Source organism: Jiella soli, from assembly GCF_020615385.1.
Taxonomy (GTDB): Bacteria; Pseudomonadota; Alphaproteobacteria; order Rhizobiales; family Rhizobiaceae; genus VKMB-3413.
On record NZ_JAJAVB010000031.1, the window covers coordinates 1 to 53,261 of the forward strand.

Sequence of the window (53,261 nt, forward strand, 5' to 3'; positions counted from 1 at the left end):
ACAGCGCATCGACGTCTCGGAAGCCATGATCCATGTCGCCATGGGCAGCCTCCTGCTCCGACGCATCAGCCATTGAGACCTTTCTCAAACGGTCTCTCAGGCAGTGGCCGAGAGCACCGAAGAGACCACGGTTTTAACCACCGAGGGACTGACGAACCATCTCTACGACTTTCGCCCGGCCGGTCTTGCGAAGATACGGGAGATTGCCAGGAACCCTCCCAGGGAGAAGAAAACGGCGACCGGAACTGTCAAGACCTTGCGCAAAAGACTTCCTCCTCTTGAGTGACCATAAGTTATGATACGGCTCGTCCGGTCGGCAAGCAATCTTTTCGAGGACACGTTTCGTATTGCGGAGATGCACCCCTTAATTGTGAGGCTGTCGCCGTCGGAGCGCCTCGTTTGGCCTCCGCAGCGGCAATGCCTGTCGCCGGCTGCCGCACTCTCGGGGTCCCGCGGCTCGACCGGGGTCGGGCCTCCCTCCTGCGCGACGACGAGGTGAATGCGGAGGGCCGGGACGCGCGGGAGATCGGCGCAGCGCCAGGAACACGGAGTGGAGGGCCTGCCACTCGGACGCCTGCCGAGTGGCTTCAATTGTCCGTCGGGGTGTGGCAGGAGCCTGCGCAACGCAATGGATAAAGGCGCTGCAGATGTCGGAATCCTCTGTCGAGCGATCGGATCCGAGCGCAGGCCCCTCGATCGTCCTGGTCGAGCCGCAGCTTGGCGAGAATATCGGCATGGTCGCCCGGGCGATGGCGAATTTCGGCCTGACCGACCTCAGGCTGGTCAATCCGCGCGACGGCTGGCCGAGCGAGAAGGCGCGCGCCGCGGCCTCGCGGGCCGACCATGTGATTGACGCGGTCCGCCTGTTCGATCGGCTGGAGAATGCGATCGCCGACCGCAATTTCGTGCTCGCGACGACGGCGCGCCCGCGCGACAGCTTCAAACCGGTGCGCGGGCCGGAACAGGCGGCGGCCGACCTTCGCGCGCGGGTGGCTGCCGGGCAGGGCACCGCCATCCTCTTCGGTCGCGAGCGCTGGGGCCTCAACAACGAGGAGGTCGGCCTCGCCGACGAGATCGTGACCTTTCCGGTCGATCCCTCCTTCGCCTCGCTCAACATCGCCCAGGCCGTGCTTCTGATGAGCTATGCCTTCCAGGCCGCCGGCAAGGCCGGCGACACGGCGCCGCGCTTTTCCGCGCCAGAGGCGCCGCCGGCGACGAAGGACGACCTCTTCCGCCTCTTCCAGCATCTCGAATCCTCGCTCGAGCGGGCGGGATACTTCTTTCCGGAGGCGAAGCGCGAGGTGATGACGCAGAACCTGCGCACCATGCTGACCAAGGCGAATTTCTCGGAGCCGGAAATCCACACGCTGCGCGGCGTGATCAAGGCGTTCGACTACGAGGCCCGGCGGGCCAGGGTCGATCATGAGGCCGGCGGGACCGACCGTCATCCGGAGGGCGAGGCATGAGCGGTGCATATCGGCAATCTGACGAGCCGCCGATCCTGATGCTCGACAGCGGCGTCGGCGGGTTGACGGTCCTGCGCGAGGCGCGTGTCCTGATGCCGGACCGGCGCTTCGTCTACATCGTCGACGATGCCGGCTTTCCCTATGGCGACTGGAAGGAGGACGCGCTGAAGGCGCGGCTTGTGGCGCTGTTCGGCCGGCTGATCGAGGAGCATCGTCCGCTCGCCTGTGTCGTCGCCTGCAACACGGCCTCAACCCTGGCGCTCGACGACCTGCGCGCGGCCTATCCGGAGATGACCTTCGTCGGCACCGTGCCGGCCATCAAGCCGGCGGCGGAACGGACGCGTTCCGGGCTCGTCTCCGTGCTCGCCACGCCCGGGACGGTCGAACGCCAGTATACCCGCGACCTGATCACCCAATGGGCTACCCGCTGCGAGGTCCGGCTCGTCGGCAGCGTGAAGCTGGCGGCGCTTGCCGAGACCTATATGCGGCAGGCCTTCGTGGACGAGGAGGCCGTGCGGGCCGAGATCCTTCCGTGCTTCGTCGAGACCGAAGGGCGGCGCACCGACATCGTCGTTCTCGCCTGCACGCATTATCCGTTCCTGGTGAACCGCATGCGCAAGACCGCGCCCTGGCCGGTCGACTGGCTGGACCCTGCGGAGGCCATCGCCCGCCGCACGCTCTCGGTCCTGCCGGCGCGGCCGGAGCGAGGCGCCACGGAGCGGCAGATGGACATCGCAGTGTTCACGGCGGGTTCGCCGGACGCACTCACCCGGCGTTTGATACAGGGCTTCGGCCTGACGGCCTGACGGCTTGAGCCGGCGCGAACTGCCGCGCCAGCCTAACGCGTCAGCGCCGGAAGCTCAGGTTGGAGACGACGACCGACTTGCCGTCGATCTTCTCCACCACCTGCATGATGAAGGCCTTGCCGCCGTGATTGCGGATCAGCATGCGCGCCGTGTTATCGTCATAGATGACCCGGTTCCAGGTGACGCGAAGGTCCAGCGTGTCGCCCTTCAGCCGCCCGACGAGCCGGGCCGGTCCGCTGGAGGAGCCGGTATAGACGCCGCGATAGACCCCGGTCCTTGGATCGAGCGACAGCTTGGCGCCGATGTCGCGGGACATGAGCAGCATGGCGCGGCAGCGGCCGGACAGGGCGAAGGACCGCCCGCCGGTGCGGTTGCCGTCGACTTTGCAGGACACGCTCGTCGCGCTCGGCAATTGTTCGACCTTGACCGAGCCGCCGCCGGACCAAGCGCCGTCATAGCGCGAAAAATAGTCGGTTGCCCCGACTGCCGGTCCTGCGGAGAGCGCAGGGACAAGGGCCAGGAGCGAGAGGAGCGGGAGAATCTTCAAGGGAATTACCGCGTCGTCGATTGCCGGGAGGCGCACTACAGCACGCGCTTGCGGCCGCTTGATGGCCGGGATTCCCTGAACTCTTTCGGAACGCGCGGCATCGGCCGGACGTTGCCGCACCAATCAACAGGGATTCAAGTTTCATGGACATCATTCGCATCATCATCGCCATCATCCTGCCGCCGGTCGGCGTTTTCATGCAGGTCGGGTTGGGCAAGCACTTTTGGATCAACATCCTCCTGACCCTGCTGGGCTATTTCCCGGGTATCATCCACGCGGTCTGGGTGATCGCGAAATACTGATCGCCGACTGTGCAGACAGGCGGATCGCTTCGCTGCCGATGTTGACAAGCCATCCGCCGGTATTCTAGGACCACCGCAGCCGGCTGGAGTTCCGCTCCCGCCGGTTTTTAACGTGTCCCGTGGACGGCATCGCCTCGTGCCAATGTCGTCCTGTCAGTCCGCGATGAGCGGGCAGAGGAGGGCGCGTTTCCTCGCCCGGTCGGAATGGGTCCGTCCGGGTTTCTCGTTTGAAGGAAATGCGATGAGCAAGCGCGATTCCGCGAAGTATAAAATCGATCGCCGCATGGGCGAGAACATCTGGGGACGTCCGAAGTCTCCAGTGAATCGCCGCCAGTACGGCCCGGGCCAGCACGGCCAGCGCCGCAAGGGCAAGATGAGCGATTTCGGCCTGCAGCTGCGCGCCAAGCAGAAGCTCAAGGGCTATTACGGCGACGTTTCCGAGAAGCAGTTCCGCCGCACCTATGACGAGGCGGCGCGCCGCCGTGGCGACACCTCGGAGAACCTGATCGCTCTCCTGGAGAGCCGGCTGGACGCGATCGTCTACCGCGCCAAGTTCGTTCCGACGATCTTTGCCGCGCGTCAGTTCGTCAATCACGGCCATGTCAACGTCAATGGCCGGCGCACGAACATCCAGTCCTACACCTGCAAGCCGGGCGACGTCGTCGAGGTGCGCGAGAAGTCCAAGCAACTCGCCATCGTCATCGAATCGACGCAGCTCGCCGAGCGCGACGTGCCGGACTATGTCGAGGTCGACCACAACAAGATGGTCGCAACTTTCCGGCGCGTTCCGGGCCTCCATGACGTGCCTTATCCGGTGCAGATGGAGCCGAACCTTGTCGTCGAGTTCTATTCGCGCTGATCGGATTCCGACCAGCCGCAAGAATGCGAAAGGCCGTCCTTCGGGGCGGCCTTTTTTCTTGGGCATGGGGCGCGATCGGCGCCTCTTCTCCTTGGGTGCCGGACTACCCTCGTTGCAGACGGTCGAGCCTGCCGGCAGCTGCCGTCGTGACGGTGCATGGCAAGAGTCTCCTGGCACTGCCTGCAGGCGTTTTCGGAGGCGGAGTTCCGGCCGACCGGGCTCGACGCCCGGTGCTTTCGATGTCACCGTTCGCTTCTGGATCGCTTCATGAGGTCGGACGGTTTCCATGGCAGGCCCGCTCGAGGTCTTCATCCACGCCGGCATGCACAAGACCGGGACGACCTCGGTCCAGGCCGCTCTTGCCGCGCATCGCGGCGCCCTTCTGGACTCCGGGATCTGGTATCCGCCCGGCGGGCCCAAGCAGATCGCCCCGCTGATCAATCCCAAGCGCGCGGACTGGCGCGAGGATCACACCCGCAGCGTGCTGGGCATGGCGCGGCAAGCTGATGCCACTCGCGTTCTGTTGTCGCTCGAAAGCGTCTCGACATTTACCGGACAGCAGTTCCGGCGGCTGACCGACTGCTTCTCCGACTGCGATCTCACCTATGTCTTCGTCTTCCGCCATTGGTCGAGCTACCTGCCGTCGCGCTGGAAGCAGTATGTCGGCCGTCGCGACAGTCAGACCTTCGCCGGATATGTGAACGCCGCTCTTGGCAGCGACCATATCGACAACCGCTTCGATCTGGTCCTCGATCGGGCAGCCGGTTCCGGCCGATGTTCGGTGAAGGCCATCTCCCACGACTGGGCGGTGCGCGACGAAGGCGGGGTCCTGCCGGCCGTCCTCAGGGCTGTCGAGGTCGATGGTGTCTTGCAGTCCAGCCTCCTGTCCGGCGCTGGCTGGCTGCACCGTTCCGCCGGGGGAGAGGATTTCGAGGTCGCGCGCCTTCTCAACGGACTGCTCGCCCACAGGATGGGATTGCCCCAGGACGACAATTTTCGCTCCGTGGCCGAGGGTCGGCCATGCGACGTGTTCTTCGATGCGAGTGCCTCCGACATGCCGGAGGCCCTCGCCTCAAGGATCGTGAGCCTTGGACGCACGACGGCGCTCGCCCACGCCATACCAGCCGAATGGAACCATGCCCTCGACGGGTTGGAAGGCCACCGGTCCCTCTTTCCCGATCTCGGGGAGCGCCCGGTGTTTCCGCGCGAGCCCCGCCAGGCGACCTCATGCTGGGCGCTCGAATGGCAGGATCTGAGAGAGTGGAGCGAGCTGCAGGAAGTCATCGACGAGATGGCGCCGCGCATCGCTGAGCGCCTCGGCCGTCGGCGGACGCTGGTCTCTTGATCGCAGGTCTTCGCCGGGGCACGGATCGATACCGCCGGAGCGACACGGCGGGGCTTCCGACGCGCGACGACGGGCGCCGCCCGCTCTCGAAAGTGCGCCAGGGCGCCGCTAAACAGCATGCCCTCCTGCTCCGCCCGCGCGCGCCCGTTTCCCTTCCGTTTCCGGCCTCGACCCGGTAGACGGGGCAGGCAAGGCGGCGAGGTGATCGATGTTCGAGACGGATAGCGCGGAAGTGGCGGGTAGCGCAGCCGGGAGCAATGCTGTTCCCGGTGACGAAATCGCGGGCGCGGGCGTCCATCCGCTGTTTCACGACGTGCCGTCGACGGTCGGCTTCAAGAAGCTGAGAAAGCGCCTCCTGCGCGAGATGCGCGAGACGATGACCGAATTCGCCATGGTTCGTCCGGGCGCCCGCTGGCTCGTCGGCATCTCCGGCGGTAAGGATTCTTACGCTCTGCTCGCCCTGCTCCACGACCTCAAATGGCGCGGGCTGCTGCCGGTCGATCTTCTCGCCTGCAATCTCGACCAGGGCCAGCCCAACTTCCCGAAGCACGTCCTGCCGGAATTCCTGAACCGCTACGGCATCCCGCACCGCATCGAGTATCGCGACACCTATTCCGTCGTCACCGAGAAGGTGCCGGAGAACGCTACCTATTGCGCGCTGTGCTCGCGCCTCAGGCGCGGCAATCTCTACAGGATCGCCCGAGAGGAGGGATGCGAGGCGCTGGTGCTCGGCCACCACCGCGAGGACTGCCTCGAAACCTTCTTCATGAATCTCTTTCACGGAGGGCGGCTGTCGGCCATGCCGGCCAGGCTCCTCAACGACGAGGGCGACCTGATGGTCTTGCGCCCGCTGATCCGCTCGGCGGAAGACGACATCGCGAGATTCTCCGCGGCGATGGCTTTCCCGATCATCCCCTGCGACCTCTGCGGCAGCCAGGACGGGCTGCAGCGCAATCTGACGAAGCAGATGCTCGAGGATCTCGAGCGCCGCTTTCCCGGCCGCAAGCAGGTGATGATGCGGGCGCTCGCCAATGTTCGGACTGGCCATCTCCTCGATCCGGCCGTCTTCGACTTCGCCAATCTCGCAACCGATGGGATCTCTGCCGCGTGACCGCTTCGATCGATCTTCTCCGCCTTGCCGAAATCCTGCGCGAGGCTGCGCTCGCCGAGATCATGCCGCGCTTTCGCAATCTCTCAGCCGGCGACATCCGCGAGAAGACCTCCGCGACCGACCTCGTCACCGACGCCGACGAAGCCGCCGAGCGCTTCATCGCGCGCGAGACGAAGGCGATCGCGCCCGATGCGCTGTTCGTCGGGGAGGAATCGGTCGCTGCCGATCCGGGCCTCCTCGAACGCCTGAACTGCGCCGACCTCGCCATCGTCGTCGATCCGGTCGATGGCACGGCGAACTTTGCCGCCGGCGTGCCGCTGTTCGCGGTGATGGCCGCCGTGGTGAGCGCCGGGGAGACGGTCGCCGGCATCATCTACGATCCGCTCGGCGACGACGTCATGCTGGCAGAACGGGGGAGCGGCGCCTTTCGTCGCACGCCGTCGGGCGAGGAAAGCCGGCTCGCCGTGGCAAAGCCGGTGCCGCTGTCGGAGGCGATCGGCCTGATCAGCGCGAGCTATTTCCCGCTGGAGCAAAAGCGGCGTCTCCTGCCGCAGCTGGCGGCGGTGAAGATCGTCGGCAATTATCGCTGCGCGGGGCACGAATACCGCCTGCTCGCATCGGGCGGGGCGCATCTGTCCTGCTACGCCAAGCTGATGCCCTGGGACCATCTCGCCGGCTGCCTGCTGGTCGCCGAAGCCGGCGGACGCTTCGCCAAGATCGACAGATCGCCCTATACCCCGGCCGACCGGCAGGGCGCGCTGATCGCGGCCTGTGACGACGGCGTCTGGACGGAAGCGCGCGACACCTTGTTTCCGGCGGCCTGACCTCTTCAGGGGCAGGCTGAACTACGAGGACGTTGTGGAAGCCTGTGCGGCCTTCACAGGGCCGCTACTGTACAAGAATAATACGCGCAGGTGCGGCGCACGGCGGGCCGAGGCGATCGACGGGGCCGGATCCCGTCCCGGCAACGCTGTTCGGCGCGGCCGGCCGTAGGCAGCCGGCGACTCGGTCTATTCGGCCGGTTTGTGTTTCAGTTCCCCCGCGGTCGGCTGCGGCGGCGGGTCGTAGCGCGCCTCGAACAGCCGTCCTTCGGCGAGGAACACGCAATAGGTCGAGCCGACCGACAGGACGATGAAGCCCAAGAGCAGCGGAATGACCGTCGCGTCGTAGAAATAGCCGATCGCCGCACCGAGCAGGCCGCCGCCGAATGTCTGCATGAAGCCCAGAACAGAGGAAGCCGTACCCGCGACATGTCCCAGCGGATCCATGGCGAGCGCGTTGAAGTTGGTGCCGATGAAGCCGAACAGGCAGAAATTGATCGTCATGATCGGGACGAAGAACCAGATCGGCGCCGCGCCGCCCATCGACCAGGCTACGATCAGATGGATCGCGGCGAGCGACATGAAGCCGATCAGCGCACCATGCGAGAGCCGGCGCATGCCGAGCCGCTCCACCAGCCGCGAATTGAGGAAGGACGAGGCGGACATGAACACCGCCGTCGCCGAAAAGAGCAGGGTGAAGCTTGGCCCGATGCCATACACCTCGGTGTAGACCTGCTCCGCCTGATTGATGAAGCCGAACAGGACGCCGAAGATCAGCGCCGTCGCCATGGTGTAGCCGAACGCGATGCGATTGGTCAGGACGATCTTGAAGGCCTGCGCGACCCGCTTGCCGGTCAGTTCCCGCCGGTCCTCCGGACGGAGCGTCTCCGGCAGGCGAAGGGAGGTCCAGAGCGTCACCAGCACGCCGAAGACCGCGATCGCGACGAAGATCTCCCGCCACGATCCGAACAGCATGATGGCCTGTCCGAGGTTGGGGGCGAGGACCGGGATCACCATGAAGACCATCATCACCAGCGACATCACGCTGGCCATCCGGCGTCCGCCGAAACAGTCGCGCACGACCGAGATCGCGATCACCCGCGTTGCGGCAGCGCCGATCCCCTGAATGAGGCGCGCTGTCAGAAGCAGCTCGAAGCTCGAGGAGAAGGTCGCCGCGACATCCGCGATCACGTAGACCGCCAGGCCGAAGAGGAGAATGGGGCGTCGGCCGAACCGATCCGACAGCGGCCCGTAGATGATCTGGGCCCCGCCGAATCCCAGGAGATAGGCGGTCAGAACGAACTGCCGCTGGTTCACGTCGGCGACGTCGAGGGCCGTGCCGATGTCCTGGAGCGCCGGGATGAAGATATCGATCGCCGCCGAGTTGAGAGCCATCAGGCACGCGATCATCGTCACCAGCTCCCAATAGGGAAGCCCGTGCGTCTCGCTGCGCGGGGACACGCCGGATCGGGGGGACGCGTTCGACATGCTTGGCCTTTCAGGATGGTGGGGCGAGACTTATCTTGCGATGCAGCAAAAACAAGCCCGCCTTATCGCCGAGACGCACCGTCTCCGCGAGAGCGTCCTCTATCCGATACGACGCAGAAGGTCGCTCTACCTCTTTCAATCCACGTATCGTGCTGATGGAATATCGATCCCGAACTCAGGCCGATGCCGTAGCTTATACCAGCGGGCGAGGATGCTGACGCGTCCGCCTACGGGTGTTGCCCAAACGCGAAGGCCCACGCCGAAGCGCGGGCCCGATCTTCCGGAAAATGAAAGCGAAGACCGTCCGGCGGCAGTCAGCCGGCGGCAGTCGCCGGCGCCGTCGTGGGGACGCCATTCTCCTCGAAGAACGTCTTGAGCTCCCCGGCCTGGAACATCTCGCGAATGATGTCGCAGCCGCCGACGAACTCGCCCTTGACGTAGAGCTGCGGGATCGTCGGCCACTGAGCGTATTCCTTGATGCCCTGGCGAAGCTCGTCGGAGGTGAGGACGTTGACGCCCTTATACTCCACGCCGAGATAGTCGAGGATCTGCACGACCTGGCCGGAGAAGCCGCATTGCGGGAAGGACGGCGTGCCCTTCATGAACACGATCACGTCGTTCGACTTCACCTCGTTGGCGATCCAGTCGTTGATACCGGACATAGTAGCTATCCTTCATGCCGATGTGGGGCGTTGATGCGATGTGGCGCTTCGATACCTATTTATGAAGTCCGGGGCGACCTGTCGACCGCAGCGCTCTATTGCATCGCGTCGCAGCGGGTCTCGCCCGTCCGCGATGCCTCGCCGCTGGCAAGGTCGAAGACGGTCTCGGCGGCGATCACCGGTTCCAGCCCGTTCTCGGTAAAGCTCGAGAAATCGGGGCAGTTCGCCCTGGTTCCCTCTCCGACGCGTTCCCAATAGCTCACGGCTTGCTCGCCAAGTTCGTACCCGGTGACCGGAGCGTTCAGGATCGGCTCGCGGCGCTCAAGGTCGTAGACGATGAGCGATTCGGCCGGTCCCGTCGAGGCTGTCAGGGCGAGCTTTGCGCCGACGAGGCCGAGATACCAGAAAGGCTGGTCGTCATTGCCGCCGATGACGAAGTCGGCGGTCGTGGGATCGAACCGGCAGGTCTTCGTCGCCTTGTCGTTCCGCTTGGTGACGGTGAAGGTGGTACCCGCCGAATCGGGATTTTCCTGCGCAGCTATCCGAAACTCCTGGCTCTCATAGCAGGCGACATCCTGCGCCGAGGCGCTTGCCAGGAAACCCGAGAGGCTGAAAGCTGCAGCAAAGGCCAGCGCCACGAAACGCATTCTGCCCATGGAGTGACGTTTCCTCATGAAAGGGAGCGGCGACACGGGCGGAAAGGCGTCTCGCGCCTGCCGCTGACCTGCGCCTGGGCGGTCGGGTGCCTGAAAGTGCCGCAGGCGGCGCTCGCCTGCAAGAATTCCTTTCGGTTCGGCCGCCGAGTCCGACACCTCGCTGAGGAGCGTCGAGACGAGTACCTCTCACCCGGCTCCGTGACGGCCCGCCCAGCGCTCACGAAGCCGCGCCGCGGCGGTAGTGCGCGGCGTGCGGCGGATCCTCTTGTTCTTGTGCCGGATCATCCTGGCGATGACCGACGGTCGCTTGGTCCGTCGTGCGGATCGCCGCCGCACGGCCCGGCTCGTCCGCTGGCGAGTCTCGGGGTGGAATGGCAGCGGGTCCTCGATTCGTCCTTCGGAAACTCCGCCGATCGCATCCTCGATCGCCTTCTCGACGACGCCGTACATCATGCCCGACCCCTATTTCGGCGAGCTGGTCTGCAAAGCCAGAGCATGCAGCTCGCCGCCCATGTTTCCCTGCAACGCCTTATACACCATTTGATGCTGTTGCACCCGTGACTTGCCGCGGAAACTCTCGGAGACGATCTCGGCGGCATAGTGGTCGCCATCGCCGGCAAGGTCGCGGATCGTCACGACGGCGTCCGGTATGGCGTCCTTGATCAGCTTCTCGATGTCGCGGGCGCTCATGGGCATGGTCTTGTCACTCCTTGGCTCCGGCGCGGGCACGCCGGATTGCCCGAGATGATAGGGGCGGGGCGGGACCCGATCAATCGCGGCCCCGGAAACGGAGAGGTCATGCCGCTGCGGATGGTTCAACGACGGTGCCGGACATATAGGCCGGGAACCAGCTCTCATGGGCGACGGTCAGCGCCTGAACCGAGAGGTCGAGCCGATCGAGCACGACGAGGCGGTCGCCGCCGGCCGTACCGAGGCGCCGTACCGGGACGCCGGCCGCTTGCGCCTGGCTGCCGAGCGCGTCGGCGTCCTCGGCCTTGACCGCAACGACATAGCGGGCCTGATCTTCGCCGAAGAGCAGGGCATGGGCCGATCCTTTGCCGGCGTCGATTTTTGCGCCGACCCCCGAGGCGATGCACAATTCGGCGACCGTGACGGCAAGGCCGCCATCGGAAAGATCGTGGCAGGTGTGCACGAGTCCTAAGCGAATCAGCCCGCGGACGAGGTCGCCGTTGCGCTTTTCCTCGGCAAGATCGACTGTCGGCGGGGCCCCGTCCTCGCGCTCTTCGAGCGTTGCGAGATAGGCCGAGGCGCCGAGATGGGTTCCGTCGCGGCCGACGAGGAAGAGGATGTCGCCCTCCTTGAGGCTGTCGACGCGGGCCGTCTTCGTCCGGTCCTCGATCAGCCCGACGCCGCCGATCGTCGGCGTCGGCAGGATCGCCTGGCCTTGCGTCTCGTTGTAGAGCGAGACGTTGCCGGAGACGATCGGGAAGCCGAGTGCCGTGCAGGCAGCCCCGATGCCTTCCACCGCCTTGACGAACTGGCCCATCAGTTCCGGCCGCTCGGGATTGCCGAAATTGAGATTGTCGGTCGCGGCCAGCGGCTCGGCGCCGACGGCGGTCAGGTTGCGCCAGCATTCGGCGACGGCCTGGGCACCGCCCTGAAAGGGATCGGCCTCGCAATAGCGGGGCGTCACGTCCGAGGAAAAGGCGAGCGCCTTCGACGGATGGCCGTCGACTCGCACCACGCCCGCGTCGCCGCCCGGCCGCTGCAGGGAATTGCCCTGGATCATCGTGTCGTACTGCTCGAACACCCAGCGCCGCGAACAAAGGTCGGGCGAACCGAGCAGCGATAGGAGCGCGGCGCCATAGTCGCGCGGCTCGGCGATCTCGCCGGCATGGATGACGCGCGCCGGTTTCGGCTCCAGCCAGGGCCGGTCGTATTCCGGCGCCTCGTCGCCGAGTTCCTTGATCGGCAGGTTCGCGACCTCGCGGCCCTCCCACATGATGCGGAAGCGCTTGTCGTCGGTGGTCTTGCCGACCACCGCGAAATCGAGGCCCCATTTGACGAAGATCGCCTCGGCCTCGTCGCGCTTGTCGGGGTTGAGCACCATCAGCATCCGCTCCTGGCTCTCCGACAGCATCATCTCATAGGCGGTCATCTGCGCTTCGCGCACCGGCACGGTGTCGAGGTCGAGCTCGATGCCGAGATCGCCCTTGGCGCCCATCTCGACCGCCGAGCAGGTGAGGCCCGCCGCGCCCATGTCCTGGATGGCGATGACCGCCCCGGTCTGCATGAGTTCGAGGCAAGCCTCCAGCAGGCACTTCTCGGTGAACGGGTCGCCGACCTGCACGGTCGGGCGCTTTTCCTCGATCTTCTCGTCGAATTCGGCCGAGGCCATGGTGGCGCCGCCGACGCCGTCGCGGCCGGTCTTGGCGCCGAGATAGACGACGGGCAGGCCGACGCCCTTCGCCTCCGAGTAGAAGATCGCATCGGTCTTCGCGAGTCCGGCCGCGAAGGCGTTGACCAGGCAGTTGCCGTTGTAGCGCTTGTGGAAATTGACTTCGCCGCCGACGGTGGGGACACCGAAGGAATTGCCGTAGCCGCCGACGCCGGCGACGACGCCCGCAACCAGATGCCGGGTTTTCGGATGGTCGGGCGCGCCGAAGCGCAGGGCGTTCATCGCCGCGATCGGTCGCGCGCCCATGGTGAAGACGTCGCGCAAGATGCCGCCGACGCCGGTCGCCGCACCCTGATAGGGCTCGATATAGGAGGGGTGATTGTGGCTCTCCATCTTGAAGACCACGCAGAGCCCGTCGCCGATGTCGACGACGCCGGCGTTCTCGCCCGGGCCCTGGATCACCCTCTCGCCCTTGGTCGGCAGGGTGCGCAGCCACCGCTTCGACGACTTGTAGGAACAGTGCTCGTTCCACATGGCCGAGAAGATGCCAAGTTCGGTCAGTGTCGGCTCCCGGCCGATGAGATCCTTGACGCGCTCGTATTCGTCGGGCTTCAGCCCGTGCGACGCGACGAGGTCAGGCGTGATGGCGGGCTCGGCAGTCATGGTGGGCGTCCTGATCGTCCGGATTGATCAATTTGCGTGTTAACATCGCTGGCCGATGCGACAAAGCCCTGGTTCCGGCTTCAGCCGCGTGTCAGGCCGACGAAGGACAGGGCCGCCACACGGCACGCCTTCGTATCCGCCGCCCGCCGCATGACCGGCGTGTCGTCGTCGACCTGGCTGATCGCCTCGCCATGGAGGCGCCGCGACAGGAGGATCAGCGCGTAGTCATAGCCGCCCTTGGCCGCTGGCGAGCGGATGCAGATGCCGTAGCCCTCCGCCGCGCCAACTGGCAGAAACGTCGTCGCCCGTTCTGCGCGGCGCCGCCGGAAGACGGCCGCAGCCGTGTCCCGCGCATAGGCGATCTCGGCCGAATCGAGCGGTTCTGCTGAGGCAGGGCGGGGCGCCGGCTCGCGGGCCGCGGCGAGCTCCAATGTGGCGGCTGACGCATCGCCGCCCGTGCGCAGCGCCGCCCGCGTCGATCCGGCTCCCTGAAACCCGGGATCTACAGTTGCGGCGCCGAGGGGAGCAGGGCGGGCGGCGGCGCGGTCCTTCGCAGAAGGCATATCCGCAGACGGGGAGAAGCTCGCACCCGGTGCAGGCTGCACACCGCCGACGAACTCGTTGTCGGCCACGCTGGCGCATGCGCCGAGGGTGGCGCCGGCGAGAAAGGCGGCCCAAACGGCCGACACCGGGCGACGTCTCATCTCAGGCCGAACAGGAATCGTCGCCGGTCCGCCAGCGATCGAGATCGGCGCCGATGCGGCCGGAGACCGGTTCGCCCATCAGCGGCCCGTAGGCGGCGACATCCGACGAACCCCTGCGGCCCTCGACGACGAGGAGCGGGCGCGCCTCAACCTTGCCGCGCGGCACCAGAAGGAAGCGGGGTCGGCCGGAATAGGACGAGAGTTCAGGCGCGAGCGTGTAGGCGGAAAAGGCCGGATCCTTCGACTTGAACCAGCAGCGATTGGCGTTGAGCGTCAGCCGCTCCATGCGGTCGAGACCGGTATCGGCGCCGGCCGGAGCCCGTCCGACAGGCGTGCTCGTCCCACATCCGCCTGATATCAGCAGGAAGAGGGCCAGCGAAGCCCCGGCGGCGCGGCCGGCGATCTTGTGGCTCACGCGGCAAGACCGGTGTGAAGGCCGAGCGCGCTTTCGAAGATGCCGCGCCCGTCGGTGCCGCCATGCTCCGGCTCGATCAGATTTTCCGGATGCGGCATCATGCCGAGGACGTTCCCCGCCCCGTTGACGATACCGGCGATGTCGCGCATGGCGCCGTTCGGATTGGTGCCTGCGGTGTAGCGGAAGACGATCTGGTCGTTGTCTTCCATGCGCGCGAGCGTCTCGTCGTCAGCGAAGTAGTTGCCGTCGTGGTGCGCGACCGGGCAGCGGATCACCTGACCGGCGGTGTAGGCCGAGGTGAAGCGCGTCGCGGCGTTGACGACTTCGAGCTTCACCTCCCGGCAGACGAAGCGTAGCGAGGCGTTGCGCATCAATGCGCCGGGCAGGAGCCCTGCCTCGCAGAGGATCTGGAAGCCGTTGCAGACGCCGAGTACAGGCACGCCCCTGGCCGCGGCGTCGGCCACCGCGCGCATGACAGGCGCGCGGGCGGCGATCGCACCGGCCCTCAGATAGTCGCCATAGGAGAAGCCGCCGGGAACGACGAGAAGGTCGACCTCGGGCAAGGCGGTCTCGGTCTGCCACACGGTCTGCGGCGCCCGGCCGGCGATCTTGGTCAGCGCCGCGATCATGTCGCGGTCGCGGTTGAGGCCGGGCAGGAGGACGACGGCGGTCTTCATCGGTGGTCCTCAGGCGAACTCGATGGAGTAGTTCTCGATCACGGTATTGGCGAGGAGCTGCTCGCACATGTCCGACAGGCGAGTCCGCGCTCCCTCGGCGTCGTCGGCTTCGAGCGTGATGTCGAACACCTTGCCCTGACGCACCTGGCCGACCCCGTCGAAGCCGAGATTGCCGAGCGCTCCTTCGATCGCCTTGCCCTGCGGGTCGAGGACGCCGGTCTTCAGCGTGACGATGATGCGGGCCTTGATCATGTGTCCTCTGCGCGCGGTTTCGTCGGCCTTTGCGGCGGACGGATCTGGCGGTCCCTGGAATAGATCAGTCTCAGTGCCGGCACCGGCTGCTTGGCGGTCCTGCGCCGCTTCACTTGACCAGTACCGGCCCGGAAGGGCGGGGCGGCTCGTTCTCGTTCATGATGCCGAGCCGGCGCGCGACCTCCTGATAGGCTTCGACGAGGCCGCCCATGTCGCGGCGGAAGCGGTCCTTGTCCAGCTTGTCGTTCGTCTGGACGTCCCAGAGCCGGCAGGAATCAGGCGAGATCTCGTCGGCGACGACGATGCGCATCATGTCGCCCTCGAAGAGCCTGCCGGTCTCGATCTTGAAGTCGACCAGCTGAATCCCGACGCCGAGGAAGAGACCGGAGAGGAAATCGTTGACCCTGATGGCGAGGGCCATGATGTCGTCGATCTCCTGCGGGCTCGCCCAGCCGAAGGCCGTGATATGTTCTTCGGAGACCAGCGGATCGTCGAGCGCGTCGGCCTTGTAGTAGAACTCGATGATCGAGCGCGGCAGCACCGTGCCTTCCTCGATACCCAGACGCTTTGCGAGGGAGCCGGCGGCAACATTGCGCACCACGACTTCCAGCGGAATGATCTCGACTTCCTTGATCAACTGCTCGCGCATGTTGAGGCGGCGGATGAAGTGCGTCGGAATACCCATCCGGTTGAGATGGGAAAAGATATACTCAGAAATCCTGTTGTTCAGGACGCCTTTGCCGTCGACGATCTCATGCTTCTTTTTATTGAAGGCGGTCGCGTCGTCCTTGAAGAACTGGACCAGCGTACCGGGCTCCGGGCCTTCATAAAGAATCTTGCCCTTGCCTTCATAGATACGGCGGCGACGTGTCATTATGGTTACTCTATCGTAAAGCGTGCGCCTTAGAGGATTCGGGCGCAAAAACGGCGACGGATCGAGCGGGTGAATAGACCAAATCGCCCATCATCACAATCGGCAGACCTGTGAGGTCGTGCGCGCGGGAGAGGATATCAAGAGCTTTTCGCGCGGCCACGATGGATCGCGGCTTCAAAAACGGCGCCGATGACCGTATGTCAACCGCAGGCCCGCAGAGCGGGCAACGAGAGCCAAGGGGAGCCGATCATGTCCTTCACCGATCGCGAGCGAGATTTCGAAGCCCGCTTCGTCCACGATCAGGAACTGCGGTTCCGCATCGAGGCGCGGCGCAACAAGCTCATCGGGCTCTGGGCCGCCGAAAAGCTCGGCAAGAGCGGCGACGACGCCGAGGCCTATGCGCAGCAGGTCATCCACGTCGCCTTCCAGGCGCCGGGGGACGAAGGCATCGTCAACAAGATCCTCGGCGATTTCGATGCCGCGGGCGTCGATCAGTCGGACCACCAGATCCGGCGCCATCTGACGGAGTTCCTGGCAGAAGCCGAAACCCAGATCCGCGCCGCGTGAGCCGAATCATGGGGCTTCCGCCGCTGCGCCAGCGCCTCATGACGGGCGCTCCGGTGTCTTCGTCCTGGATCGGCGGGACCGACCCGCTGATCCACGAGGCATTTCTGAGGGCCGATTTCGACGCCATCACCTTCGACGTCCAGCACGGGCTACTCGACGAGGTGAGCCTGAAGCTCGGCATCGAACGGGCGGCGCTGCTCGGCAAGCCGTCGCTGGTTCGCCTGCCCATCGAGGACCGGGCGCTTGCCGCCCGGACGCTCGACTGGGGCGCGTCGGGCGTCATTCTGCCCATGGTCGAAAGCGTCGGTGACGCCGAACGACTCGTTGCGGCGACCAAATATCCGCCGCTTGGTCAGCGTTCCTACGGGCCGACGCGCACGGCGGTCCTGCACGGCTATGAGGATCGCGACGATTATGCCCGGGACGCGCGGAACGAGACCTTCGCCTTCGCGATGATCGAGACCGCGGCCGCCCTGGCCGCGCTCGATTCGATCCTCGCGATCGACGGGCTCGACGGCGTCTTCGTCGGACCGTCCGATCTCTCCATCGCCCTGTCCGGCGATGGAACCCGCTCTCCCAGAGGGGAGAAGGCGGAAACCGCGGTCAGGACGGTGGCGGATGCCGCCAAGGCGGCGGGCAAGGTCTCCGCGATCTATGCCGCGACGCCGCAGGACGCGGCGCATTACCGCGAGCTCGGCTTCCGGCTGATCTGCACCGGGTCCGATCTCGGTACGATCGAGGCCGCGGCGAATGCTCTGGCGAAGGCGGTGCGGGGCTGAGGGATACGAGGGAGCGCGTGGATCAACGTCCCGCGCTCTTTGTCCTACAGTCTGCAGGCCTTGCGAAAGGCGGCGACGCGCGGCCGAGGCCGCTGCCCGAAAGTCGCGAGCGACTCCTCGGGCAAGCACCCGTCACATGGATTGCTGCCAGAGCGTCAGCTGCCGGCGGGCAGACGGCTCATGAATTTGCCGAATGTGAGGAGCCCCTCCGGCCACGGGCCATGACCCGAATCGGCGTTGATGTGACCGGCTTCGCCCGCGTCGATGAAGAGCGATCCCCATGCGCCGGCAATGTCCTCCGCTGCCGCGAAGGAGGAGAACATATCGTTGCGGCTGGCGACGAGGAGGCTCGGAAACGGCAGCGGGTCGCGCGGATAGGGTCCGAAGGTCATCAGGTGCTTCGGCCGGATCGACGAGTTCTCGACATCGGGTGGTGCGACGAAGAACGCGCCGGATACCGGCTTTTGGAAGCCGGGGATCGCCTGCACCGCGGCTGCCACGCCGAGCGAATGGGCGACGATGACGACCGGCCGCGTGGAGGCGTTGACCGCTGCGGCGATCGACTGTGTCCAATCCTCTCGGACCGGCTTCGTCCACTCGGCCTGTGCGACGCGGCGGGCCGTCGAGAGCTTTCTCTCCCAACGGGTCTGCCAGTGGTTTTCGGGGGAGCCCTTGTAGCCGGGCACGATGAGGATGTCGGCTTCTGCAACGCGCATGACAGGCAGATGCGGATGGCGTGCGGCCAAGTCAACCTCGCGCGGCGACTTCCGTTACCACTCTCCCAATGCGGGGGCGATCGCCGCGTCCCATTCGGCTACCACGGGAAGCCGGAACTGGTCCGCCAGCGTCTCCATGACCTCGCCGGCGGTCAGATGCCTCACCTCGAACTCGCCGTCGCTCCGGCGCAGGCTGAAGCGGTTCCCGGCCAGCGTATAGCGGACGTCGCCGTCGAGCCGGGCGGCCATCAGGAGATTGCGGAAGGACGACGTCGGATGGGTGGCGACGAACCAGTTGGCGAGGGTGAGATCGGCCGGATGGCAGCGCAGCGGCAGGATCTCGTAGAGCGGCAGCCAGGCGTCGCCGGTGGCCCGTTCCACGACCCGGCCGTCCGCCAGGGCGCGAATGCGGAAGACGCCGCCGCGCGTTTCCTGCGGGTCGTCGCCGAGGAGCCGCAGCGGCTGGTTCGGCATCGGGCCGCCGAAGCCGACATCGGCTAGGTAGCTTTCGCCGTCGATGCTGACGACGAGCACGGCATGCGTCGCGGGTGGTACAGGGCCTTCGAAGCCGGTCCGCAGCCGCACCCGCGCCAGGAAGGTCTCGACCGCAAAGCCGGAGGCCTCAAGCATGCGCCGGAAGAGGCTTGCATGTTCGAAGCAGTAGCCGCCCCGCCGGTTCGTGACGAGTTTCAGATCGACGGCCGACGGGGCGAGGTCGGGAACGCCGCCGAGAAGCACGTCGATCGCCTCGAAGGGAATCGCGGCCATGTGGCGCTCCATCAGCCTCGTCAGTCCCGGCAGCGTAGGCGCGACCGGATCCTCGACACCGATCCGCGTCAGATAGGCCGCGTGGTCGAAGCCGGAGATCGATGTGTCGGGGAAGGAACGCGTTGCGGCGGTCATGGCCCGCGATTGTGTCGTCGCCACAGCCGCGACGCAAGCGGAGGGGCGCCGGTCCTGCCGCACCTCGTGTCCGAAGGGTTAGCCGCCTGCGATCTTGAGAAGCCGCCGCGCGAGCGCCGGCGAGAAGCCGGTGATGCGCCTGAGGATCGCCGCCTGGCCGACCCAGATCTCCGCCTCGGCCCGCTCCATGCCCCTGATGATACGCGTCGCGGCCTTGTCGGCCGACAGCTTGCCTCGGTGGCTTCGGCTGGCGGTCATGGGCGTCTCGACCAAGGGCAACAGCACCTCGACCACCTTCAGCCGACCGCCGGCACGCTCGGCCTGATAGCGGGTGGAGTAGGTGAAGGAGCGCAGTCCGGCCTTGGTCGCGCAGTAGACAGGGTTCATCGCCGTCGGCGCGACGGCAAGGCCCGAGCTGTTGTTCACCAGCATGGCGCTCGCCTGCGCGCGAAGATGCGGAAACAGATGCTGGGTGATCCGGATCGGGGCGGCGAGATTCACCGCGATCTGCGTCTCGGCGAGACGGTCGAGCTCCGCCGCGGCCATCGTCGCAAAATCGCCGCGCTCGGACACGCCGGCATTGTTGATGACGACGGAAAGGTCCGGATGACGGGTGGTCAGCCCGGAGAGTGCGGCATCGAGCGCGGCGCTGTCGGCGAGGTCGACGGCCTCGTGGACGAGGTCGGCATCGCTTTCGATCTCGGGCGGCCGGCGCGACCAGGCGATCACCCGACAGTCCCGGTCGAGCAGGCGCTCGGCCAGCTCAGCGCCGACGCCGCTGGAAGCGCCGGTGAGAAGCACGGTGCGGCCTTCGAGCGAGAAGCGCTTCGCCATGATCGGGGGGTTCCAACTGCCCCGGGGCCGTCACTGCGACGGCGCGGGACTGGCGGTTCCGGCAGCCGGAGCCTCGGTGGCGGATTGCGCCGGCTCCAGCGCATCCGGATTGCGCGTGCCCTGGTCGGGCGTTCTTGTGAAGAAGACGAAGTAGATGACGGCGGCGACGACGATCACGCCGACGGCGATCCAGAGCAGATGGCGACTGCGTGAACGCGGCTGTGGTCCTGCTGCTGGCATTTGCGGTCTCCCATCTGCTTCGGCCGGCGGAGCCGCCGGCCTTCACCCATTTCGAGCCGAACCGTCTCGGCCGCGCCGAGGTTCCGATCGGCCGCCGCCAGGACGAGGAGTGGCCTCCGCTACTCAGCCCGGCCGAACACCCGCTCGAAGATCGTCGCCGCGTGCTTGATGTGGTAGCCGAGGTCGAAGCGGGCACGGATCTCTTCCTCGCTGAGTGCCTTGCGAACGTCTTCGTCCTTCAAGAGCTCCTCCAGGAAGTCGACGCTCGCCGAGCCCGCCGCGTGGTAGCTCTCCCAGACCTTCATCGCGTTGCGCTGGACCAGCCGGTAGGCGTCTTCCCGGCTGACGCCGGCCTGGGTCAGGGCGAGTAGGATGCGCTGCGAATGCACGAGGCCGCCGAGCCGGTCCATGTTCGCCTGCATGCGCTCGGGATAGACGAGCAGCTTGTCGACGACGCCGGTGAGGCGGGCGAGGGCGAAGTCGAGCGTGATCGTCGCGTCCGGGCCGATATAGCGCTCGACCGAGGAGTGGGAGATGTCCCGCTCATGCCAGAGCGCGACGTTCTCCATCGCCGGCAGCGCGTAGGAGCGCACCATGCGGGCAAGGCCCGTCAGGTTCTCCGTCAGCACCGGATTGCGCTTGTGCGGCATCGCGGAGGAGCCCTTCTGGCCGGGCGAGAAATACTCCTCCGCCTCCAGAACCTCGGTGCGCTGCAGATGCCGGATCTCCGTCGCGAGCCGCTCCATGGAGGAGGCGACGACGCCGAGGACAGCGAAGAACATGGCGTGCCGGTCGCGCGGGATCACCTGCGTCGAGACCGGCTCCGGCTTCAGGCCCATGGCCTTGGCGACGTGTTCCTCCACCCGCGGGTCGATATTGGCGAAGGAGCCGACAGCGCCGGAGATCGCGCAGGTCGCCACCTCTTCGCGCGCGGCGACGAGGCGGTCGCGGCAACGCTGGAATTCGGCATGGGCGAAAGCGAGCTTGACGCCGAAGGTCGTCGGCTCGGCATGGATGCCGTGTGAGCGCCCGATGGTGACGGTGTCGCGATATTCGAAGGCGCGGCGCTCCAGCGCGGCAAGCAGCGCATCGAGATCGGCGAGGAGGATGTCGGCCGCCTTGGTGAGCTGGACGTTGAAGCAGGTGTCGAGCACGTCGGACGACGTCATGCCCTGGTGGACGAAGCGGGCGTCCGGGCCGACGATTTCGGCGAGATGCGTCAGGAAGGCGATGACGTCGTGCTTGGTCTCGCGCTCGATCGCGTCGATCCGCTCGACGTCGAAGGTCGCGGCATTGCCCTTTTCCCAGATGGTCTTCGCGGCGTCCTTCGGAATCACGCCGAGTTCGGCCAGCGCGTCGCAGGCATGCGCCTCGATCTCGAACCAGATCCGGTACTTCGTCTCCTGCGACCAGACGGCGACCATGTCGGGGCGGGCGTAGCGGGGGATCATCGGCAGCGTCTTTCGAGGAACAGATTGCGGGAAATCTACGGCCGGCCTCTAGCAGAGGCGCCGGGCCGCCTCAATCGAACCGTTTAATCCATCGGCACGGGGTTGGCGATGAAGCGCAGGTCCGGACCCTCGAAGCCGACGGTCTTCACGCCGATGATCGCGACGGCCGCGAATCGCCCGTCCACCTGGTCCCGGACGACGACGCGCGACAGCCGGTAGTCGATCGGGCAGCCCCGGCTCTCGGGAATCGCCTTGTCTTCGTGGATGAGCCGAGCGGTCTCGCCGGGTTCGGCCGCGACCCGGATCAGCCGGTAGCCGACGGCCGCATCCTGGAAAGAGCAGTTGCGTCCCGGCGGCAGCGGAAAGGTCTCCAGCCGCAGCGAGACCCGTCTGTCCGGCGAGGGTTCGATCGCTCGCGGCAGGAAGCTCACCTTGTGCGGATCGGCGGAGAGTTCGGTCGCCGGATTGTCGACGACGATCCGGCCCGGATGGTCCTCCGGCCGGTAACGCTCGAACAGCTCGGCCGCGCGCTGCCGCGCCTCGGCTTTCACGTCGTCGACGCTTGCGGCTTCGTCTTCCCGGCTCACGCGGACGGGCGAGGGCGGCACGAACCGATCGGCGGGCAGATCCAGGAAGAAGATCTCCGCATAGGGAAATCCGGAGCCGTCCTGGACGCCGGACTGTTCATAGGCGAAGATCTTGGCGTCAGCGGAGAAGCCGAGCGTCGTCAGATCGGCGAAATCACCGGCCTTCGAAGCGTTTGGCATGGCTGCCACGGCGGCAAGGCCGAACAGCAGCATTGCGAGAGTGCGGGCGGTCTGCGGTCTCGTCATCCAGACGTCTCCGAGCCTCGTGCCGGCGGGTGCGTCATCACCCCTGCGATCGCGTGCAGGAGAAGCTGTCGCCGCTCTCCTGTGAATACCATCCCATCGTATCGCCGGTGAAGCCCGACAGCGTGATCGCATAGCCGTCTGCGAAGAACAGTGTGTAGGAGCCGTCGGTGCCCTCCTGGACCTCCTCGATGGGAAGGTCGTCGGACCCGTTGTTGTAGGTCGTCGGCGTGAAGGTGAAGGTCGCGACTTCGCAGTCCCACGTCCCGACGAAGGGCAGGTCGGCCGTCTCGGCGACCGCCCCCGATCCGGCGAAGCCGGTCGCCAGAAAGATTGCCAGAGCCAGAGTCCTGCGCATGTCCGTTCCTCCGTTGCGAAGCCGCGTCATGCGGTCCGGTGTTCGAGTGCCGACCAGGTCGGCAAAAGGTCGTTCACCGCGGCGGTAGCGGCGTATATCCCGCGGGCCACCGCCCGCGCCATGGTCGCGGCCGCAGCGGCGCCGAGCTCGACCGAGCGGCCGCCGCTCTGCTCCAGCGAGATGCCGCTCGCGCCGGTCGCCGCGGCGAAGACGAGGTCGCCGTCGAAGTCCGTGTGGCTCGGCCAGATCGATCGCGCCAGCCCGTCATGCGCGGCGATCGCGAGACGTCGGGCCGCGCCCTTGTCCATGATCGCATCGGTCGCGATGATGCCGATCGTCGTGTTGGCACCCAGCCGGGCGTCGAACTTGGTGCGCAACCGCGAAGCGTCCCGCCGAAACGGCGAGGGCATGCCGAGGCCGCCGAACTCGTCCCCGATCTCGAAGGGCGCCGCCCAGAAGTGCCGAGTATCGCCGATGGATACTGATCCGACGGCATTGACGGCCACGAGGGCCGCGACCGTAACGCCGCTGGCGAGCACCGTCGAAGCCGAGCCGAGGCCGCCCTTCATGGTGCCGGTCGTACAGCCGGTGCCGGCGCCGACGCTGCCGAGGTCGAAGTCGAGGCTCGCGGTCGCTGCGGCCGCATAGCCGAAATCGCGGTAGGGCGGGTGGAGGCCCCAGTCCTTGTCGCCCTGATTGGCGAGATCGAAGAGGATCGCCGCTGGCACCAGCGGGACCTTGAAGCCCGCGACCTCGAAGCCGCGGTCGCTCTGGCGCAGGAACGACTGGACGCCGGACGCCGCGTCGAGACCGAAGGCGGAACCGCCCGACAGGACGAGCGCGTCGATGCCGGAGACGAGGGCGCTCGGCGCCAGGAGATCCGTCTCGCGCGTACCGGGAGCCCCGCCGAGGATTTCGACTCCCGCCACCACCGGGCGATCGAAGACCACGACGGTGGATCCGCTCTTCAGCGCCTCGTCGCTGGCATGGCCGACGGCGAGCCCCGCGACGTCCGTCAGAAGGTTGCGGGGGCCGGGCCGCCAGTCCGCCATCGTCCTTATCCCCCCGCTTCGTCCACGAAATGATCCTGGCGCCACTCGAACACGCGGTAGAGATCGAGGTTGGAATCGCCCTTGGCATCGAACTTGATCGTGCCGAAGGCCGTGTCGAAGGCGCCTTGCGACAGGATGTCGCCGAGCGGCGCGTTGCTCTCGCGCGCTCTTCGGGCTGCGGCGATGGCGATCTCCGTCGCGGCATAGGCCGGGCCGAAATAGCCCTGCGGCACGTCGAGCGCCTGGTCTCCCGTCGTCCCCGCCTTTTCGGCGGACGGCTCGCGCGGCTCGAGGTCCGGAAAACGGTTCCGCGGCCCGATCGCCACGATCCCGTCCGGCAGCGGCGCGTCGGCGCTGGTTTCGTCGAAAAGCGATTCCCCGCCGACGATGGCGAGGTCGAGATCGTTCGAAGCGGCGTCCCTTGCGATGATCGCGATATCCGGCCGGTCGCCGGCGATGAAGAAGCGGGTGACGCCGGTGCGCGCCAGGCGGCGCACGAGCCCGAATTGCTTCTCCTCGGCCGGCCGGTAGTTGTCGACCGTCTGCGGCTGCATGCCGGCATCGCCGACGATCCGCCGGACGCTGTCGATCAGGGAGCGGGCGGCGATCGAGCCGTCGTCGATCAGGCCGAAAGGTTCGCTCTTCCAGCGCTTCTTCAGATAGTCGGCCACGGCCTTCGCCTCGGCGTCGGAGCGCGGCGCGATGCGCCAGACCTCGTAGCCGGTCCGCTCGCGCCGGTCGGTCAGCCGGTTCGCCCGGACCCCGACGTCGATCGTGGGGATGCCCGCGTCCTTCAGGACCGGCAGCGCCGCCTCGATCGCTTCGGTGCAGAGGAAGCCGACGACGATTGCGGCCTTCTCCTTCACGAAGGTTTCCGCAGCGGCCTTGCCGCCTTCGGCCGAGCACTGGGTGTCGCCTTCGACGAATGAGACGGCGCTGGCCGCCGAGCCTTCGTCCTGCGTGCCATCCTCCGAGACGCGAGGCTTCGCAGCCGCCCTTGCCCCGGCGACGAGCTGCCGGCCGAGGATCTCGGATGAATCGGACAGGGGCGCCGCAAGTCCGATGGTGAGCTCGTCGGCGGCACGCTGCTCCTGCGCCTCGACCGGACAGGCGAGCGCGGCAGAAACCAAGAGGGCGAGGGCGAGGGGCTTCGTCGACATGCTCTCAGTCTTAGAGCGTTCCGCCGTGTTAGGGAATTGCCGGAGCCGGGCCTGCGCGCTTAAGAGAGGCGACTTTCGCGTCGCAACAGCGCGATCCTGCGCCGGGATGCGGGATGCCGATCGGCGCACTATGTAGGACACACCTGAAGCATTCGGCGCGACCGCGGGACGGAACATTGCTGACGACGAACACGATCGACCGCCAGAGCTTTCGCGAGGCGATGAGCCGTTTTGCGGCATCGGTCCATCTGGTGACGACGGACGGGCCGGCCGGGCGGCGGGGCGTGACGGTGTCGTCCGCCTGTTCCGTCTCGGACGATCCGGCGACCCTGCTCGTCTGCCTCAACACGTCCAGCCCGGACAATGCCCGCTTCGAGGCGAACGGCAGTTTTGCGCTCAACCTGCTCGGCAAGGACAACGAAGCGCTCGCGCGCGCCTTCGCGGGGGAAGGAAAGCTCGCCCCCGACGCGCGCTTCGCCAAGGGCGAATGGCATGCGGAGGAGACCGGCGCGCCGCTGCTCGTCTCGGCGCTTGCCGCGTTCGACTGCCGCCTGCTGGAATCGCGGATCGTCGCTACCCACCGGGTGATGATCGGGGAAGTGGTAGGGGTCCGGATCGGTCCGCGCGCGCCTTCTTTGGTCTATCTCGACCGCGGCTATCACAGCCTCTAGTTTCCGCGAACTCGCATTCAGGCCGAAAGGATTGTCGTGACTTCGAAACTTCCGAGCTCGATCGACGAAACCGAGCGGCTGCTCGACGGGGCCGACTATGTGGCGGACCGGGCGCTCGCGACCGTCCTGTTCCTGTCGCTCAGGATGGGCCGGCCGCTGTTCCTGGAAGGCGAGGCCGGGGTCGGCAAGACGGAGATCGCCAAGGTGCTGGCCAAGGCGCTCGACCGCCCGCTGATCCGGCTGCAATGCTACGAAGGGCTCGACGTGTCCTCGGCGCTCTACGAGTGGAACTATGCCGCGCAGATGATCGAGATCCGCATGCGCGAGGCCTCGGGCGACACCGACAAGGACGCGACCCGCTCGGAGATCTTCTCCGACCGCTTCCTGATCCGCCGCCCGATCCTGCAGGCCCTTGAGGGGCAGCCGGGTCGCGCCCCGGTGCTCCTGATCGACGAACTCGACCGCACCGACGAGGCCTTCGAGGCGTTCCTGCTCGAGATCCTGTCCGACAACCAGGTGACGATCCCGGAGCTCGGCACGATCCGCGCCGAAGAGCCGCCGATCGTCATCATCACCACCAATCGGACCCGCGAGATCCACGACGCACTGAAGCGCCGCTGCCTCTATCATTGGGTCGACTATCCCCAGGCCAGCCGCGAACTGGAGATCGTCAAGCGCAAGGCGCCGCGCGCCAATGCCGAACTCGCCGAGCAGCTCGTCGCCTTCGTGCAGCGCTTGCGCCAGATCGACCTTTTCAAGGCGCCCGGCGTCGCCGAGACGATCGATTGGGCAAATGCGCTGACCGAGCTCAACGTCGTCGCGCTCGATCCCGCGCATGTCTCCGACACGATCGGCGTCCTGCTCAAATACCAGGACGATATCCAGCGGCTGGAGCGGGGCGAAAGCCGGGAGATCCTGACGCAGGTCAAGCGCGATCTCGCCGCCGCTTCCTGACGCCATGGCTGACCCGACGCCCCAAACCGCTGATCCGGAAGGCCGGCTCGCCGACAATATCGCCTATTTCGCGAGGGCCCTGCGCAAGGCCGGACTGAAGCTCGGCCCCTCCGCGACCCTCGACGCGATCGCCGCGGTGAAGGCGGCGGGGCTGTCCTCGCGCGACGATTTCTACTGGACGCTGCACGCGACGCTCGTCTCCCGGCACGAGGACGACGCTGTCTTCGCTGAGGCGTTCCGGCTGTTCTGGCGCTCGCGCGAGCTGATCGAGAAGATGATCGCGATGTTCTCGCCGACCGCGCCGCCGCGCGAGACCGAGGAGCGTAAGAAGCGGGCCGGCGAGGACCGGGCCGCGGAAGGCCTGTTCGAAGGCGCCGAGAAGCGGGTGACGAAACAGGAGCGGCCGGAGATCGAGATCGATGCCAGCCTGACGGTCTCCGGCAACGAGGTGCTGCGCCAGAAGGACTTCGCCCAGATGTCGGTCGCCGAGATCGAGGAGGCCAAGCGCGCCATCGCCACTCTCCGCCTGCCGGCCGACCGCATCGAGACGCGGCGCTTCAAGCCGGATCCGCGGGGGCGGAGGATCGATCCTCGGGCGATGATGCGGGCCTCGATGAAGACCGGCGGCGACCTGGTCCTGCCGAAATACCGCTCGCGGCGCGAGGTTCATCCGCCTCTCGTCGTCATCGCCGACATCTCCGGCTCGATGAGCCAGTACACGCGGATATTCCTCCACTTCCTGCATGCGCTGACCGACAAGCGCCGGCGGGTCCACACCTTTCTCTTCGGCACGCGGCTGACCAACGTCACCCGCCAGATGCGCCGCAAGGACCCCGACGAGGCGCTGGCAGACTGCGCCGGCGCGGTGAAGGACTGGTCCGGCGGCACGCGCATCGCGGAAGCCTTGACCGAGTTCAACCGCGTCTGGTCGCGGCGGGTGCTCACCCAAGGCGCCGTCGTCATCCTGATCACCGACGGGCTGGAACGTGACAGCGTCGTCGACCTCGCGCAGGAGATGGAACGGCTGCACAAATCCTGCCGCCGTCTGATCTGGCTGAACCCGCTCCTGCGCTTCGACGGCTTTTCGGCGCGGGCGCGCGGCGTGCGGGCCATGCTGCCGCATGTCGACGAGTTCCGCTCCGTCCATTCGCTGGATGCGATGACGGAGCTGTGCGCGGCGCTCTCGGAGGGACACACGCGGGCGAGCGATCCCAAGCTGTGGCTGAAGGACGAACGCATCGTCGACGCGGCGTGACCTTGCCGGAAGAGGGCGGCGGATCGAGATATAGGAGGCAGGATTTGAGACGCAGCGCCTGTCGCGCCCAAACGCTTCCCGCAGAGCGAACAATCGAGGATCGAACATGTCCGAGACCACACATGAACTCGACGTCCTGAAGACGACGGAGGCCTGGGCGGCTGAGGGGCGCGACTTGGCGCTCGCCACCGTCGTCGAAACCTGGGGATCGGCCCCGCGCCCCACCGGCAGCCATCTCGTCATCGATTCGGAGGGCAATTTCGAGGGCTCGGTCTCCGGCGGCTGCGTCGAGGGCGCGGTGGTCGCCGAGGCGATCGACGTCATCGACGAGGGCAAGCCGAAGATGCTGGAATTCGGCGTCGCCGACGAGACGGCCTGGCGGGTGGGCCTCTCCTGCGGCGGACGGATCCGCGTCTATGTCGAGAAGGTGGGCTGATGGACCGGACGATCCTGAAGGCGCTCAATGCCGAGCGCGCGGCGCGGCGGGCCGCCGTCGTCGTCACCGATCTCGCCACCGGCCGGCAGCGGCTGGTGCGCGAGGTGGATGCCGAGGCCGATCCGCTGGCGGACGCGATTTCCAGGGCGATCCGGACCGGCAAGTCCGGCATCACCCAGACGGATGCCGGCGAGACCTTTCTCAACGCCCATCTGCCGCCGGCGCGCCTCGTGGTGATCGGCGCGGTGCATATCAGCCAGGCCCTGGCGCCGATGGCGAAGCTTGCCGGCTACGACATCGAGATCATCGACCCGCGCACGGCCTTCGCGACGCCCGAGCGCTTCCCCGGCGTGCCGCTCCGTGCCGAATGGCCGGAGGATGTCCTGAAAAACAGGCCGTTCGACCCCTATACCGCGGTCTGCGTCATCACCCACGACCCCAAGATCGACGACGGCCCGCTGATCGCGGCGCTGAAGGCCGGCTGCTTCTATATCGGCGCGCTCGGCAGCCGGAAGACGCATGCCCGCCGCGTCGAACGGCTTGAGGCGGCCGGCATACCGCCGCATGCGATCGAGCGCATCGAAGCGCCGATCGGCGCCGATATCGGCGCCTCGACGCCCGGCGAGATCGCCGTCGCCATCCTCGCCTCGGTCATCGAGGCCTTCCGCAAGCGCAAGATGTTCGCCGAGCGGCGCGGCGAGACGGAGCCCGCATGATCTTCGGCAGCGTTCCCGTCGAAGACGCGGCGGACGCGATCCTCGCCCATTCGCACCGGGCGGGGAAGAGCCGGCTGAAGAAGGGCACGCGGCTGTCCCCGGCCGACCTGAAGGCGCTCACGGAGGCCGGCGAAAGGACCCTCGTCGTGGCGCGTCTCGAACACGGCGACATGACCGAGGACGAGGCGGCCGCCGCGATCGGCGAGGCGCTCGCCGGCGCGCACATCCGCATCGGCGAGGCCGCCACCGGCCGCGCCAACGTCTTCGCCGGAACCACCGGCCTCTTCGTGCCGGACCGGCGCGTGGTCGATGCGGTCAACGCCGTCGATCCCGGCATCACGCTCGCGACGCTCGGTGAATACGAGCCGGTCACCGTCGACCGCATGGTCGCGACCGTGAAGATCATCCCGCTGGCCGTGCCGGGCGCCGCGGTCGCGGCGGTGGTGGACATCCTGCGGGACGCCGCCGCCTTCCGCCTCGCGCCGTTTTCGCAAAAGCGCGTCGCGCTGATCCAGACCGAGCTGCCGACGGTCAAGCCGTCCATGCTCGACAAGACGCGCAAGGCAACCGAGGCGCGGCTCGGCCTCTCGGGCTCCGAGATCGTCGCGGAGATCCGCTGCCCGCATGAGACCGGCGCGCTCACCGATGCCCTTCGGCGCCTCGACGGCGCCGACCTGACGCTCGTCTTCGGCGCCTCGGCGGTGATCGATGCCGACGACGTTATCCCCGCCGCGATCCGGGCGGCCGGCGGAACGGTCGATCACCTCGGCATGCCGGTCGATCCCGGCAATCTCCTGCTCCTCGGCCATCTCGCCGGCGCCCCGGTGCTCGGCGCGCCCGGCTGCGCCCGCAGCCCCAAGGAGAACGGCTTCGACTGGGTGCTGAACCGGCTGCTGGCAGACCTGTTCGTGACCGGCGCGGACATCCGGGGCATGGGCGTCGGCGGCCTCCTGATGGAGATCGCCTCGCGCCCGCAGCCGCGCGAGAGCGAGTCCGGGGACATTGAGGCCCGCGACGCCGAGGCCGATGGCTTCGAGGCCGATGACGCCGAGGCTGGCGATACCGGGTTCGGCGGCAGAGGTCCGGCCCGCCGCGACGACCCGGTCGTCGACATCGTCGTGCTGGCCGCCGGCCGCTCCAGCCGGATGGGCGGGCCAAACAAGTTGCTCGCCACCTTCGACGGCGTCCCGCTCATCCGCCGCTCGGTGATGACCGCGCTCGCCGCGAAGAACGCCCGCACAGTCCGTGTCGTCGCCGGTCACATGGCGGACGACATCGCCGGCGCGCTGACCGGCCTCGACGTCGAGACCGTTGAAAACCCGGCCTTTGCCGAGGGCCTGTCGACATCGCTCAAGGCCGGATTTGCCGCCTGCCGGGGCGCTGACGGCGTCATGGTCATGCTCGCCGACCAGCCGCTGCTCTCCTCCGCCGACCTCGACCGCCTGATCGCCGCCTTCACCGGCGAGGGCGCCGGTGCCATCGTCGCCGCCAGCGACCGCGGCCGCCGCCGCAACCCGGTGATCCTCTCCACCGCCTTCGCCGATGCCATCGCCGCGCTCACCGGCGACATCGGCGCCGCGCCAATCATCGCGGCCAACCCGGACGCGCTGACCGAGGTGGAACTCGGCGCGGCGGCGGGGACGGATGTCGATACGCCCGAGGCGCTGGAGAGGGCGGGGGGACGGTTGTGGTGAGCGAGAGACGATTGCCGCGACTGTTGGTGTGGCGCTCGATCCTGATGTTGGACCTGAAGCAGCTGGGCTGACTGAGACTGAGAGTCCGGGATGGGTGGTTTTCCGGACCGCTTCTGGACAGCTATGTCGGGAAAGCGGCCATTCGGCGGGCCGCTGCAATTCGGCAGCATTTGGCGACCAGCTTGCCTCGCATTCTGTTAGCGCAACGCTAGCTCGGCGGTAGTCGTAAACAAGAGCAGACCTGCAGCCCGCTCGCATTGAGGTTGCGACGTAGACAGAGGTGTCACTAGCTCCCCCACGCAGGGGTGGGCATCTTGCTTGACAGCTCTCTTTGAGAGTGGGAAACAGTGAATAGCTTACGTGAAAAGCGCCTTGCGCGCTTGGTCCGGCGTTTCGTCAGACCTCAGTCGATTGTTAGGTTTTATCCGGTGTGGAACAACCTGGGGTTCTACCGCCACAAGTGGCCGCTCCGCTCGGTAGAACCCCAGCTTATTCCACACCTCCAAGGGTAAGTGCTAGCGGGGGGTAACATAGCCGATCTGGTCGAACGCATAGACGTTTCGACCTTGCGTGTTAGTGCGCCCACCCCAATAATCTTGCTTTGCGGTGGCAAGATCGACGTGACGGCCCCGAGACCCAAGTCTTTGCGGGCGGCCTTCACGCAAATTTATGGGCGACCTGGCCTGAAGTCATACTCGACTGTCACGCCCGAGGACTTTCGCATCTTTGCGCCTGATGGGCCCTACAAGGATTGGCTGACCTTCGAGCGCGAATTTGCCCAGATTGTCGACCTTGTCGTGTTGTTCTCCGAAAGCTACGGCAGTGTTGCAGAGCTAGGCGCTTTCTCCGTGGTCGACGAGATCGCCTCGAGGCTTCTCGTTGTGATCGACGATGAAAACTATGGAGAGTCCTCTTTCGTAAAGCTCGGGCCCCTCCTCTTCCTGCGAGAGAATTACGGGCCGTCGACGGTATGTGTGGTCAACAGGGCGGACCTGAAATTCCCGAAAATCGACAACGTCGCTGATATAGACCTCGACCGCTTTGCGGAAACGATCATACCTGCGCTTGAGCATCGGAAGGCAGCCTACACCGAGCATACGACATTCAATCGGGAGCGCGCCGGGCATCTGATCAAGCTTATTGTGGGCCTGATCCAGCACTACGGAGCCCTCACCGAAGATGAAATCGATGTACTGCTGTTCGTGATGGACGTTAGTGTTCCGTATGTGAAGATCGCAGACTACCTAAGTTGCGCGGTCAACGCGGAGTGGATCGTGCGGGATAAGCGCGGTATCCAAGAGTATTTCTGTGCGCTGCCAGACGTCAAAGAGGCGCTCACCTACCGGCTACGCAAAGATCTTTCGCCGGAGGAGAAGGACCGTGACCGTTGGCGGGCGACGGTAATCGATTATTGGAAAGAGAAAGACCCGGTCAGGTTCAGCAGCATCCAAGCGGCTTTGAGGGGCGCAATGCGATGAGCGGAATTATTGAGACTTTGGCAGTCGAGACCGGGATAGAACCCGGTTTGGTTGATCGCATCGTGCGAACGGCGCCCAGCCGCTATAAGACCTACCCGATCGATAAGCGCGGGGGTGGTACCAGGCTCATCTCGCAGCCTGCTAAAGAGGTGAAGATACTCCAGAGAGCCCTGAATGATGTGTTGCTGAAACATCTGCCAGTTCATGCTTCGGCAACTGCTTATCGTGAAAGTTTATCGATCAGGGAAAACGCGCTCCCTCACGCCGGTATCGGTCCGATCTTAAAGCTCGATTTTGCGGAATTCTTTCCTTCGATCAAACTGCATGACTGGAAGAAGTACTGCGAAAAGACTGGATGCCTAACCGATGTCCATGACGTCGAGATGAGCGGACGTCTGATCTTTCATCGGCCGAAGGGGCGTTCAACCCTGCAACTTGCCATTGGCTCTCCATGTTCACCGTTCGTGTCCAACGCGCTGATGCACGAATTCGACTTCCTTGTCGTAGAGGCTGTGGCTGCTGATAAGGTGGTATACACGCGGTACGCTGATGATCTCACGTTTTCTGCACCTCGTTTGGGACATTTGCGTGATGTCGAAAAAATCGTTCGCCGTATACTTCGAGGCCTGTCGTTTCCGCGTCTGCGGCTCAACATCAACAAGACGACCTACGTAACCTCGAAGTTTGGGCGGCGCGTCACAGGGTTGACGCTCACCAACGCAGGTGGAGTCTCCATTGGTCATGCGCGAAAGCGCAAATTGCACACAGCAGTCTATCGGGCATCGCAAAACAATTTGAATGCCGACGAACTCGCGGAATTAAAGGGAATGCTGGGATTCGCTCACAGTGTGGAGCCGGAGTTTATCGAGATCCTTAGAAGGCGATTTGGCAACGATATTGTTAGCTTCATCCAGTCTTATCCAATCGAAAGAAAGAGAAGCGCGAAAGTCATCGCTGTAGAACCGGATGAAACCCGCTGACGCGTTACGACAAATTTGACAGCCTATTTGCTCGAAAAGATTGGGATCTGACGGTGAGTTTGCGACCCGAATTTGTTAACTTAAGGTAGTCGAATGAACGGCTGGTTACGGGTAATGATCGGAGCAGCCGGGACGATGAAAAGGGGTCGATACCGGATGGCCTCTCCCAAGCGTCCGCTTCCTTCCGCATCGGCTCGCTCGGGTGGAGACCTGATGGCCCGCTTGCCCGCGGTCGCCTAGACAAAGACGTCAGCCGCCCCCGCCGCCCTCGTGCCTCTCCATTACCGTCCCGATCGAGAGCGGTTCTCGGCCGAGCAAGGTGCCGAGGGTCGGATCGGTGGCGGCGAAGTCGCCGCGGCGGGCCGCGCGAAAGGTGCCGAGCAGCATTTCGGCATAGACGCGCGGGGTGCCGGACTGCATCTTGAGCTCGATCCATTCCTCGTCCGACACCGTCGAATGACGCACCTTGCGGTGGAGGACGTCTGAAGCGGTCGCGGCGATCTCCGCCATCGTCACCGCGGCCGTCGCGGTCAGAGGCGGGGTTCTTCCGTCCCATGCGCCGTCCGATGCGAGGATCGCAGCATCTCCGAATGGGAGGCGGTACCACAGACCAACCCGACCCATGGCACCGCCAAACGACTGGCTAAGCCCCCGCCTCGTCCAGCACCCGCATCTGATCCGCCGACAGTTTCACCTTCGCCGCGCCGAGCGTCTCGTCCAGCTGCTTTACCGAGGTCGCACTGGCGATCGGGGCGGTAACGCCGTCCTTGGCGATCAGCCAGGCGAGGGCGATCTCTGCGGGCTTGGCGCCGGTGGCGCCGGCGACCTCGTCGAGCGCCTCGAGGATGCGCTGGCCCTTGCCGCCGTCGTTGAAATAGCCGCCGAGCATGCGCTCGCGGTTCGCGCCCTCGATGTCCGCCTTCGAGCGGTACTTGCCGGTGAGAAAGCCGCTGGCGAGCGAGAAATAGGTGACGACGCCGAGGCCGTGGGTTTGCGCCGTCTCTTTCAGCGGACCCTCGAAGTCGCCGCGGGCGTAGAGATTGTATTCGGGCTGCAGCACTTCGTAGCGCGGCCCGCTATTCGCCTCGGAGATCGTCAGGGCTTCCTCGACGCGCGCCGCCTCGTAGTTCGAGGCGCCGAGGACGCGCACCTTGCCGGCCTCGACCAGCTTGGCGAAGGCGCCGAGCGTCTCCTCCAGCGGCACGGTCTTGTCGTCCTCATGGGCGAAATAGACGTCGAGATGGTCGGTCTTCAGCCGCTTCAGGCTGTCGTCGATCGCGGCCATGATGTTCGCCTCGGACAGGCCCGGCCGCTGCTTCCACTTGGCGACCTTGGACATGATGACGAGGTCGTCGCGGCGCTTGCGGGAGGCGATCCACTCGCCGATTACCGTTTCGGACTCGCCGCCTTCGTTCCCGGGCGCGAAGGAGGAATAGGTATCGGCCGTATCGACGGCGTTGAAGCCGGCGTCGACGAAGCGGTCGAGCAGGGCGAAGGACGTCTCCTTGTCGGCCGTCCAGCCGAAGACGTTGCCGCCGAAGACGATCGGGGCGATGGCGATGTCGGAGCGGCCGAGCGTGCGCTTTTCCATGGTGGTCTCCTGTTGTTCGGGAAGTGGCGGCACGGCGCTGCCCGATGTCGAAGGCGCTCCGCTGCCGCCGGGCCGCAAGGCCCTGTCGTTGGGAAGAGACCTGTCGCGGCAGGAGCGTAAGGCAAGCGGACTATCGTGAACGCAGGGTTCGGCTATTGCGCGAAGGGATCGGTGTCCGCCCCCGGCTTCCGCCGTGCCGATAACGGCGTCTCGACGGATCCGCGCGGCTCGTTGCGGGCCGGGCCTGCCCGCCGCGCCTCGCGCCGGCAGCGATCGGAGCAGTAGCGGACCTCGTCCCAGACCGCCTTCCATTTCCTGCGCCAGACCATCGGACGGCCGCAGGCGGCACAGATCTTCGTCGGCAGGTCGGATTTCCTACGCATGGCGGCAATTGCCCGGCTGGCCGGCCGATGTCGAGACGGCTCCCGCCGGCCGTCCCGCGCCCTGACGTCGCAGTTGACGCGCCCGGCGGCAGGCGCATCTGCCGGAGCACGCGGCGTCGGGCAGCACCTTTGCCAGGCGCGGGCAAGAGGCGAAGGAGCGGCATGGGACGGCATCTCATCTATGGCGGCAATGGCGGGATCGGCTCAGCGATCGCGCGGCGGCTTGTCGGCGCTGGGCACGAGGTCGTGCTCGCCGGGCGCAACAGGCAGGAACTCGAAGCGCTCGCGGGCGAGTTGAACTCGTCCTTCGTCGAATGCGACGTGACCGAACCGGACGCGATCGAACATGCGGCGGGGCAGGCGGGCGATGTGCTCGACGGCCTCGTCTACGCGGTCGGGACGATCAATCTGAAGCCCTTCGCCCGGCTGACGGAAGACGATTTCCTCGCCGATTTCCGGCTGAATGCGCTCGGCGCGGCGCAGGTTGTCCAGGCCTCGCTGTCGCAGCTCATGAAGGCGCCGGATGGTGCCAGCGTCCTGTTGTTCTCCACGGTCGCGGTCGAGCAGGGATTTTCCGCCCATGCCTCGATCGCCATGGCCAAGGGGGCCGTCGTCGGGCTCACGCGCTCGCTTGCGGCCGAATTCGCGCCGAAGATCCGCGTCAACGCCATCGCCCCCTCGCTGATCGACACGCCGCTCGGCCAGAAAGTCGCCGGCAATCCGAAGATGGCCGATGCGGTGGCGAAGATGCACGCCCTGCCGCGGCTCGGGACCCCCGACGATGTCGCCGCGATGGGCGAACTGCTGCTGACGGGAGCCGGCGCCTGGATCACCGGACAGGTGTTCGGCATCGATGGCGGCCGCTCCACCCTCCGCGTGATGCGCAGCTGATATGAAATCCGTTTGATCGCTTCGCGATAACGGATTTCAAAGACGCTCAAACGCCGCGCAGGCTGCGATACGGTATCCGGCTGGATCAACCGGACACCGGATGAGGCCTCCCGGGGCTCGCGCCGGGTGAAACCGCGCTGCTTCCTTGAAGGGGGCCCGGTCCGTCGCCGCATGCTTCGGCAGATCGATCCCCTGCCGAACTGGCCCGCCGCTTGTTGCGCCACTGTCACGATGGCGCGACCAAGCGGCGCGAAACCGCTTGAAGCTTCCACGATTCTGGCGGTTAATCGATCAACCGGCGCTTATCGCCGGTCGCGGGTTAGCACGTCGTTAAGGAAGGCGGCGCAGCATCTGATGGTCGGCCGAACAGGTCGGCCGGCGCCGCAAAGAGGTGTGCCGATGACTACGAGACCTGTCGACGCTTCCTTCGTCAAGATGCTGGAAGGCTATAGCCTGACCTCGGCAGAGGTCCTTTACCGGATGCCGGATCATCCGACACTGCTGCAAACCTTCTTCTGGCAGTTCGAGGATCTCGCGCCCGACTATCCGCGCCTGAAGCGGTTTCTCGACCATTGGGAGCGTGAGATCGAAGCGATCATCCACTCGGTGCGGGTCATGCATGCCGGTCTGATCAAGCCGCGCGAGGTGCGCCTTGTGAAGGACGCCGGCCATCTGCACTGATGTCGGCGTCTCGAAGTCTCCGCCTCGTTACATCGCCGTATAGGTCTCGCTGTCCTCCGGCAGGCCGTCGAAATCGTAGGCGGGGGTGAAGGCGGCGTGGGTCGCGCAGGACTTGTCGAGGATCCTGTCCGTTCCCTGCAGAACGACGAGGCCGGAGACCGGCGAGGCTTCGGTCTGGGCGTTCCCCTCCATCGTGTAGACGATGTAGCTGAAGGGGCCGTTCTGGAAGCGGAGCTGCTCCTCGACCCCGGCATAGCGCTGCCGCAGGAAGAAGACGTTGCCGCTTTCCGGATCGCCGCTGAGGGTGAGTTCGTCCTTGTCTTCGCTGCCGTAGTGATAGGTGAGCTGCCGCCCTGTCGCGGTGACGGAGACGATCTTGCCGCCGACCCGGCAGGAGAAGATGGTCAAAGGCACCTCGGACGTCCGGCATGCCGCGAGAACGCCCTCCGCGGCCTTGTCGCCGGCGATGCAGAAGATCCCGCCCCAATGATAGCCGCGGCCGGCATCCGATTGGACCTCGAACCATTTGAAGCCGCCCGACCAGACGCCGGTGTCCTTTAGAATATCGATCCGTTCGCCATTGCGCAGGCTGGTGATCTTGCGGCTGTCCGTGCCAGGCCCTGCGCGGAGGATGCCGCCATAGGAGTAGCCGTGCTCTCCTTCGGCGGAGATCGTCGCCGTCTCGGCAGCCGCTTCACGTTCCATCTCGATCATGGTCTGGACGTCGCCGACGCAATCGGGCGTCAGTCTGTCCCAGGCCGATTGCGGCTCGAAGCAGGCACCGAGGGCCTTCTCGCCGCAGATCGTCTGGACGGCGCTTCGGCAGGTGGGGCTCAATTCCTGCGAGAGTGCCGCCCGCTGGACGCAGAGGCCGGAAGCGGCGACGAGCATCGCCAACAGGATCGGTCGCATAAGCTTCACCTTGTCACGCCTTTGATCGAGAGAGGAGCAAAGGGAGGCCGACCGCCGTGCTCGGTCCGCTGCGGTCGGCCGTCACCGTCATTTCGCAGGCGTGAGAACTTCCTTGCCGGCGCCCTTCGTATCCGCGACGGTCCAGACACCGTCGAGCGTCCCGTCCGGCTTGACGCGATAGACGACGAGCCCGACTTCCTCGGGGTTGAAGGAATAGGCGGCCGCGAAGCGGTCCTCGCTCAGCATGCAGATTCCGTCGGATGTGGTGCTGCCGGTTTCCCAATGGATGCGGCAGGTGGTGTCGGATGTGACCGTGATGGTCGCGGTTCCCTCATATTCGCTGCCGTCGAGGTTCGTTCCGGACACCTGATAACGGCCGCCGACGGTCTGAGCCGCGGCCGGCGAAACAGAGACGAGGGCTGCGGCAAGCGTCAGCCACGCGAAGCGCTTCATGAAGATGGTTCCATCAGGTGGAGATGACGCCCCGGCCAGGCCGGCCGACGCGGCGGAGCGACGGCCCCTGATGCCGGTGCGCTCACTGGCATCCATATCATGGGGCCTTACGCAACGGCAGAGGCCTTTGATGGCCTCCCGCAGTCATTTTTCGCCGAGAGGTTTCCGCCGGCCGCAGGGGCGACCGGCGGAAGGTCCTTGCCTTCGTCAGATCAGGAGATCGGCGACGATCTGGTCGTTGGTGATGTCCTGGAAGCGAATCCCGTCCGCCTCGAACCGCTGAAGCAGGATAGCGAAATTTTCCGGCGCCTTGGTCTCGATGCCGAGGAGGATCGAGCCGAAATCGCGGGCCGACTTCTTCAGATATTCGAAGCGGGCAATATCGTCGTCCGGACCCAGGAGATTCAGGAAATCCTTCAGCGCGCCCGGCCGCTGGGCGAGCCGCAGGATGAAATACTTCTTCAGCCCTTCGTAGCGCAGCGCCCGTTCCTTGACGTCCGGCAGCCGCTCGAAGTCGAAATTGCCCCCGGACACGACGAGCACGACGGTCTTGCCGGCGATTTCGTCCTTCAGGTTGTTCAGCGCATCGATCGCCAGCGCGCCGGCAGGCTCGAGCACGATGCCCTCGATGTTGAGCATCGACAGCATGGTGCCGCAAAGCCGGCCCTCGGGCGCGAGGATCACGTCCTCGGGCCGGAACTGCTTCAGCGTGGCGAAGGGGATCTGGCCGATCTCGGCCACCGCCGCGCCGTCGACGAAGCCGTCGATCTGGGGCATGCGGGTGAGCGTGCCGCGCTCGAGGCTGGTCCTGAGGCTCGGCGCGCCCTGCGGCTCGACGAAGCGCAGGGCCGGGGAGGGCGTGTCCTCGCCGGCGAAGAACCGGGTCATGCCGGAGGCAAGTCCGCCGCCGCCGACGGGCATCACCACCATGTCGATCGTCTCGCCGGACAGCTGAGCACGGATCTCGCGGGCAACGCTTGCCTGACCCTCGACGATGTCCTCGTGGTCGAAGGGGGGAACCAGATCGGCCCCCGCCTCGCGCGAATAGGCCTTGGCCGCGGTGTAGCAGTCGTCGAAGAAGTCGCCGACGAGTTCGACCTCGATCGCATCGCCGCCGAACATCCTCGTCTTCTCGATCTTCTGCTGCGGCGTCGTCACCGGCATGAAGACGCGGCCTTTCAGGCCGAAGTGCCGGCAGGCAAAGGCGAAGCCTTGGGCATGATTGCCGGCGGAGGCGCAGCAGAACCGGCCGGTCGCGGCGCCCTCGGCGATACGCTTGCGCATGAAGTTGAAGGCGCCGCGGATCTTGTAGGACCGGACCGGGGTCAGATCCTCACGCTTCAGATAGATGCGCGCGCCGAAACGGCCCGACAGATGTTCGTTGAGCTGCAAGGGGGTGGCGGGAAACAGCTGGCGAAGGGCCTCTTCCGCCGCCGCGACCCGGGCAAGAAATTCAGTTCCGAACATGGATGATTCGTCTTTTTCAAATGGGGAAGTGCCGCAGGGATGGCGGCCGAACTTCCTTCGTCTCGGCTCGGCCACGATCGTGGCATGGAAAGGCGCCTGCTCCTCGCGAGGGCAGGTCGCGGCCGGACGCGCTCTGGCCGAAGGCTGAGATCAGCTTCGCTGCGAGAGGGCGCCGGCGCCGATAATGAGGCCGGTCCGGATAATCAGGGGTGTGGCTCTGCCGATCGATGTCATCTTGATCATCTGACGCCCCCTTTCGCCGGCTGGTGAATTGGAATGGGCGCAGCCATCGGCCATTGCGGGGATTTTGTAAAGAGGGATGGGCGACAAAGCGGAAGCCGCGGCCGCAATGGCAAGGCACCGGCGGGCCTGCCGCGAAACATTCGCGACACCCCCGTGCAATGCCGACGCTGCGATGCCGCCATCGGGGGGAAAAGAGACCGGCCTAGAAAGCGCATCAGTTTCCACGCAGGAAGGGATGCCATTGTCATGACAATGAAGAAGACCATCGCCGTCGTCGGCGCGACCGGTGCTCAGGGTGGCGGCCTCGTCCGGGCGATCCTTGCGGACCGGTCCGGCGAATTCGCCGCGCGTGCGATCACCCGGGACAGGAACTCCGAGGGTGCCAGGCGCCTCGCCGATCTCGGCGCCGAAGTGGTCGAGGCCGACCTCGACAGGCCCACATCGCTGGCGCGGGCATTCCGCGGCGCCTATGGCGCCTACTGCGTCACCTTCTACTGGGATCACCAGTCCCCGGACATCGAGCTCGGCCACGCGCGTGCGCAGGCCGCCGCTGCCCGTGAGGAAGGCGTGCGCCACGTGATCTGGTCGACGCTGGAAGATACCAGGCGCTGCATTTCGCTCGACGATCCGCGGATGCCGACCCTGATGGGGCGCTGGAAGGTGCCGCATCTCGACGCCAAGGGAGAAGCGCATCGCTACTTCTATCTGGCGGCGCCGACCACCTTCCTGCGCACGTCCTTCTACTGGGAGAACTTCATCCATTTCGGCATGGGCCCGAAGCCGGATGCGTCCGGCCAGCTCGTGCTGACCCTGCCGATGGGCGCCAAGCGGCTGCCTGGCATCGCGGCGGAGGACATCGGGCGCTGCGCCTACGGCATCTTCCGCGTCGGACCGGCACTCATCGGCCGGGTGATCGGGATCTCCGGGGAACATCCGACGGGCGCTGAGATGGCGAGGGTCCTGACGGACGTGCTCGGCCGGCCGGTCCGCTACAACGCCGTCGAGCCGGAGACCTATCGCGGCCTCGGCTTTCCGGGCGCCGAAGAACTCGGAAACATGTTCCAGTTCAAGCACGACTTCAACGAGCACTACTGCCGGTCGCGGGACCTTGCTTTCACGCGCCGGCTCAACCCGGCACTCTCGAACTTCCGCAGCTGGGCCGAAGACAACCGCGCCGCCCTCGGCAACCATACCGCCCCAACGGTCGCCGCGGCCGCGTAACGGCTGAATTTCTTCGGACTAGCCGCCCCGACGGTATCCGCCGGGGCGCCTTTTTGCACGTCGGAGGCAATGCCTGAGATTGGATCGGCTTTTTTAGCAGTTCATTCACTCTCACTTGCGATTGCGCGGGCGCCGACGGGTTTACTGAGCGATATTCACGCCGTTTCAACTCGCTCGCGCCAAAACGGTCTCCGACTTAGTCGGCCCAGAGGGGCGCGAGAGGAGGCCTGTCCGTGGACGCGCGAGTTCCGCAAATCGATCGCCCGATCTTTGTCGACCTGGACGGCACGCTGATCCGCAGCGACCTTCTCTGGGAATCACTGTTTCTGGCCACCCGCCAGTCGCCCCAACTGATGTGGCGCCTGCCGCTGTGGGCGTCGGAGGGCAAGGCGCGGCTGAAGGCCGAGCTCGGCCGGCTCATCGAGTTCGATCCCGCGCTTCTGCCCTATCGACAGGAAGTCGTCGAGGCCCTGAGGGCCGCGCGTAGCGAAGGCCGCACGATCATCCTTGCCACCGGCGCGAACGAGCGCCTCGCCCATGCCGTTGCGGGACATCTCGGCCTGTTCGACGAGGTGATGGCGTCCTGCGACGCGGTGAACCTTACGGCGGAACGCAAGCTCGAGCGCATCACCGCGCGCTGCGGCGAGGACGGCTTCGACTATTGGGGCAATTCGCGCGAAGACATCTGCCTTCTGGACCGGGCGGCGGAGGCGACGGTCGTCGCGCCCGACCGCGCCGCGTCCTCCTGGCAGAAGCGGACCGGTTCGTCGCGGATCGAAGCGGGCGGAAGTCCCGTCAAGGCGGCGCTGAAGGCCATGCGGCCGCATCAATGGGCGAAGAACGTCCTCGTCTTCGTGCCGATGACGCTCAGCCACGAGTTCCTCAACCTCGGCATGCTGGTCGGCGCGATGCTCGCCTTCGTCAGCTTCTCCTTCGCCGCCTCGGCGGTCTACATCGCCAACGACCTCCTCGACCTCACGGCCGATCGCAAGCACAAGACCAAGCACAAGCGGCCCTTCGCTAGCGGGGAGTTGCAGATATCGAGAGGACTGGCTCTCGCCGCCGGGCTTCTGGTGACCTCCTTCGCGATCGGGATGTTCCTGCCGGGATACTATCTGGCGGCCCTTGCGGCCTATCTCGTGGCCACGACCGCATATTCCCTTTTCGTCAAGCGGATGCTCCTGATCGACGTCCTGACGCTTGCCGGCCTCTACACGATGCGGATCATCGCCGGGGCGGAAGCCTCGCAAACGACCGTCTCGTTCTGGCTCATCGCCTTCTCGCTGTTCTTCTTCCTGTCGCTGGCGCTGGTGAAGCGCTACACCGAACTGCAGGATTTCGGCGTCGGCGCGGAGCGCTCGAAGACCGGGCGCGGCTATGTCGACGCCGATCTGGAGACGCTCGCACAGGCCGGGATGACTTCCGGTTTTGCCTCGGTGATGGTCCTGGCGCTCTACATCAACAGCCCCGAAGTCATCAGGCACTACGAACTGCCGGTGCTGGTCTGGCCGATCTGTCCGATCCTGCTCTACATCATCGTGCGGATCTGGGTCCTCGCCCGCCGCAACCAGATGCATGACGATCCCGTGGTCTTCATGCTCCGCGATTGGCGCAGCCAGATGATGATCGGCATCGGCGGCGTCATGTTCCTCCTGGCCGCCTATGCCTGACCGGACCCCCGATTATCAGAGCTGGGGCCGGCTCAAGCCGGCCGTCAGGCGGGCCGTCGGCTCGGAACGCTTCGTCTGGCCGCGCGGCGAGCGGTCGGAAGAAGAGGGGGCGTATCTGCCCTTCGGCAATGGCCGCTCTTATGGCGACAGCTGTCACAACGATGAAGGAACGCTCATCGTTTCTGGCCGGGACCGCCCTTCCGCCATTCATGCCTTCGATCCGGAAACCGGGCTCCTGACGGCGGATGCCGGCGTGCTCCTCAGCGAGATCACCCGGCATGTCGCCTCGGCCGGCTGGTTCCTTCCGGTGACGCCCGGCACGCAGTTCGTCACCCTCGGCGGGGCGATCGCCAACGACGTTCACGGCAAGAACCACCATCGCCGCGGCACGTTCGGGCGCTGGGTCGAGTCTCTGAGACTCGACCGGTCCGACCGCGGAAGCCTGGCCTGCAGCCGCACCGAGAATGCCGATCTCTTCTCCGCAACGATCGCCGGCATGGGCCTCACCGGCCTGATCCGCCAGGCGACCATCCGGCTCCTGAAGGTGCCGTCGCTATCGATCCTCCAGACGACGACGCGCTTCGACCGGCTTTCCGACTATTTCGATCTCGCCGAAGCGGCCGACGCCCGCCACGAATACGCCGTCGCGTGGATCGATTCCTTGAGCAGCGGCGTCTCGCTTGGGCGCGGCCATTTGATCGCCGGCGACCATGCCCGCAACGGCGACCTCTCGGGCGTTGCTGCAGGTCCGCTCGCCTCGGTCCCGCTGACGCCGCCGGTGAGCCCGCTGGCCGGGCCGTTCCTCAAGGCGTTCAACGAAGCCTATTATCGAAAGGCCCGGGCCGGGACACGCGAGGCCACCGTCCGCTTCGACAGCTTCTTCTATCCCCTCGACCGGATCGGCGACTGGAACCGGCTCTACGGCCCCCGCGGCCTGCATCAGCACCAGAGCGTCATTCCGGCGGGGGACGGCGAGGCGGTCGTGCGCGAGCTGATCCTCTGCGCCAAGGCCCATAAACACGGCTCCTTCCTGACCGTCCTGAAGCGCTTCGGCGACCTTCGCAGCCCCGGCCTCCTCAGCTTTCCGCGCCCCGGCTACACGCTGACTCTCGACTTTCCCCATCGCGGGGAGAAGACGCTGCGGCTCCTGCGCGAACTCGACCGGATCACCGTCGAAGCGGGTGGCGCGGTCAATCCCTACAAGGACGCGCGGATGTCGCCTGAGACCTTCGCGGCGGGCTTCCCGCAGTGGCGCCGGCTCGACGCGCTTCGCGATCCGGCGATCTCTTCGGACTTCTGGCGCCGCACGGCCGGTCGGTTCCTGGCGCGGGGCGCGGTCGACGTACCGACCAATATCGAAAATTCGAGCGGGTCCGTGGCGAGTTTGTTTACCTTGGGTGAGAGTTCGGCTCGTCAGCCGGCCTGAACAACGGCCGTCTTAACTCATTCTCACCGCGTCATCTGCTAATCAACCGAGGATCGGCGGCGGTTCAGGCCGGCTGCTGCAAAGCAAGGACGAGGCGATGGTCAAGTACATCCCGTTCATACTCTTTACCGTCTTCACCAATGCCGCGGCCCAGCTGATGCTGAAATACGGCATGATGCAGCTCGGCCCGCTCAGCTTCGCCGGGGTCAATCCGATCCTGAAGATTCTCTCGATCGTGTTCAGCCCATGGGTGTTTCTGGGCCTGTGCACCTTCGTGATCTCGATGGCCTCGCACCTCTACGTCCTGTCCAAGGTCGAGCTGTCCTTCGCCTACCCGTTCCTGTCGCTTGCTTATGTCGCGGTCGCCGTGCTCGCCTGGTACCTCTTCCGCGAGGACCTGAACGGCATGCGCATCGCCGGCATCGGTCTGATTTGTCTCGGCACGGTCTTCATCGCGCAGGGCGGTTCCAGGATCCACGACGACACGGCCGTCGCCGAACTCACTCCCGCCAAGACTGCCAACGAGGTTTCCCGATGAAGCACATCCTGTTCGGTGGCGACGGTTTCGTCGGCCGCCATCTCGCTCAGAAGCTCGTTCAGGACGGAGAACGCGTCCTCGTCGCGGACATCGTCAAGAGCGACCTCGCGCACTACACGGCCTGCGACTTCCTCCACACCGACGTGACCGATCCGGCCGCCGTCGGGCGCGTTCCGATCGCGCCGGAGGACATGGTCTACAATTTGTCGGCCAAGATGCTGTCGCCGATCATGCCGCGGGCGAAGCGCCACGACTTCTTCTATCCGGTCAACTATTTCGGCACCAAGCACATCGTCGAGGCGATGGAGAAGGCCGGTGCGCCGAACCTCGTCCACTTCACCACCGACATGATCTACGGCCATACCAAGACGACGCCGATGACCGAGGACCATCCGGTCGCTCCGCTCGGCGAATACGGCCAGTCTAAGCTCGACACCGAGGTGCTGGCGGCCGAATGGCGCAAGAAGGGCATGAACATCTCGCTGTTCCGTCCGCGCCTGATCATCGGCCCGGGTCGTCTCGGCATCCTGGAAAAGCTGTTCAAGCTGATCGACAGCAACCTCCCGGTCCCGATGATCGGGTCCGGCAAGAACCCCTATCAGTTCATCTCGGTGTTCGACTGCGCCGAGGCCGCGCGGCTCGCCTGGAAGGCGGGCGTGCCGAACGAGGCCTACAATCTCGGCTCGCTCAATCCGCCGCCGGTCAGGAAGCTCCTCGGCGACCTGATCCGTCATGCCGGGTCGAAGTCGATCCTCGTCCCGACGCCGGGCTGGGCGGTCAAACGCACGCTCGACTTCCTCGACCTTCTCAACATGCCGCTGATGGATCCCGAGCAGTATCTCATCGCCGACGAGGAATGCGTGCTCGACGTGGGGAAAGGCAAGCGCGACCTCGGCTGGGTGCCGCAGTATCGCGACGAGGACATGCTGATCGCCGCCTATTCCGAATACCGGGCCAAGCGCTTCGGCGACGCCCATGCGCCCGCTGGCTTCGCCCAGCCGGCCGAATGAGGACATAAGCCATGCTCGACCGTCCCACTGTCGCCGCGCCGACGCTCGACCAGCCGTTCCGCCACGGACCGGCCAAGCCGAACCTTCTCTCCGTCGAGGACGCCAAGGCCCTCGACGTCCAGACCATGGCCGATCTGTTCAAGGATCACATCAATCCCGGCCAGTTCCACTTCATGAAACTGCTCGGCTTCCACAAGGTGAAGATCGAGCGGGCCGAGGGGATGTACTATACCGACCAGAACGGGCGGAAGATCCTCGACTTCTTCGGCGGCTTCGGCTCGCTGGCGCACGGCCACAACCATCCGCGGATCCTGGCGGCGCGCGAGCGCTTCCAGGATGAGAAGCGCCACGAGATTGCTATCGCCTTCCTGTCGCAATACGCCTCGGCGCTGGCGAAGAACCTCGCCGCCTGCTCGCCCGGCGAACTCGACATGGTGTTCCTCGGCTCGACCGGCTCGGAGGCCATGGAAGCGGCGATCAAGGTCGCCGAGCGCGCCTCCGGCCGCAAGAACTGCAAGATCGTCCATGCCGAGAATTCCTTCCACGGCAAGTCGAAAGGCGTCCTTTCGCTGACGGACTCGCCGCTCTACCAGGGCGAGTTCCAGTTGGTGGGGAACCGGGTCAAGGTGCCGTTCGGCGATCTGCCGGCGCTGAAGCGCGCGATCGAGAACGACAGCGACATCGGCGTCGTCGTGCTCGAGACCGTCCAGGGCGGTGGTGGCATCGTCGGCGCGCCGACGGAGTACTGGCAGGGCGTGCGCGCGCTCTGCGACAAGCACAACGTCCTTTGGGTCGCCGACGAGGTCCAGTGCGGCTACGGGCGCACCGGCAAGTTCTACGCCTTCGAGCATCACGGCGTGGTGCCGGACGTGACGGCGCTCGCCAAGTCGCTCGGCGCCGGCAAGGCCGCGGTCGGCGCGATGATCGCCAAGCGCGACGTCTACATGAAGGCGTACGGCACGCCGAAGACCGCGATGATCCACGCCCAGGCGACCTTCGGCGGCATCGGCGAAGCCTGCGTGACGGCGATCGAAGGGCTGAACGTCCTCTACGACGAGGATCTGATCGGCAATTCCGCCGAGACCGGCGCCTACCTCCTCGACCGGCTGAAGGCGATCCAGGCGAAATATCCTCAGATCATCAAGGACGTGCGCGGCCAGGGCCTGATGGTCGGCCTGGAGTTCCACGACTTCTCCCGCACGCTGCCGCTGGCGCTCCGCCCGATGGTGGCGATCCTCGACGACAAGCTGAAGGGCTCGCTGTCCGGCTTCATCGGTGCGCTGCTCCTCAGGGACTACGACGTCCTCGTCGCCTTCACCGAGTACAATCGCAACGTCATCCGGCTGGAGCCGCCGCTGATCTGCGAGGAGGAGCATGTCGACCAGTTCTGCGACGCGCTCGACGGCCTCCTGTCACGCGGCATCGTGTCGATCGCGAAGGACTTCGTGAAGTCGCAGATGGGCTGAGCCGGCGACAGTTTCCTTGGATCATACGGAAAGAGGCCGGGCGGGGTGCGCTCGGCCTCTTTGTCTTGTTCATCTCCCGGCGTACCGACAAAGGGGCTGCGGCGTCCGTCCTCCGCCAGCCGAAAGCCGGATCAGAGCGGGACGCCGTTGCCTTTGTCGGTCGGGAAGCGGTCGGTCGCCGGCGCGTCCGGGCCCTTCACGGTGGCGCCGTTGACTGTCACGGAGCCGTCGGAGGCAACCGCGATCAGCCATTGCGACTTGCCGTCGGCGAGCGACTTGGCGAACCCCTTGCCGAGCTGCAGCATGGCGAGGGCCTGGAGCGCGCGCGGGTCGTTCTGACCGGCCGCCTGCAGCCGGTTGATCACGGTCTCGACGCCGGAGGCCTTGATGTCCAGTGTCGCCACCGGCTTGTTGAATTCGAACCGGAGGTCGCCGGAGAGGGTGACCTCGTAGTCCTTGGCCTTCACGCGCGAAGGCGGGATCGAAAAGCGCGGCATCTTCTCCTTGAAGATCGCGGCAATCCGCTCGCCCGCCGCATCCGAAATCGGCGGATCGCGGGCGATGTCGAAGTCGTCGATCGCGATGCGGGCAGGGGTGTCGAGGTCGACGCCGTCGGCGCCGATCGCCAGGGTGAAGTCGTTCGGGAGCAGCTCTCCTGCCCAGTCCGGAATTGCCGGCGAGGCGAAAGTCATGCCGGTGAAATCGTAGACGTAGCGGTAGCTGCCGTTGGTTTCGACGCCGTCGCCGGAAAAGCTGAACCCGGCCCTGTCGGCAGTCATCCGGCCGACCTGCGTCGAGATACTCACATCGTTGAAGGCGTAGGCGCTCTCGATCTGGTCCCAGAGCGGTAGGAGACCGCGTAAACGGGTTTTCAACTCGTCCTGTGCGGCGATTATCTTCTCATCGCTCGCATTGGCGAGGATGAAGGCATAGAGATCGAGGATCGGCTTGCTCTTCAGCCCGGCGCCATTGCCCGTCAGGATGATGCTCTCGGCCTTCAGGTCGACCGGGAACCGCTGGTCGGGATGGGCCGGGTCGGTAGCGCTGTTGATCGTCTCCGAAAGCTTCGAGCCGGTCTGCGAATAGGTGAAGTCGATCCCTCCGCCCGCGGCCGGAACCGCGTTCAACTCCATGCTCTGCGGCCCCAGCTTCGCGTCGACTTCGCTCTGCGGCGTGGTCTGCGTCATGGTGGTGCGGTCGAACGTGCCCGCGGCCGACAGGAAGCTTCCGACCTCCGGGGAGAAGATCCCGGAGTAGCTCATATTGTCGACCTGGTAGGTCATCGTCATCGACTGGTCCGCGGCCTTCATGTCGAAGGACGCCGCGATCGGTCCGAGTCCGCGAACGAACCACGTCCCATCATCCCGTCGGCTGACGACAAGCGAATAATCGCCGAGCCTGATGTGTCCGGATGAAGCTTCGCCCAGCTGACTGAAATCGGTGTCGACCGAAAGCGTGATCCGGTAGCCCTCGGGGTCCGGCGTCACCCGCAGGATGCCCTGGTCGAAGGCGGCGCGGGTGAAATAGGCGGCCAGATCGGCTTCGAGGGATTTCGCGCCTGCCTCCGTGCCGGCGGCGGAAGCCTCCGGTGCGGCAGGCACCGAGGCTGCGCCTTCGCTCCGCGTTCCCGCGTCGGCGGGAGCAAGGGGAGGTGTCTGTGTCTGGGCAAGCGCCGGCAGCGCCGACATCATCGCCGCCGATACGAGAAGAGTTCGCAGTTGCACGTCGTCGTCTCCAAAGCTGTGCATCCTCGAAAGTTCGAGGCGCCCCGGCCGGAACATGAACTGCAGACCGGGGCCGCGCAACTGCAATGGAGCTTTACCCGGCTGACGGGCCGCTCGCCGCGTCGCATGTCACAGGAGATTGACGGGAGCGGCAGGGCAGGCCGGCGGCCGAAAGCCCCGACACAGTGCCGTCACTTGAGGTGAGGCGTTGCGCGCAAGGGCGCCTGCCGCTTCGAAAGGACTCGCCCGAAGGAGGGTGGCCTGATCTCTCGGTCCGCCTTCAGCGCAGGAGCGCAGTCGAGGGCGCCAGTTCCTCGCGCACGAACCCGTCCCAGCAGGGCGACAGATGCACCCGGACATGGCCGGTGAGGCCGGGCTCGTAGAGCTTCAGAAGCGCGAGATTGGCCGAGGTGATCGGGCAGAGCGGATAGAGGACGAGGTCGGTCGCCGCGACCGAGGCGAGAACTGCCGCGTCCGGATCGGGCACGGCGCGCGAGGGGTCGGCACCGATCGCGATCTTCAGCGGGGCTTCGCGGTCGAGAAGCCAGGGGAAGGGATTGACGAAGTTGAGGTTCATGATCGTGCGGAAGCGCACGCCGTGCTTCGCCTCATAGGCGCGGATCGCATCGACGCCGCGGTCCGTCGCCTTCAGCCAGTTGATCTGGAAATCTGGCTCCGTAAAGAGGGTGAAGCCCGGCAATTCGCCATTGTCAGCGATGAACTGGAAGGTCTGAGGGTAGGTCTCGTAAGCCTCCATCATCACGTCGGCGTGCTTCATGATCTCGGTACGCTGGTTGACGAGGCCGAGCGTGCCGAGGTTCTTTGACTGGAGGTCGACATATTTGATCTGGCCGATGAAGGTTCGCGCCGTCCTCTCGATGATGTCGACGAAGGTCGGAAGCGAGCTTGCCGCGACGAGCGTCAGCACGAGCGCCATACGCCCGATCCGCCAGTCCCCGCAGCGCAGGAGAATACGCACGAGCACCGGCCAGACGAAGATGAAACCGTGGCCGCCGGTGTTCTGCGTCTCGACGAATAGGCCGGCGAAGGTGGCAAGGCCGAGCCAGAAGGCGTCCTGATCGACGAAGGCGGCAAGCGTTCGGAAGCTTGGTGCGCGCAAGACGGCGAGTCCGGTCTCGACGATCCTGCGCCTGTCGATCACGGCAAGCACCGCCGTCAGGAGCGCGAGCGAACCGAAAAGCTTGAAGTGCATCGACGCAGCCTGGAGGAAGCGCGGCAGGATCGAGCCCTCGTTCCCGGAAAGGAGCTGCCAGATATTGCCGATATAGGCGCTGACGATCCCGAGCGAGACTTCCAGCCCGCCGAGGAGAAGGAGGAAGGCCGCTGCGGCAATGAGCGCCGAGCGCAGCGTGATCCGGCCGGCGGCAAGCGCGAAGAGGCACAGCATGCCGGCGGCGACGAAGCCGGTGATCTTCACCAGGAACAGCGCGGCGACCGTGCCGGCGACGACCGTGGCCATCACCTTGCGGCTCTCGCTGAAGATCAGCGCCGAAGCGAGCACGAAGAGGATTTCGCAGATCTGGCGGTTGTAGATGCCGAAGCCGTCGACGCCGGGATAGGAATTGAACGTGATCTCGTTGAACGGCAGGATCGAGAAGGTGAGGAACGGAACGAGGAGCGCCAGCGCCACGAAGCGCGAGCGCCGGTCGACATCCCAAAGCACGAGCGCAAACAGCGGCGCGGTGACGAGAAGAAGCGACCATTGCACGAGGAGGAGGGGCTGGCCCTCCGGGAAGACGCGGACGAGGAGGGCGAAGAGCCAGTAGCCGAGCGGCCCCACCGGCGCGAAGAAGTCGACGTTCGGGATCTGGCCGGTGAAGATCCGGTTGGCCGCGTCGAAATAGATGAAGAGGTCCCAATAGTCCCCGCCGATGGCGAGCGTCAGCGGCCGGGTGAGGATTGCGGCGAGGACGACGCAGCTTGCCGCCAGCAGGACCAGAGGTGACAGAAACACAGATTTCTGCGACGCCCGCGCGTCGGCTGCGGTCGAGCTCAAGGTCACGGCGCGGCTCCGGTCCGGCAGGAAAGACGAGCTTATTGTCGTGACCTCGCGTTAAGAAAGACTGAGCATTTCGGCGTTTAGTCTTTCTCAAACCAGTCTTGTGCGCGTGCCTGTCCAGGGTTCGGAAGCGATCGGCCCCGGAGCAGCTTCTGATTGCCACTGGCTGCCGTCATTCCCGTCCGCGCAGTGCAAAGTCGTAGAACAAGGCATGTCCGGCCAAGCATTCCGCCGCCAAGAGTGACAGCTTTGTGAATTGCGCGTTGCGGAGATCGGCGTAGCTTTTTGCAATGCGAAAAAGAACGCGCTCCGCTTTCGCCGTCTTCTTTTGCACAGCCTCGCTCGCCGCGGCCGTCTGCACGGGATCGGCCTTCGCGCAGGGGCGTGGTCTCGGCGATCTCGGCGCCGGTTCCGCTCCCAGGACCTTGGATGGCGAGCGCGTGGATGTCGAGCTCGTGCTCGCCGTCGACGTCTCCTGGTCGATGGACCTGTCGGAGCAGGAAATCCAGCGCGAGGGCTATGCTGCGGCGTTCCGGAGCCGGGAGGTTCAGGAGGCAATTCTGGAAGGGGTGTATGGCCGCGTCGCCGTCGCCTATGTCGAATGGGCGGGCACCCATTCCCAGTCCGTGGTCGTCCCGTTCACGCTGATCGATTCCAAGGAGGCTGCGGAGGCCTTCGCCTACCGTCTCGCGACCGAACTGCCGGACCGCGAGCGCCGGACGTCGATCGCCTCGGCCATCGACGTGGTAGCGCCGATGTTCGACGGCAACGGCTTCGACGGCCTTCGGCGGGTGATCGACATTTCCGGGGACGGGCCGAACAATCAGGGCCGGCCGGTGACCGAGGCCCGGGATGCCGCCATCGCGCGGGGCGTGATCATCAACGGCCTGCCGCTCATGACGTCCGGAGGCTATGGCTCCTGGGGCTCGATCGCCCATCTCGACCGCTATTATTCCGACTGTGTGATCGGCGGTCCCGGGGCGTTCATGATCCCGGTGAACGACTGGTCCCAGTTCCCGGAAGCGGTGCGGCGCAAGCTGATCATGGAACTCGCCGGCTGGCCGCAGGATGCGCCGCCGGACACGCCCGCGATCCTGAAAGCGCAGGCGGCAACGCCGCCGACTGATTGCCTGATCGGCGAACATATGTGGCTCGACCGGCAGCAGCGCTGGATGGACGGCTTCCAGTAGTTCTCTGTCCCAATCGCGTGAAAGCCGCAATCGAGCGCGGATGGTGGGGCCATGCAGGCTGCGGGCGTCAGCCGGCCGACATGGCAGGCCGCATCGCCCGTTCCTGGTGCGGAGAGCGCGAATAGAGTTCGCGATAGCATTTGGAGAAATGCGAGGCGGACACGAAGCCGCAGGCGATAGCGATGTCGACGATCGGCAATTGCGACTGCAGAAGCAGATGACGCGCCCGGTCGAGCCGGATTTCCAGATAGTATCGCGCGGGCGAGCGACCCATCTCCTTTTCGAACAGCCGCTCCACCTGTCGGCGCGACAGGCCGATATGCGCGGCGAGTTCCGAAAGGGAGAGCGGATCCGCCAGATTCGCCTCCATGATCTCGATTGCCCGGAGAACCTTGGTGTGCTGGACGCCGAGCCTTGCCCGCAGCGGCAGGCGCTGGCGATCATGCGCCCCGCGCACCCGGTCGGTCAGCGCCTGTTCGCAGACCCGGTTGACCACTTCCTCGCCCTGGTCCTCCTGAATCAGCGCCAGCATCATGTCGAGCGAGGCGGTCCCGCCGGCGCAGGTGTAGATGTTGTGATCGATCTCGAAGAGATCAGCATAGACGTCCGAGCGGGGAAACGCCTCGGAGAAGCTCGCCAGGTTCTCCCAATGAATTGCGCAGCGGCGGTTGGAAAGGATTCCGGCGCGCGCGAGGATCCAGGCGCCGGTGCACAGTCCGCCGACCGAGATCCCGCGCTGATGCGCCTCGCGCAAATAGGCGAAGGCCGCCTTGTCGGAGAAGTCTTCGACGAAGATGCCGGAACAGGCGAAGACCATGGATGGCCGCTTTTCGCCGGAGAGCGCGCGGCGTTCCTCCTCGACCGAAGTCGAGACGGAAACCGTGACGCCGTTGGAGGCGGTCACGCTGCCTCCGTCGGTCGAGGTCAGCCGCCAGCGATAGACCTCCCGCCCGACGGTCCGGTTGGCGATCCGCAGCGGCTCGATGGCGGTCGCGAAGGCGATCATCGAGAAATTGGGAACGAGGAGGAAGATGATCGTGCGCTTCGGACCCTGCGGGAGCGGATCCATGCGGTCCGCGCGCCGTCCCGTTGCCGATCCGGATCCGTTGACACCATCCATTCTCTTGCCCCGGAAAGGTTTGGCCGATTTGGGCCATCCGGCGACCGTGGCGAACAATTTTGGCGCGCGCAAGTGGGTCCGAGGGCGGCAGAGCGCCATCGGCAACGCATCGCCTGTAATTACCCACCCCCTTGCCAACGGGGCCGATCGCTGAATCCATGTGCGGATGGATCG

Annotated in this window: 55 protein-coding genes and 1 pseudogene; 26 read left to right on the plus strand and 30 right to left on the minus strand. The window is 65.8% G+C overall.

Features of this window, described 5'->3' with window-relative positions; all coding sequences use genetic code 11:
- Positions 1-647 precede the first annotated feature (647 nt).
- Positions 648-1,466 carry an RNA methyltransferase gene (locus LH400_RS19900; protein WP_229154966.1) on the plus strand — a complete coding sequence of 273 codons (819 nt, stop codon included), beginning with the start codon at positions 648-650 and terminating at the stop codon, positions 1,464-1,466.
- Positions 1,463-2,272, plus strand: coding sequence for a glutamate racemase (gene murI, locus LH400_RS19905; protein WP_229154967.1), 810 nt, complete (start codon positions 1,463-1,465; stop codon positions 2,270-2,272). The genes LH400_RS19900 and murI overlap by 4 nt, the downstream gene beginning before the upstream one ends.
- A 40-nt stretch (positions 2,273-2,312) precedes the next feature.
- Here the strand turns inward: murI and LH400_RS19910 are convergent, their stop codons facing one another.
- Positions 2,313-2,819, minus strand: a complete 507-nt coding sequence (locus tag LH400_RS19910) for a hypothetical protein (protein WP_229154969.1) — start codon at positions 2,817-2,819, stop codon at positions 2,313-2,315.
- A gap of 143 nt (positions 2,820-2,962) precedes the next feature.
- On the opposite strand from LH400_RS19910, the gene LH400_RS19915 reads away from it, so the two are divergent.
- The 5 genes from LH400_RS19915 to LH400_RS19935 all read left to right on the plus strand — a co-directional run bounded on the left by LH400_RS19915 (position 2,963) and on the right by LH400_RS19935 (position 7,260).
- Positions 2,963-3,121: a YqaE/Pmp3 family membrane protein gene (locus LH400_RS19915; RefSeq protein WP_229154971.1), complete on the plus strand. Its 159-nt coding sequence runs from the start codon at positions 2,963-2,965 to the stop codon at positions 3,119-3,121.
- Positions 3,122-3,362: 241 nt separating this feature from the next.
- Entirely contained in the window at positions 3,363-3,980 is a 618-nt protein-coding gene (gene rpsD, locus LH400_RS19920; RefSeq protein ID WP_229154973.1) for a 30S ribosomal protein S4, read from the plus strand.
- 286 nt (positions 3,981-4,266) lie between these two features.
- The gene (locus LH400_RS19925) at positions 4,267-5,325 is read left to right on the plus strand and encodes a hypothetical protein (RefSeq protein WP_229154975.1); all 1,059 of its coding nucleotides are present in this window, start codon (positions 4,267-4,269) and stop codon (positions 5,323-5,325) included.
- Positions 5,326-5,533: 208 nt separating this feature from the next.
- On the plus strand, positions 5,534-6,436 hold the full coding sequence (gene ttcA / locus LH400_RS19930) for a tRNA 2-thiocytidine(32) synthetase TtcA (RefSeq protein ID WP_229154977.1): 903 nt from the start codon (positions 5,534-5,536) through the stop codon (positions 6,434-6,436).
- Positions 6,433-7,260, plus strand: a complete 828-nt coding sequence (locus LH400_RS19935; protein ID WP_229154979.1) for an inositol monophosphatase family protein — start codon at positions 6,433-6,435, stop codon at positions 7,258-7,260. Before ttcA ends, LH400_RS19935 begins: the two co-directional genes overlap by 4 nt.
- Positions 7,261-7,446: 186 nt before the next feature.
- On the opposite strand, the gene LH400_RS19940 is transcribed toward LH400_RS19935, so the two are convergent.
- The 10 genes from LH400_RS19940 to purC form a co-directional block, all read right to left on the minus strand.
- Entirely contained in the window at positions 7,447-8,667 is a 1,221-nt protein-coding gene (locus LH400_RS19940; RefSeq protein WP_229155052.1) for a multidrug effflux MFS transporter, read from the minus strand.
- A gap of 392 nt (positions 8,668-9,059) precedes the next feature.
- The gene (grxD, locus tag LH400_RS19945) at positions 9,060-9,407 is read right to left on the minus strand and encodes a Grx4 family monothiol glutaredoxin (protein WP_229154981.1); all 348 of its coding nucleotides are present in this window, start codon (positions 9,405-9,407) and stop codon (positions 9,060-9,062) included.
- 95 nt (positions 9,408-9,502) lie between these two features.
- Positions 9,503-10,063, minus strand: coding sequence for a hypothetical protein (locus LH400_RS19950; RefSeq protein WP_229154982.1), 561 nt, complete (start codon positions 10,061-10,063; stop codon positions 9,503-9,505).
- A 462-nt stretch (positions 10,064-10,525) separates the two neighbouring features.
- Positions 10,526-10,759: a BolA family protein gene (locus LH400_RS19955; protein ID WP_229154984.1), complete on the minus strand. Its 234-nt coding sequence runs from the start codon at positions 10,757-10,759 to the stop codon at positions 10,526-10,528.
- Between the two features lie 100 nt (positions 10,760-10,859).
- On the minus strand, positions 10,860-13,085 hold the full coding sequence (gene purL, locus LH400_RS19960) for a phosphoribosylformylglycinamidine synthase subunit PurL (RefSeq protein ID WP_229154986.1): 2,226 nt from the start codon (positions 13,083-13,085) through the stop codon (positions 10,860-10,862).
- A gap of 80 nt (positions 13,086-13,165) precedes the next feature.
- Complete coding sequence (locus tag LH400_RS19965) at positions 13,166-13,774, minus strand: hypothetical protein (RefSeq protein WP_229154988.1); 609 nt, start codon at positions 13,772-13,774, stop codon at positions 13,166-13,168.
- 16 nt (positions 13,775-13,790) lie between these two features.
- Positions 13,791-14,204 carry a hypothetical protein gene (locus tag LH400_RS19970; protein ID WP_229154989.1) on the minus strand — a complete coding sequence of 138 codons (414 nt, stop codon included), beginning with the start codon at positions 14,202-14,204 and terminating at the stop codon, positions 13,791-13,793.
- On the minus strand, positions 14,201-14,881 hold the full coding sequence (purQ, locus tag LH400_RS19975; RefSeq protein WP_229154990.1) for a phosphoribosylformylglycinamidine synthase subunit PurQ: 681 nt from the start codon (positions 14,879-14,881) through the stop codon (positions 14,201-14,203). Before purQ ends, LH400_RS19970 begins: the two co-directional genes overlap by 4 nt.
- A gap of 9 nt (positions 14,882-14,890) precedes the next feature.
- Positions 14,891-15,133, minus strand: a complete 243-nt coding sequence (gene purS, locus LH400_RS19980; protein ID WP_229154991.1) for a phosphoribosylformylglycinamidine synthase subunit PurS — start codon at positions 15,131-15,133, stop codon at positions 14,891-14,893.
- Between the two features lie 109 nt (positions 15,134-15,242).
- Positions 15,243-16,007 carry a phosphoribosylaminoimidazolesuccinocarboxamide synthase gene (gene purC, locus LH400_RS19985; RefSeq protein ID WP_229154993.1) on the minus strand — a complete coding sequence of 255 codons (765 nt, stop codon included), beginning with the start codon at positions 16,005-16,007 and terminating at the stop codon, positions 15,243-15,245.
- Positions 16,008-16,256: 249 nt separating this feature from the next.
- Here purC and LH400_RS19990 point away from each other — a divergent pair, with 249 nt between their 5' ends.
- Complete coding sequence (locus LH400_RS19990) at positions 16,257-16,574, plus strand: DUF1476 domain-containing protein (protein ID WP_229154995.1); 318 nt, start codon at positions 16,257-16,259, stop codon at positions 16,572-16,574.
- A complete protein-coding gene (locus tag LH400_RS19995; RefSeq protein ID WP_229154997.1) occupies positions 16,571-17,353 on the plus strand; it encodes an HpcH/HpaI aldolase family protein in 783 nt (260 codons plus the stop codon). The genes LH400_RS19990 and LH400_RS19995 overlap by 4 nt, the downstream gene beginning before the upstream one ends.
- Before the next feature lie 155 nt (positions 17,354-17,508).
- On the opposite strand, the gene LH400_RS20000 is transcribed toward LH400_RS19995, so the two are convergent.
- From LH400_RS20000 to LH400_RS20040, 9 genes are all read right to left on the minus strand, one after another.
- Complete coding sequence (locus LH400_RS20000) at positions 17,509-18,069, minus strand: RBBP9/YdeN family alpha/beta hydrolase (protein WP_229155054.1); 561 nt, start codon at positions 18,067-18,069, stop codon at positions 17,509-17,511.
- A 54-nt stretch (positions 18,070-18,123) separates the two neighbouring features.
- Positions 18,124-18,972: an arylamine N-acetyltransferase family protein gene (locus LH400_RS20005; RefSeq protein ID WP_229154999.1), complete on the minus strand. Its 849-nt coding sequence runs from the start codon at positions 18,970-18,972 to the stop codon at positions 18,124-18,126.
- Positions 18,973-19,050: 78 nt separating this feature from the next.
- A complete protein-coding gene (locus LH400_RS20010; RefSeq protein ID WP_229155001.1) occupies positions 19,051-19,806 on the minus strand; it encodes an SDR family NAD(P)-dependent oxidoreductase in 756 nt (251 codons plus the stop codon).
- A 30-nt stretch (positions 19,807-19,836) separates the two neighbouring features.
- Complete coding sequence (locus LH400_RS20015) at positions 19,837-20,046, minus strand: hypothetical protein (RefSeq protein ID WP_229155003.1); 210 nt, start codon at positions 20,044-20,046, stop codon at positions 19,837-19,839.
- Positions 20,047-20,165: 119 nt separating this feature from the next.
- On the minus strand, positions 20,166-21,497 hold the full coding sequence (gene purB / locus LH400_RS20020) for an adenylosuccinate lyase (protein ID WP_229155004.1): 1,332 nt from the start codon (positions 21,495-21,497) through the stop codon (positions 20,166-20,168).
- Positions 21,498-21,580: 83 nt separating this feature from the next.
- Positions 21,581-22,330 carry a DUF2259 domain-containing protein gene (locus tag LH400_RS20025; protein WP_229155006.1) on the minus strand — a complete coding sequence of 250 codons (750 nt, stop codon included), beginning with the start codon at positions 22,328-22,330 and terminating at the stop codon, positions 21,581-21,583.
- 37 nt (positions 22,331-22,367) lie between these two features.
- Entirely contained in the window at positions 22,368-22,685 is a 318-nt protein-coding gene (locus LH400_RS20030) for a hypothetical protein (protein ID WP_229155007.1), read from the minus strand.
- Positions 22,686-22,711: 26 nt separating this feature from the next.
- On the minus strand, positions 22,712-23,737 hold the full coding sequence (locus tag LH400_RS20035) for a P1 family peptidase (protein ID WP_229155009.1): 1,026 nt from the start codon (positions 23,735-23,737) through the stop codon (positions 22,712-22,714).
- Positions 23,738-23,742: 5 nt separating this feature from the next.
- The gene (locus LH400_RS20040; RefSeq protein WP_229155011.1) at positions 23,743-24,897 is read right to left on the minus strand and encodes an ABC transporter substrate-binding protein; all 1,155 of its coding nucleotides are present in this window, start codon (positions 24,895-24,897) and stop codon (positions 23,743-23,745) included.
- Between the two features lie 221 nt (positions 24,898-25,118).
- Between LH400_RS20040 and LH400_RS20045 the strand changes: the two genes are divergently transcribed.
- From LH400_RS20045 to LH400_RS20080, 8 genes are all read left to right on the plus strand, one after another.
- Positions 25,119-25,568, plus strand: a complete 450-nt coding sequence (locus LH400_RS20045) for a flavin reductase (protein WP_229155056.1) — start codon at positions 25,119-25,121, stop codon at positions 25,566-25,568.
- A 36-nt stretch (positions 25,569-25,604) separates the two neighbouring features.
- A complete protein-coding gene (locus LH400_RS20050) occupies positions 25,605-26,522 on the plus strand; it encodes an AAA family ATPase (protein ID WP_229155013.1) in 918 nt (305 codons plus the stop codon).
- Positions 26,523-26,526: 4 nt separating this feature from the next.
- Complete coding sequence (locus tag LH400_RS20055) at positions 26,527-27,777, plus strand: vWA domain-containing protein (protein ID WP_229155014.1); 1,251 nt, start codon at positions 26,527-26,529, stop codon at positions 27,775-27,777.
- 106 nt (positions 27,778-27,883) lie between these two features.
- Entirely contained in the window at positions 27,884-28,213 is a 330-nt protein-coding gene (locus LH400_RS20060; RefSeq protein WP_229155015.1) for an XdhC family protein, read from the plus strand.
- Complete coding sequence (locus LH400_RS20065; protein WP_229155016.1) at positions 28,213-28,929, plus strand: XdhC family protein; 717 nt, start codon at positions 28,213-28,215, stop codon at positions 28,927-28,929. The genes LH400_RS20060 and LH400_RS20065 overlap by 1 nt, the downstream gene beginning before the upstream one ends.
- A complete protein-coding gene (locus LH400_RS20070; protein ID WP_229155018.1) occupies positions 28,926-30,623 on the plus strand; it encodes an NTP transferase domain-containing protein in 1,698 nt (565 codons plus the stop codon). Before LH400_RS20065 ends, LH400_RS20070 begins: the two co-directional genes overlap by 4 nt.
- 620 nt (positions 30,624-31,243) lie before the next feature.
- Positions 31,244-32,101, plus strand: a complete 858-nt coding sequence (locus tag LH400_RS20075) for a retron St85 family effector protein (RefSeq protein ID WP_229155020.1) — start codon at positions 31,244-31,246, stop codon at positions 32,099-32,101.
- On the plus strand, positions 32,011-33,081 hold the full coding sequence (locus LH400_RS20080) for a retron St85 family RNA-directed DNA polymerase (RefSeq protein ID WP_229155022.1): 1,071 nt from the start codon (positions 32,011-32,013) through the stop codon (positions 33,079-33,081). Before LH400_RS20075 ends, LH400_RS20080 begins: the two co-directional genes overlap by 91 nt.
- A 249-nt stretch (positions 33,082-33,330) precedes the next feature.
- Here the strand turns inward: LH400_RS20080 and LH400_RS20085 are convergent, their stop codons facing one another.
- The 3 genes and pseudogenes from LH400_RS20085 to LH400_RS26430 all read right to left on the minus strand — a co-directional run.
- Positions 33,331-33,591, minus strand: coding sequence for a Rossmann-fold NAD(P)-binding domain-containing protein (locus LH400_RS20085; protein WP_229155024.1), 261 nt, complete (start codon positions 33,589-33,591; stop codon positions 33,331-33,333).
- A gap of 133 nt (positions 33,592-33,724) precedes the next feature.
- Positions 33,725-34,672 carry an aldo/keto reductase gene (locus LH400_RS20090; protein WP_229155026.1) on the minus strand — a complete coding sequence of 316 codons (948 nt, stop codon included), beginning with the start codon at positions 34,670-34,672 and terminating at the stop codon, positions 33,725-33,727.
- Positions 34,673-34,917: 245 nt separating this feature from the next.
- Positions 34,918-35,064: pseudogene (locus LH400_RS26430) on the minus strand (DUF2256 domain-containing protein); the annotation flags it as partial.
- A 153-nt stretch (positions 35,065-35,217) separates the two neighbouring features.
- Here LH400_RS26430 and LH400_RS20100 point away from each other — a divergent pair.
- A complete protein-coding gene (locus tag LH400_RS20100; protein ID WP_229155027.1) occupies positions 35,218-35,946 on the plus strand; it encodes an SDR family NAD(P)-dependent oxidoreductase in 729 nt (242 codons plus the stop codon).
- 399 nt (positions 35,947-36,345) lie between these two features.
- Positions 36,346-36,627, plus strand: coding sequence for an usg protein (locus LH400_RS20105; RefSeq protein WP_229155029.1), 282 nt, complete (start codon positions 36,346-36,348; stop codon positions 36,625-36,627).
- Positions 36,628-36,654: 27 nt separating this feature from the next.
- Here the strand turns inward: LH400_RS20105 and LH400_RS20110 are convergent, their stop codons facing one another.
- The 3 genes from LH400_RS20110 to ilvA form a co-directional block, all read right to left on the minus strand.
- A complete protein-coding gene (locus LH400_RS20110; protein ID WP_229155059.1) occupies positions 36,655-37,539 on the minus strand; it encodes an SH3 domain-containing protein in 885 nt (294 codons plus the stop codon).
- 87 nt (positions 37,540-37,626) lie between these two features.
- Positions 37,627-37,992 carry a hypothetical protein gene (locus tag LH400_RS20115; RefSeq protein WP_229155031.1) on the minus strand — a complete coding sequence of 122 codons (366 nt, stop codon included), beginning with the start codon at positions 37,990-37,992 and terminating at the stop codon, positions 37,627-37,629.
- 207 nt (positions 37,993-38,199) lie between these two features.
- Entirely contained in the window at positions 38,200-39,459 is a 1,260-nt protein-coding gene (ilvA, locus tag LH400_RS20120) for a threonine ammonia-lyase IlvA (RefSeq protein ID WP_229155032.1), read from the minus strand.
- Positions 39,460-39,948: 489 nt separating this feature from the next.
- Here ilvA and LH400_RS20125 point away from each other — a divergent pair, with 489 nt between their 5' ends.
- From LH400_RS20125 to LH400_RS20150, 6 genes are all read left to right on the plus strand, one after another.
- The gene (locus tag LH400_RS20125; RefSeq protein ID WP_229155034.1) at positions 39,949-40,923 is read left to right on the plus strand and encodes an NmrA/HSCARG family protein; all 975 of its coding nucleotides are present in this window, start codon (positions 39,949-39,951) and stop codon (positions 40,921-40,923) included.
- Positions 40,924-41,156: 233 nt separating this feature from the next.
- Positions 41,157-42,593 carry a UbiA family prenyltransferase gene (locus LH400_RS20130; RefSeq protein ID WP_229155036.1) on the plus strand — a complete coding sequence of 479 codons (1,437 nt, stop codon included), beginning with the start codon at positions 41,157-41,159 and terminating at the stop codon, positions 42,591-42,593.
- A complete protein-coding gene (locus LH400_RS20135) occupies positions 42,586-44,019 on the plus strand; it encodes an FAD-binding oxidoreductase (protein ID WP_229155038.1) in 1,434 nt (477 codons plus the stop codon). Before LH400_RS20130 ends, LH400_RS20135 begins: the two co-directional genes overlap by 8 nt.
- A 97-nt stretch (positions 44,020-44,116) precedes the next feature.
- The gene (locus tag LH400_RS20140; protein ID WP_229155040.1) at positions 44,117-44,557 is read left to right on the plus strand and encodes an EamA family transporter; all 441 of its coding nucleotides are present in this window, start codon (positions 44,117-44,119) and stop codon (positions 44,555-44,557) included.
- Complete coding sequence (locus tag LH400_RS20145; protein ID WP_229155042.1) at positions 44,554-45,567, plus strand: NAD-dependent epimerase/dehydratase family protein; 1,014 nt, start codon at positions 44,554-44,556, stop codon at positions 45,565-45,567. Before LH400_RS20140 ends, LH400_RS20145 begins: the two co-directional genes overlap by 4 nt.
- An 11-nt stretch (positions 45,568-45,578) precedes the next feature.
- Positions 45,579-47,033, plus strand: a complete 1,455-nt coding sequence (locus LH400_RS20150) for an aspartate aminotransferase family protein (protein WP_229155043.1) — start codon at positions 45,579-45,581, stop codon at positions 47,031-47,033.
- 131 nt (positions 47,034-47,164) lie between these two features.
- Here the strand turns inward: LH400_RS20150 and LH400_RS20155 are convergent, their stop codons facing one another.
- From LH400_RS20155 to LH400_RS20165, 3 genes are all read right to left on the minus strand, one after another.
- Positions 47,165-48,757, minus strand: coding sequence for a hypothetical protein (locus tag LH400_RS20155; RefSeq protein ID WP_229155045.1), 1,593 nt, complete (start codon positions 48,755-48,757; stop codon positions 47,165-47,167).
- A 280-nt stretch (positions 48,758-49,037) separates the two neighbouring features.
- A complete protein-coding gene (locus LH400_RS20160) occupies positions 49,038-50,780 on the minus strand; it encodes a hypothetical protein (RefSeq protein WP_229155047.1) in 1,743 nt (580 codons plus the stop codon).
- A gap of 169 nt (positions 50,781-50,949) precedes the next feature.
- Positions 50,950-51,138 (minus strand): hypothetical protein, encoded by a 189-nt coding sequence (locus LH400_RS20165; RefSeq protein WP_229155048.1) that lies wholly within the window; start codon positions 51,136-51,138, stop codon positions 50,950-50,952.
- Between the two features lie 79 nt (positions 51,139-51,217).
- Here LH400_RS20165 and LH400_RS20170 point away from each other — a divergent pair, with 79 nt between their 5' ends.
- A complete protein-coding gene (locus tag LH400_RS20170) occupies positions 51,218-51,967 on the plus strand; it encodes a DUF1194 domain-containing protein (protein ID WP_370638443.1) in 750 nt (249 codons plus the stop codon).
- Between the two features lie 67 nt (positions 51,968-52,034).
- On the opposite strand, the gene LH400_RS20175 is transcribed toward LH400_RS20170, so the two are convergent.
- Positions 52,035-53,036 (minus strand): GlxA family transcriptional regulator, encoded by a 1,002-nt coding sequence (locus LH400_RS20175; protein WP_229155050.1) that lies wholly within the window; start codon positions 53,034-53,036, stop codon positions 52,035-52,037.
- Positions 53,037-53,261 lie beyond the last annotated feature (225 nt).

What these genes read in the sequence shown, in the direction of transcription:
- LH400_RS19950 (WP_229154982.1), bottom strand. Translation starts at nt 10,063, where the DNA reads ATGGGCAGAATGCGTTTCGTGGCGCTGGCCTTTGCTGCAGCTTTCAGC.
- LH400_RS20070 (WP_229155018.1), top strand. Translation starts at nt 28,926, where the DNA reads ATGATCTTCGGCAGCGTTCCCGTCGAAGACGCGGCGGACGCGATCCTC.
- LH400_RS19925 (WP_229154975.1), top strand. Translation starts at nt 4,267, where the DNA reads ATGGCAGGCCCGCTCGAGGTCTTCATCCACGCCGGCATGCACAAGACC.
- LH400_RS19955 (WP_229154984.1), bottom strand. Translation starts at nt 10,759, where the DNA reads ATGCCCATGAGCGCCCGCGACATCGAGAAGCTGATCAAGGACGCCATA.
- LH400_RS20115 (WP_229155031.1), bottom strand. Translation starts at nt 37,992, where the DNA reads ATGAAGCGCTTCGCGTGGCTGACGCTTGCCGCAGCCCTCGTCTCTGTT.
- LH400_RS20140 (WP_229155040.1), top strand. Translation starts at nt 44,117, where the DNA reads ATGGTCAAGTACATCCCGTTCATACTCTTTACCGTCTTCACCAATGCC.
- LH400_RS20040 (WP_229155011.1), bottom strand. Translation starts at nt 24,897, where the DNA reads ATGTCGACGAAGCCCCTCGCCCTCGCCCTCTTGGTTTCTGCCGCGCTC.
- LH400_RS20085 (WP_229155024.1), bottom strand. Translation starts at nt 33,591, where the DNA reads ATGGCGGAGATCGCCGCGACCGCTTCAGACGTCCTCCACCGCAAGGTG.
- LH400_RS20100 (WP_229155027.1), top strand. Translation starts at nt 35,218, where the DNA reads ATGGGACGGCATCTCATCTATGGCGGCAATGGCGGGATCGGCTCAGCG.
- grxD (WP_229154981.1), bottom strand. Translation starts at nt 9,407, where the DNA reads ATGTCCGGTATCAACGACTGGATCGCCAACGAGGTGAAGTCGAACGAC.
- purQ (WP_229154990.1), bottom strand. Translation starts at nt 14,881, where the DNA reads ATGAAGACCGCCGTCGTCCTCCTGCCCGGCCTCAACCGCGACCGCGAC.
- LH400_RS20125 (WP_229155034.1), top strand. Translation starts at nt 39,949, where the DNA reads ATGACAATGAAGAAGACCATCGCCGTCGTCGGCGCGACCGGTGCTCAG.
- LH400_RS19915 (WP_229154971.1), top strand. Translation starts at nt 2,963, where the DNA reads ATGGACATCATTCGCATCATCATCGCCATCATCCTGCCGCCGGTCGGC.
- LH400_RS20045 (WP_229155056.1), top strand. Translation starts at nt 25,119, where the DNA reads ATGAGCCGTTTTGCGGCATCGGTCCATCTGGTGACGACGGACGGGCCG.
- LH400_RS20025 (WP_229155006.1), bottom strand. Translation starts at nt 22,330, where the DNA reads ATGACGAGACCGCAGACCGCCCGCACTCTCGCAATGCTGCTGTTCGGC.
- LH400_RS20145 (WP_229155042.1), top strand. Translation starts at nt 44,554, where the DNA reads ATGAAGCACATCCTGTTCGGTGGCGACGGTTTCGTCGGCCGCCATCTC.
- LH400_RS20105 (WP_229155029.1), top strand. Translation starts at nt 36,346, where the DNA reads ATGACTACGAGACCTGTCGACGCTTCCTTCGTCAAGATGCTGGAAGGC.
- LH400_RS20005 (WP_229154999.1), bottom strand. Translation starts at nt 18,972, where the DNA reads ATGACCGCCGCAACGCGTTCCTTCCCCGACACATCGATCTCCGGCTTC.
- LH400_RS20000 (WP_229155054.1), bottom strand. Translation starts at nt 18,069, where the DNA reads ATGCGCGTTGCAGAAGCCGACATCCTCATCGTGCCCGGCTACAAGGGC.
- LH400_RS20110 (WP_229155059.1), bottom strand. Translation starts at nt 37,539, where the DNA reads ATGCGACCGATCCTGTTGGCGATGCTCGTCGCCGCTTCCGGCCTCTGC.
- purL (WP_229154986.1), bottom strand. Translation starts at nt 13,085, where the DNA reads ATGACTGCCGAGCCCGCCATCACGCCTGACCTCGTCGCGTCGCACGGG.
- purC (WP_229154993.1), bottom strand. Translation starts at nt 16,007, where the DNA reads ATGACACGTCGCCGCCGTATCTATGAAGGCAAGGGCAAGATTCTTTAT.
- purB (WP_229155004.1), bottom strand. Translation starts at nt 21,497, where the DNA reads ATGATCCCCCGCTACGCCCGCCCCGACATGGTCGCCGTCTGGTCGCAG.
- LH400_RS20060 (WP_229155015.1), top strand. Translation starts at nt 27,884, where the DNA reads ATGTCCGAGACCACACATGAACTCGACGTCCTGAAGACGACGGAGGCC.
- LH400_RS19940 (WP_229155052.1), bottom strand. Translation starts at nt 8,667, where the DNA reads ATGATCGCGTGCCTGATGGCTCTCAACTCGGCGGCGATCGATATCTTC.
- murI (WP_229154967.1), top strand. Translation starts at nt 1,463, where the DNA reads ATGAGCGGTGCATATCGGCAATCTGACGAGCCGCCGATCCTGATGCTC.
- LH400_RS20010 (WP_229155001.1), bottom strand. Translation starts at nt 19,806, where the DNA reads ATGGCGAAGCGCTTCTCGCTCGAAGGCCGCACCGTGCTTCTCACCGGC.
- LH400_RS19990 (WP_229154995.1), top strand. Translation starts at nt 16,257, where the DNA reads ATGTCCTTCACCGATCGCGAGCGAGATTTCGAAGCCCGCTTCGTCCAC.
- LH400_RS20090 (WP_229155026.1), bottom strand. Translation starts at nt 34,672, where the DNA reads ATGGAAAAGCGCACGCTCGGCCGCTCCGACATCGCCATCGCCCCGATC.
- LH400_RS20175 (WP_229155050.1), bottom strand. Translation starts at nt 53,036, where the DNA reads ATGGATCCGCTCCCGCAGGGTCCGAAGCGCACGATCATCTTCCTCCTC.
- LH400_RS20035 (WP_229155009.1), bottom strand. Translation starts at nt 23,737, where the DNA reads ATGGCGGACTGGCGGCCCGGCCCCCGCAACCTTCTGACGGACGTCGCG.
- LH400_RS19900 (WP_229154966.1), top strand. Translation starts at nt 648, where the DNA reads ATGTCGGAATCCTCTGTCGAGCGATCGGATCCGAGCGCAGGCCCCTCG.
- ttcA (WP_229154977.1), top strand. Translation starts at nt 5,534, where the DNA reads ATGTTCGAGACGGATAGCGCGGAAGTGGCGGGTAGCGCAGCCGGGAGC.
- LH400_RS20065 (WP_229155016.1), top strand. Translation starts at nt 28,213, where the DNA reads ATGGACCGGACGATCCTGAAGGCGCTCAATGCCGAGCGCGCGGCGCGG.
- LH400_RS20030 (WP_229155007.1), bottom strand. Translation starts at nt 22,685, where the DNA reads ATGCGCAGGACTCTGGCTCTGGCAATCTTTCTGGCGACCGGCTTCGCC.
- ilvA (WP_229155032.1), bottom strand. Translation starts at nt 39,459, where the DNA reads ATGTTCGGAACTGAATTTCTTGCCCGGGTCGCGGCGGCGGAAGAGGCC.
- LH400_RS20015 (WP_229155003.1), bottom strand. Translation starts at nt 20,046, where the DNA reads ATGCCAGCAGCAGGACCACAGCCGCGTTCACGCAGTCGCCATCTGCTC.
- LH400_RS20135 (WP_229155038.1), top strand. Translation starts at nt 42,586, where the DNA reads ATGCCTGACCGGACCCCCGATTATCAGAGCTGGGGCCGGCTCAAGCCG.
- purS (WP_229154991.1), bottom strand. Translation starts at nt 15,133, where the DNA reads ATGATCAAGGCCCGCATCATCGTCACGCTGAAGACCGGCGTCCTCGAC.
- LH400_RS20150 (WP_229155043.1), top strand. Translation starts at nt 45,579, where the DNA reads ATGCTCGACCGTCCCACTGTCGCCGCGCCGACGCTCGACCAGCCGTTC.
- rpsD (WP_229154973.1), top strand. Translation starts at nt 3,363, where the DNA reads ATGAGCAAGCGCGATTCCGCGAAGTATAAAATCGATCGCCGCATGGGC.
- LH400_RS20055 (WP_229155014.1), top strand. Translation starts at nt 26,527, where the DNA reads ATGGCTGACCCGACGCCCCAAACCGCTGATCCGGAAGGCCGGCTCGCC.